The 54,861-nt window shown below is 72.2% G+C and carries 60 protein-coding genes (2 of these 60 cut by a window edge); 25 read left to right on the top strand and 35 right to left on the bottom strand.

Translation table 11 applies throughout. From position 1 onward, the window contains the following. The 7 genes from murF to ACFVN5_RS08130 form a co-directional block, all read right to left on the bottom strand. Positions 1-297, bottom strand: partial view of a UDP-N-acetylmuramoyl-tripeptide--D-alanyl-D-alanine ligase gene (gene murF / locus ACFVN5_RS08160; protein WP_376954478.1) — the beginning only. It extends 1,116 nt beyond the left edge of the window; only the first 297 of its 1,413 coding nucleotides appear in the window; it begins with the start codon at positions 295-297; the stop codon falls past the left edge of the window. Continuing rightward, entirely contained in the window at positions 294-1,841 is a 1,548-nt protein-coding gene (locus ACFVN5_RS08155) for a Mur ligase family protein (protein WP_376954476.1), read from the bottom strand. The genes murF and ACFVN5_RS08155 overlap by 4 nt, the downstream gene beginning before the upstream one ends. Before the next feature lie 13 nt (positions 1,842-1,854). Further along, positions 1,855-3,648 (bottom strand): peptidoglycan D,D-transpeptidase FtsI family protein, encoded by a 1,794-nt coding sequence (locus ACFVN5_RS08150; RefSeq protein ID WP_376954474.1) that lies wholly within the window; start codon positions 3,646-3,648, stop codon positions 1,855-1,857. A 20-nt stretch (positions 3,649-3,668) separates the two neighbouring features. Next, the gene (locus ACFVN5_RS08145) at positions 3,669-4,256 is read right to left on the bottom strand and encodes a hypothetical protein (RefSeq protein ID WP_376954473.1); all 588 of its coding nucleotides are present in this window, start codon (positions 4,254-4,256) and stop codon (positions 3,669-3,671) included. Then, entirely contained in the window at positions 4,253-5,206 is a 954-nt protein-coding gene (gene rsmH / locus ACFVN5_RS08140) for a 16S rRNA (cytosine(1402)-N(4))-methyltransferase RsmH (protein WP_376954472.1), read from the bottom strand. The genes ACFVN5_RS08145 and rsmH overlap by 4 nt, the downstream gene beginning before the upstream one ends. A 99-nt stretch (positions 5,207-5,305) precedes the next feature. Then, entirely contained in the window at positions 5,306-5,737 is a 432-nt protein-coding gene (gene mraZ, locus ACFVN5_RS08135; protein WP_148735185.1) for a division/cell wall cluster transcriptional repressor MraZ, read from the bottom strand. A 333-nt stretch (positions 5,738-6,070) separates the two neighbouring features. Beyond that, complete coding sequence (locus ACFVN5_RS08130; protein WP_376954471.1) at positions 6,071-6,457, bottom strand: DUF3040 domain-containing protein; 387 nt, start codon at positions 6,455-6,457, stop codon at positions 6,071-6,073. A 74-nt stretch (positions 6,458-6,531) separates the two neighbouring features. Between ACFVN5_RS08130 and ACFVN5_RS08125 the strand changes: the two genes are divergently transcribed. Continuing rightward, complete coding sequence (locus ACFVN5_RS08125; RefSeq protein ID WP_376954469.1) at positions 6,532-7,644, top strand: polyprenyl synthetase family protein; 1,113 nt, start codon at positions 6,532-6,534, stop codon at positions 7,642-7,644. A 48-nt stretch (positions 7,645-7,692) separates the two neighbouring features. Here ACFVN5_RS08125 and ACFVN5_RS08120 read toward each other — a convergent pair whose 3' ends face one another. After that, a complete protein-coding gene (locus ACFVN5_RS08120; protein WP_376954468.1) occupies positions 7,693-8,031 on the bottom strand; it encodes an Rv2175c family DNA-binding protein in 339 nt (112 codons plus the stop codon). A gap of 163 nt (positions 8,032-8,194) precedes the next feature. On the opposite strand from ACFVN5_RS08120, the gene ACFVN5_RS08115 reads away from it, so the two are divergent. Then, positions 8,195-9,301 carry a LysM peptidoglycan-binding domain-containing protein gene (locus tag ACFVN5_RS08115; RefSeq protein WP_376954467.1) on the top strand — a complete coding sequence of 369 codons (1,107 nt, stop codon included), beginning with the start codon at positions 8,195-8,197 and terminating at the stop codon, positions 9,299-9,301. Between the two features lie 133 nt (positions 9,302-9,434). Next, positions 9,435-11,345 (top strand): Stk1 family PASTA domain-containing Ser/Thr kinase, encoded by a 1,911-nt coding sequence (pknB, locus tag ACFVN5_RS08110; RefSeq protein WP_376954466.1) that lies wholly within the window; start codon positions 9,435-9,437, stop codon positions 11,343-11,345. Positions 11,346-11,455: 110 nt separating this feature from the next. On the opposite strand, the gene ACFVN5_RS08105 is transcribed toward pknB, so the two are convergent. The 3 genes from ACFVN5_RS08105 to ACFVN5_RS08095 form a co-directional block, all read right to left on the bottom strand. Next, a complete protein-coding gene (locus ACFVN5_RS08105; RefSeq protein WP_376954464.1) occupies positions 11,456-12,826 on the bottom strand; it encodes a class II 3-deoxy-7-phosphoheptulonate synthase in 1,371 nt (456 codons plus the stop codon). Positions 12,827-12,907: 81 nt separating this feature from the next. Further along, the gene (locus ACFVN5_RS08100; RefSeq protein ID WP_376954463.1) at positions 12,908-13,597 is read right to left on the bottom strand and encodes a lysophospholipid acyltransferase family protein; all 690 of its coding nucleotides are present in this window, start codon (positions 13,595-13,597) and stop codon (positions 12,908-12,910) included. Between the two features lie 51 nt (positions 13,598-13,648). Further along, on the bottom strand, positions 13,649-14,599 hold the full coding sequence (locus ACFVN5_RS08095) for an ROK family glucokinase (RefSeq protein WP_376954462.1): 951 nt from the start codon (positions 14,597-14,599) through the stop codon (positions 13,649-13,651). 146 nt (positions 14,600-14,745) lie between these two features. Here ACFVN5_RS08095 and ACFVN5_RS08090 point away from each other — a divergent pair, with 146 nt between their 5' ends. Next, a complete protein-coding gene (locus ACFVN5_RS08090; RefSeq protein ID WP_376954461.1) occupies positions 14,746-16,578 on the top strand; it encodes an AMP-dependent synthetase/ligase in 1,833 nt (610 codons plus the stop codon). Positions 16,579-16,673: 95 nt separating this feature from the next. On the opposite strand, the gene def is transcribed toward ACFVN5_RS08090, so the two are convergent. The 3 genes from def to ACFVN5_RS08075 form a co-directional block, all read right to left on the bottom strand. Then, positions 16,674-17,165, bottom strand: a complete 492-nt coding sequence (gene def, locus ACFVN5_RS08085) for a peptide deformylase (protein ID WP_376954460.1) — start codon at positions 17,163-17,165, stop codon at positions 16,674-16,676. A gap of 11 nt (positions 17,166-17,176) precedes the next feature. Then, on the bottom strand, positions 17,177-18,565 hold the full coding sequence (locus ACFVN5_RS08080; RefSeq protein WP_376954458.1) for an AAA family ATPase: 1,389 nt from the start codon (positions 18,563-18,565) through the stop codon (positions 17,177-17,179). 61 nt (positions 18,566-18,626) lie between these two features. After that, positions 18,627-22,031 (bottom strand): pyruvate carboxylase, encoded by a 3,405-nt coding sequence (locus ACFVN5_RS08075; protein WP_376954457.1) that lies wholly within the window; start codon positions 22,029-22,031, stop codon positions 18,627-18,629. A gap of 74 nt (positions 22,032-22,105) precedes the next feature. On the opposite strand from ACFVN5_RS08075, the gene ACFVN5_RS08070 reads away from it, so the two are divergent. Further along, positions 22,106-22,939: a ParA family protein gene (locus ACFVN5_RS08070; protein WP_376954456.1), complete on the top strand. Its 834-nt coding sequence runs from the start codon at positions 22,106-22,108 to the stop codon at positions 22,937-22,939. Between the two features lie 138 nt (positions 22,940-23,077). On the opposite strand, the gene ACFVN5_RS08065 is transcribed toward ACFVN5_RS08070, so the two are convergent. The 4 genes from ACFVN5_RS08065 to ACFVN5_RS08050 form a co-directional block, all read right to left on the bottom strand. Beyond that, the gene (locus ACFVN5_RS08065) at positions 23,078-23,626 is read right to left on the bottom strand and encodes a MerR family transcriptional regulator (protein WP_376954454.1); all 549 of its coding nucleotides are present in this window, start codon (positions 23,624-23,626) and stop codon (positions 23,078-23,080) included. 109 nt (positions 23,627-23,735) lie between these two features. After that, complete coding sequence (locus ACFVN5_RS08060; protein WP_376954453.1) at positions 23,736-24,428, bottom strand: MerR family transcriptional regulator; 693 nt, start codon at positions 24,426-24,428, stop codon at positions 23,736-23,738. Next, a complete protein-coding gene (locus ACFVN5_RS08055) occupies positions 24,428-24,871 on the bottom strand; it encodes an FHA domain-containing protein (RefSeq protein WP_376955627.1) in 444 nt (147 codons plus the stop codon). The genes ACFVN5_RS08060 and ACFVN5_RS08055 overlap by 1 nt, the downstream gene beginning before the upstream one ends. 80 nt (positions 24,872-24,951) lie before the next feature. After that, the gene (locus tag ACFVN5_RS08050) at positions 24,952-25,575 is read right to left on the bottom strand and encodes a CDP-alcohol phosphatidyltransferase family protein (RefSeq protein ID WP_376954452.1); all 624 of its coding nucleotides are present in this window, start codon (positions 25,573-25,575) and stop codon (positions 24,952-24,954) included. A 32-nt stretch (positions 25,576-25,607) separates the two neighbouring features. On the opposite strand from ACFVN5_RS08050, the gene ACFVN5_RS08045 reads away from it, so the two are divergent. Further along, positions 25,608-26,435, top strand: coding sequence for a DUF1295 domain-containing protein (locus ACFVN5_RS08045; RefSeq protein WP_376954451.1), 828 nt, complete (start codon positions 25,608-25,610; stop codon positions 26,433-26,435). Between the two features lie 28 nt (positions 26,436-26,463). Here ACFVN5_RS08045 and ACFVN5_RS08040 read toward each other — a convergent pair whose 3' ends face one another. Beyond that, positions 26,464-26,913 (bottom strand): NUDIX domain-containing protein, encoded by a 450-nt coding sequence (locus ACFVN5_RS08040; RefSeq protein WP_376954450.1) that lies wholly within the window; start codon positions 26,911-26,913, stop codon positions 26,464-26,466. A gap of 54 nt (positions 26,914-26,967) precedes the next feature. Beyond that, positions 26,968-27,480, bottom strand: a complete 513-nt coding sequence (locus ACFVN5_RS08035; protein WP_376954449.1) for a MarR family winged helix-turn-helix transcriptional regulator — start codon at positions 27,478-27,480, stop codon at positions 26,968-26,970. A 66-nt stretch (positions 27,481-27,546) separates the two neighbouring features. Between ACFVN5_RS08035 and idi the strand changes: the two genes are divergently transcribed. From idi to ACFVN5_RS07985, 10 genes are all read left to right on the top strand, one after another. Beyond that, complete coding sequence (idi, locus tag ACFVN5_RS08030; protein ID WP_376954448.1) at positions 27,547-28,092, top strand: isopentenyl-diphosphate Delta-isomerase; 546 nt, start codon at positions 27,547-27,549, stop codon at positions 28,090-28,092. Further along, entirely contained in the window at positions 28,089-29,135 is a 1,047-nt protein-coding gene (locus ACFVN5_RS08025) for a polyprenyl synthetase family protein (RefSeq protein WP_376954447.1), read from the top strand. The genes idi and ACFVN5_RS08025 overlap by 4 nt, the downstream gene beginning before the upstream one ends. Beyond that, positions 29,132-30,013, top strand: a complete 882-nt coding sequence (locus tag ACFVN5_RS08020; protein WP_376954446.1) for a phytoene/squalene synthase family protein — start codon at positions 29,132-29,134, stop codon at positions 30,011-30,013. Before ACFVN5_RS08025 ends, ACFVN5_RS08020 begins: the two co-directional genes overlap by 4 nt. After that, positions 30,010-31,680, top strand: coding sequence for a phytoene desaturase family protein (gene crtI, locus ACFVN5_RS08015; RefSeq protein WP_376954445.1), 1,671 nt, complete (start codon positions 30,010-30,012; stop codon positions 31,678-31,680). Before ACFVN5_RS08020 ends, crtI begins: the two co-directional genes overlap by 4 nt. Continuing rightward, positions 31,677-32,123, top strand: coding sequence for a lycopene cyclase domain-containing protein (locus ACFVN5_RS08010; RefSeq protein WP_376954444.1), 447 nt, complete (start codon positions 31,677-31,679; stop codon positions 32,121-32,123). The genes crtI and ACFVN5_RS08010 overlap by 4 nt, the downstream gene beginning before the upstream one ends. Beyond that, positions 32,120-32,452 carry a lycopene cyclase domain-containing protein gene (locus tag ACFVN5_RS08005; RefSeq protein ID WP_376954443.1) on the top strand — a complete coding sequence of 111 codons (333 nt, stop codon included), beginning with the start codon at positions 32,120-32,122 and terminating at the stop codon, positions 32,450-32,452. The genes ACFVN5_RS08010 and ACFVN5_RS08005 overlap by 4 nt, the downstream gene beginning before the upstream one ends. Further along, a complete protein-coding gene (locus ACFVN5_RS08000; RefSeq protein WP_376954442.1) occupies positions 32,442-33,347 on the top strand; it encodes a prenyltransferase in 906 nt (301 codons plus the stop codon). The genes ACFVN5_RS08005 and ACFVN5_RS08000 overlap by 11 nt, the downstream gene beginning before the upstream one ends. Positions 33,348-33,356: 9 nt before the next feature. Then, positions 33,357-33,755, top strand: a complete 399-nt coding sequence (locus tag ACFVN5_RS07995) for an RNA-binding S4 domain-containing protein (RefSeq protein WP_376954440.1) — start codon at positions 33,357-33,359, stop codon at positions 33,753-33,755. A 99-nt stretch (positions 33,756-33,854) separates the two neighbouring features. Continuing rightward, entirely contained in the window at positions 33,855-34,148 is a 294-nt protein-coding gene (locus tag ACFVN5_RS07990; protein WP_376954439.1) for a GNAT family N-acetyltransferase, read from the top strand. 2 nt (positions 34,149-34,150) lie between these two features. Then, positions 34,151-34,840, top strand: a complete 690-nt coding sequence (locus ACFVN5_RS07985; protein WP_376954438.1) for an NAD(P)H-hydrate epimerase — start codon at positions 34,151-34,153, stop codon at positions 34,838-34,840. Positions 34,841-34,899: 59 nt separating this feature from the next. Here ACFVN5_RS07985 and ACFVN5_RS07980 read toward each other — a convergent pair whose 3' ends face one another. Further along, complete coding sequence (locus ACFVN5_RS07980; RefSeq protein WP_376954437.1) at positions 34,900-35,763, bottom strand: hypothetical protein; 864 nt, start codon at positions 35,761-35,763, stop codon at positions 34,900-34,902. Positions 35,764-35,928: 165 nt separating this feature from the next. Between ACFVN5_RS07980 and ACFVN5_RS07975 the strand changes: the two genes are divergently transcribed. Continuing rightward, positions 35,929-36,342: a YchJ family protein gene (locus ACFVN5_RS07975; RefSeq protein WP_376954436.1), complete on the top strand. Its 414-nt coding sequence runs from the start codon at positions 35,929-35,931 to the stop codon at positions 36,340-36,342. Positions 36,343-36,366: 24 nt separating this feature from the next. Here the strand turns inward: ACFVN5_RS07975 and ACFVN5_RS07970 are convergent, their stop codons facing one another. The 3 genes from ACFVN5_RS07970 to ACFVN5_RS07960 all read right to left on the bottom strand — a co-directional run bounded on the left by ACFVN5_RS07970 (position 36,367) and on the right by ACFVN5_RS07960 (position 38,481). Continuing rightward, complete coding sequence (locus ACFVN5_RS07970) at positions 36,367-36,855, bottom strand: VOC family protein (protein ID WP_376954435.1); 489 nt, start codon at positions 36,853-36,855, stop codon at positions 36,367-36,369. Positions 36,856-36,896: 41 nt separating this feature from the next. Then, positions 36,897-37,520 carry a flavodoxin family protein gene (locus tag ACFVN5_RS07965; RefSeq protein ID WP_376954434.1) on the bottom strand — a complete coding sequence of 208 codons (624 nt, stop codon included), beginning with the start codon at positions 37,518-37,520 and terminating at the stop codon, positions 36,897-36,899. Between the two features lie 100 nt (positions 37,521-37,620). Then, on the bottom strand, positions 37,621-38,481 hold the full coding sequence (locus ACFVN5_RS07960; RefSeq protein ID WP_376954433.1) for an MBL fold metallo-hydrolase: 861 nt from the start codon (positions 38,479-38,481) through the stop codon (positions 37,621-37,623). A gap of 236 nt (positions 38,482-38,717) precedes the next feature. Here ACFVN5_RS07960 and ACFVN5_RS07955 point away from each other — a divergent pair, with 236 nt between their 5' ends. Beyond that, positions 38,718-39,356, top strand: coding sequence for a GTP pyrophosphokinase family protein (locus tag ACFVN5_RS07955; protein WP_376955626.1), 639 nt, complete (start codon positions 38,718-38,720; stop codon positions 39,354-39,356). A gap of 4 nt (positions 39,357-39,360) precedes the next feature. On the opposite strand, the gene ACFVN5_RS07950 is transcribed toward ACFVN5_RS07955, so the two are convergent. Next, a complete protein-coding gene (locus tag ACFVN5_RS07950) occupies positions 39,361-40,038 on the bottom strand; it encodes an ArsR/SmtB family transcription factor (protein ID WP_376954432.1) in 678 nt (225 codons plus the stop codon). A 65-nt stretch (positions 40,039-40,103) separates the two neighbouring features. On the opposite strand from ACFVN5_RS07950, the gene ACFVN5_RS07945 reads away from it, so the two are divergent. Both ACFVN5_RS07945 and ACFVN5_RS07940 read left to right on the top strand, forming a co-directional pair. Next, the gene (locus ACFVN5_RS07945) at positions 40,104-40,889 is read left to right on the top strand and encodes a hypothetical protein (protein ID WP_376954431.1); all 786 of its coding nucleotides are present in this window, start codon (positions 40,104-40,106) and stop codon (positions 40,887-40,889) included. After that, positions 40,883-41,671: an isocitrate lyase/phosphoenolpyruvate mutase family protein gene (locus ACFVN5_RS07940; protein WP_376954430.1), complete on the top strand. Its 789-nt coding sequence runs from the start codon at positions 40,883-40,885 to the stop codon at positions 41,669-41,671. Before ACFVN5_RS07945 ends, ACFVN5_RS07940 begins: the two co-directional genes overlap by 7 nt. A 27-nt stretch (positions 41,672-41,698) precedes the next feature. Here ACFVN5_RS07940 and ligD read toward each other — a convergent pair whose 3' ends face one another. The 4 genes from ligD to ACFVN5_RS07920 all read right to left on the bottom strand — a co-directional run bounded on the left by ligD (position 41,699) and on the right by ACFVN5_RS07920 (position 44,875). Further along, positions 41,699-42,721 carry a non-homologous end-joining DNA ligase gene (ligD, locus tag ACFVN5_RS07935; protein WP_376954429.1) on the bottom strand — a complete coding sequence of 341 codons (1,023 nt, stop codon included), beginning with the start codon at positions 42,719-42,721 and terminating at the stop codon, positions 41,699-41,701. Between the two features lie 86 nt (positions 42,722-42,807). After that, the gene (locus ACFVN5_RS07930) at positions 42,808-43,086 is read right to left on the bottom strand and encodes a DUF2277 domain-containing protein (protein WP_376954428.1); all 279 of its coding nucleotides are present in this window, start codon (positions 43,084-43,086) and stop codon (positions 42,808-42,810) included. 9 nt (positions 43,087-43,095) lie between these two features. After that, on the bottom strand, positions 43,096-43,863 hold the full coding sequence (locus tag ACFVN5_RS07925; RefSeq protein WP_376954427.1) for a DUF2306 domain-containing protein: 768 nt from the start codon (positions 43,861-43,863) through the stop codon (positions 43,096-43,098). Positions 43,864-43,873: 10 nt separating this feature from the next. Then, positions 43,874-44,875: an EamA family transporter gene (locus ACFVN5_RS07920; protein WP_376954426.1), complete on the bottom strand. Its 1,002-nt coding sequence runs from the start codon at positions 44,873-44,875 to the stop codon at positions 43,874-43,876. Positions 44,876-44,947: 72 nt separating this feature from the next. Here ACFVN5_RS07920 and ACFVN5_RS07915 point away from each other — a divergent pair, with 72 nt between their 5' ends. Then, entirely contained in the window at positions 44,948-45,865 is a 918-nt protein-coding gene (locus ACFVN5_RS07915) for a LysR family transcriptional regulator (protein WP_376954425.1), read from the top strand. Between the two features lie 36 nt (positions 45,866-45,901). Here the strand turns inward: ACFVN5_RS07915 and ACFVN5_RS07910 are convergent, their stop codons facing one another. After that, positions 45,902-46,408 carry a nitroreductase family deazaflavin-dependent oxidoreductase gene (locus ACFVN5_RS07910; RefSeq protein ID WP_376954424.1) on the bottom strand — a complete coding sequence of 169 codons (507 nt, stop codon included), beginning with the start codon at positions 46,406-46,408 and terminating at the stop codon, positions 45,902-45,904. 194 nt (positions 46,409-46,602) lie between these two features. On the opposite strand from ACFVN5_RS07910, the gene ACFVN5_RS07905 reads away from it, so the two are divergent. Continuing rightward, complete coding sequence (locus tag ACFVN5_RS07905) at positions 46,603-46,812, top strand: hypothetical protein (RefSeq protein WP_376954423.1); 210 nt, start codon at positions 46,603-46,605, stop codon at positions 46,810-46,812. Positions 46,813-46,901: 89 nt separating this feature from the next. Here the strand turns inward: ACFVN5_RS07905 and ACFVN5_RS07900 are convergent, their stop codons facing one another. Beyond that, entirely contained in the window at positions 46,902-47,966 is a 1,065-nt protein-coding gene (locus tag ACFVN5_RS07900) for a YihY/virulence factor BrkB family protein (RefSeq protein ID WP_376954422.1), read from the bottom strand. 77 nt (positions 47,967-48,043) lie between these two features. Here ACFVN5_RS07900 and ACFVN5_RS07895 point away from each other — a divergent pair, with 77 nt between their 5' ends. Beyond that, entirely contained in the window at positions 48,044-49,633 is a 1,590-nt protein-coding gene (locus ACFVN5_RS07895; protein ID WP_376954421.1) for a Na+/H+ antiporter, read from the top strand. Positions 49,634-49,711: 78 nt separating this feature from the next. Here the strand turns inward: ACFVN5_RS07895 and ACFVN5_RS07890 are convergent, their stop codons facing one another. From ACFVN5_RS07890 to ACFVN5_RS07880, 3 genes are all read right to left on the bottom strand, one after another. Continuing rightward, entirely contained in the window at positions 49,712-50,638 is a 927-nt protein-coding gene (locus ACFVN5_RS07890; protein WP_376954420.1) for a lytic transglycosylase domain-containing protein, read from the bottom strand. A gap of 276 nt (positions 50,639-50,914) precedes the next feature. After that, on the bottom strand, positions 50,915-52,747 hold the full coding sequence (locus ACFVN5_RS07885; protein WP_376954419.1) for a cation:proton antiporter: 1,833 nt from the start codon (positions 52,745-52,747) through the stop codon (positions 50,915-50,917). A gap of 110 nt (positions 52,748-52,857) precedes the next feature. Beyond that, on the bottom strand, positions 52,858-53,214 hold the full coding sequence (locus tag ACFVN5_RS07880; RefSeq protein WP_376954417.1) for a hypothetical protein: 357 nt from the start codon (positions 53,212-53,214) through the stop codon (positions 52,858-52,860). Between the two features lie 141 nt (positions 53,215-53,355). On the opposite strand from ACFVN5_RS07880, the gene msrB reads away from it, so the two are divergent. Next, positions 53,356-53,844, top strand: a complete 489-nt coding sequence (msrB, locus tag ACFVN5_RS07875; RefSeq protein ID WP_376954415.1) for a peptide-methionine (R)-S-oxide reductase MsrB — start codon at positions 53,356-53,358, stop codon at positions 53,842-53,844. Next, on the top strand, positions 53,841-54,386 hold the full coding sequence (msrA, locus tag ACFVN5_RS07870) for a peptide-methionine (S)-S-oxide reductase MsrA (RefSeq protein WP_376954414.1): 546 nt from the start codon (positions 53,841-53,843) through the stop codon (positions 54,384-54,386). The genes msrB and msrA overlap by 4 nt, the downstream gene beginning before the upstream one ends. Positions 54,387-54,478: 92 nt before the next feature. On the opposite strand, the gene ACFVN5_RS07865 is transcribed toward msrA, so the two are convergent. Beyond that, positions 54,479-54,861, bottom strand: partial view of a class I SAM-dependent methyltransferase gene (locus ACFVN5_RS07865; protein ID WP_376954413.1) — the 3' portion only. The gene runs 421 nt beyond the window's last position; only the last 383 of its 804 coding nucleotides appear in the window; its start codon lies off the right edge, out of view — the gene reads right to left on this strand; it ends in the stop codon at positions 54,479-54,481.

Here is a 54,861-nt window from a genome sequence, read left to right as displayed (position 1 = left end):
GGTCGCGAGGGCGCCGAGCGCGTCGACCGAGTCGGCGACGACGACCTGCGGAACGGGAAGCTCGAGGACCCGCTCGACGACGAGCAGTGCTGCGCCCTGCTCGACGGCGGCCGGCGCGAACCGGTGTCCGTCATCGAACTCGCCGCGCTTGGCGAAGAACAGGTCACCCGACCCGACCTCGCGGGAGTCGGTGGTCACGACGCCGTCGACGACCGTGTCGGCCGTGGCATCCGTGCCCTGGAGGTGCAGCATGCCGTCGACCGCCGAGGCGATCTCGGCGAGGGTGAGGGCGATCATGCGTCCCAGCCCGCCTCGCGCAGTGCCTGCTTCGCGTCGTCTCTGGCTGAGTACGGGATCTTCACGCCCTTCACCTCGTGGTAGTCCTCATGGCCCGGTCCGGCATAGAGGATCGCGTCCCCCTCGCCGGCGAGGGCGACCGCGGCGCGGAACGCCTCGCGCGGATCCGCGATCTCGTGGACCTCGCGATCGGGCACGGCCTCGCGGGCGCCCGCGATGAGCGCGGCGCGGATGGCGGCCGGGTCCTCCCACCGCGGGTGGAAGTCGGTGATCACCACGACGTCGGCGCCGCGGGCGGCGATCGCGCCCATCTCGGCGCGCTTCGTGGTGTCGCGGTCGCCGTCGGCGCCGAACACCATGACGACGCGGCCCGTCGTGAACCGGCGGATGGCGCCGAGCGTCTGCAGGAACGCGTCGGGGCTGTGCCCGTAGTCGATGTAGACGAGCGGCCCGCGCTCCCCCGAGATGCGCTCGGCGCGGCCCGGAATGTACGCGTCGATGCCGCCGTCGCGCTCGAGCACATGCGCGACCTGCTCGAGGTCGTAGCCCGACTCGACGAGCATGACGATCGCGAGGGCGGCGTTCGCCGCCATGTACCAGCCGAGGAGCGGCACGCGGGTCTCGAGGCGTCGTCCGCCCGGGCCCTCGAGCACGAACGAGGTGTACGTCGCGGTCTCCTCGAGCAACTGGAGGCGCCAGTCCGCGTCGACCGCGGGGTCGGTCGAGAGGGTCGTGACGGGGATGCGCGACTCGGCGACGAGGCGACGGCCCCAGTCGGAGTCGATCGTGACGACGCCTCGGCGCGAGCGCTCGGGCTGGAACAGCTCGCGCTTCGCCTCGAAGTACAGGTCCATCGACGCGTAGTCGTCGAGGTGGTCGTGCGAGAGGTTCGTGAAGCCGACGACGTCGAACACGAGTCCGTCGACGCGGTGCCGCGAGAGCGCCTGCGCGGAGACCTCGATGCCGACAGCGCGCACGTCGACCTCCTGCATGCGCGCGAGCAGGGCGTGCAGCTCGCTCGCCTCGGGGGTCGTCAGCGAGCTCGTGACCGCCTCGTCGCCGATGCGGCGCTCGGCCGTCGACGTGAGGCCGGCCACCACGCCGAGCTGGCGCAGGATGCCGTAGAGCAGGTAGACGACGCTGGTCTTGCCGTTGGTGCCGGTCACGGCGAAGAGCGTGGCGGGGTTGTCGGCGGTGCGGTGGATCCAGGCGGCGACCTCGCCGAGCGCGGCGCGGGCGTCGGGGGTGACGAGGAGCGGCAGGCCCGACTCGGCGGCGAGGTCGGCCCCGGCCGGGTCGGTGAGCACGGCCACGGCGCCGCCGTCGCGGGCGGCCGCGGCGAACGACGCGCCGTGCGCGTTGCGGCCGGGCACGCCGACGTAGAGGTCGCCGGGGCGGACGGCCCCGGAGTTGAGCACGACGCCGGTGACCTCGAGGTCGTCGATGTCGCCGCGCACGTCGAGGTCGAACGTCTCGGCCAGGCCGTGAAGCGATCGAGGGCTCGGATGCTGCGGCCGGAGGGCCGTTGGAGGCGATCCGGTCACGAACCCAACTTTCTCACCAGGTGGCTGGCAGCTCGGGCGCCGGGGCGCCGGATGGAACGGTCCGATACTTCTTCAGCACCTGGCTCATCACCTGTTGGAAGACGGGAGCGGATGCGGCGGACGAGTTCATCTTAACGGGATTCATGATGCTCACCGAAACGACGAACTGGGGATCGTCGGCCGGCGCGAACCCAGACACCGACACGAGGTAGCCGCTCAGGTAGCCCCCGTTCCCATCGGGAACCTGGGCCGTGCCGGTCTTCGCGGCGACGCGGTAGCCCGGGATCTCCCACTTGTCGGCGAGCCAGCCCTCGAGGTACACGCGCTCGAGCATGGCGCTCGTCTGCTGCGACGCGGCGGCCGAGATGACCCGCTCGCCCTCGGACTGCGCCGGGGTGTCGTCGCCGCATCCGTCGACGAGCCGAACCGGCATCCGCACGCCGCCGTTGGCGATCGTCTGGTACACGCTCGCGATCTGCACCGCGGTCGTCGTGAGGCCCTGCCCGAACATGGTGGCGTACTTCGTCTGGTTGTCCCAGCCCTCGGGTCCGCCGTGCAGGTCGCCCGGCTCCTCGCCCGGGAAGCCCACCTCGGTGCGCTCCCCCAGCCCGAAGGCGAGCATGTCGTCGTAGCGCTCCTGGTCGCTCAGCCGCTCGCCGAACTGCGACATGCCGGTGTTCGACGACTCGATGAGCACGCCCGTGAGCGTGAGCCGCTCGTCGCCGTGGAATCCGCTGTCGTTGATGTTCGCGCCGTTCGGCGGCAGGTAGCGGTAGGGCGCGACGATCTGGCTGACCGGGTCGGCCTTGCCGGCGTCGATGACGGATGCCGCGGTGAGCGCCTTGAACGTCGAGCCGGGCTCGAACGGCGCGGTGAACGCGCGCGACCCGCGGTTCGCCGAGTCCGTCGCCGACGGCGCGTTCGGATCGACCGTCGGCACGTCGGCGACGGCGAGCAGCCGCCCGGTCTTCGCCTCCATGACCGTGACGGTCGCCCAGTCGGCGCCGACCGCCTGCACCTGCGCCTCGGCGATCCGCTGCACCATCCACTGCAGGTCCGAGTCGATCGTGAGCTTCAGCGTGCCGCCGTCGTGCGCCTGCTCGTGCACGACCTCGGTGCCCGGGATCTGCACCCAGTCCTCGAGGCTGTGCAGGTAGCTGTACGCCCCGTCCTGCCCGGCGAGGCACTCGTCCTCCGAGTACTCGAGGCCCGCGACGGCGTTGCCGTCGGGGTCGACGAAGCCGATCAGGTTGCCGCCCACCGCGCCGTTCGGGTAGTAGCGGCTGGGGTGCTCCCACGGCACGACCCACGGGATGTCGAGCTCCTTCACGCGCTCGTAGGTGTCGGTGTCGACGAGCTTGGCGACATAGGCGAAGTCCGACTCGGCGTTCTCGGCGAGCGAGTCGGCGATGATCTGCTGCACCTGCTCGCCGGTCAGTCCGATGACGGCGCCGAGCTCGGCCGCGGACTGCTCCAGCGGCACGTCGACCTGCACGGTCTTCGACGGATCGTCCGGATCGGGCTCCTCGCGCGTGATGGGCCCCGCGTTCGCGTTCTTCGGCGACACCGCGATGTCGTACCGCATGACGGTGTCGGCGAGGACCGTGCCGTTGCGGTCGACGATGTCACCGCGCGCGCCGTACACCGTGACCGACGTCGAGCGTCGGCCCTCGGCCTCCTCGCTGAGCTCCGCGGCCCGCACGACCTGGAGGTCGACGAGCCGCACCACGAACACGCCGACGAGCGCGACCAGCACGACCGCGGCGAGGAGGATCCGGCGCATCGGGTGGCGGCTGGTGCCGTTCATTCGAGCCTTTCCTCGGGGGATCAGTGCGTGGCGGGCGTCGGGAGGCCTTCGGCGGGCGGCGGCGGGACGACCGGCGGTGCATCGGCTGCGGTCGCCGGCGCCTCCCCCGAGGTCCCTCCGTTCGGAGTCTGCCCCTGCTGCTGCTCGGTCACGAGCGGCACGCCGTCGATGAGCGCATTGGGCACGAGCGGGGCGGATGCCGCGGCGGCGCCGGTCGCGGGCGTCGGCTGGCCGAGCACCGCCCCGTCGGACAGGCGCAGGTACACCGGGTCGGCGTTCGGCACCATGCCGAGCGCCTCGGCGTTGCTCGCGAGGTACTGCGGGGACTCGACGCGGTCGAGGTCCTCGGAGAGCTTCTGGTGCTCGCGTGCGAGCTCCGCCTGCTGCACCTGGTAGGCGTCGATCTCGTACGCGCCCTGCGCGACGGCGATCGAGAGCAGCAGCTGGACGGCGACGATGAGCGCGACCCCGCCGAGCGCGATCACCGCATAGGCCAGCCGGGGCTTCGCGCGGCGGCCGGGTTCGGGCGCCGGGCGGAGGCGGCGCTCGGGCTTCGGGGCGGAGGTCCTCCGGGGTGCGGGGGCGGACTGGGCCGGCAGTGCGGTCACGACGGCCTCCTCACTCGTTCCGCGGCGCGCAGGCGCACCGGCTTCGCACGCGGGTTCTCCGCCTGCTCGGATTCGCTCGCCAGCTCGGCGCCCCGGACGAGGAGGCGGAACTGCGGCTTGTGCTCGGGCAGCTCCATCGGCAGCCCGGGAGGAGCCGAGGAGGTGGACGCCGTCGCGAGCACCCGCTTCACGATGCGGTCCTCCAGCGACTGGTACGCCAGGACGACGATCCGGCCGCCGAGGGCGATCGAGTCGAGCGCGGCCGGCATCGCGCGCTGGAGCACGGACAGCTCCTCGTTCACCTCGATGCGCAGCGCCTGGAAGACCCGCTTGGCGGGGTGCCCCTGCCGCTGCACGGCGACGGGCGTGGCATCCGTGAGGATCGCGACGAGCTGCCCCGAGCGCGTGATGGGCTCCTCGGCGCGCGCCCGGACGATCGCCCGGGCGTAGCGCTGGGCGAGCTTCTCCTCCCCGTACTCCTGGAAGATGCGGCGCAGGTCCTGCTCGCTCGACTCGGCGATCACGTCGGCCGCGGTGCGGCCCCGCGTGGAGTCCATCCGCATGTCCAGCGGGGCATCCTTCGCGTACGCGAACCCGCGCTCGGCGCGATCGAGCTGCAGCGACGAGACGCCGAGGTCGAAGAGCACGCCCTGCACCTCGTCGAAGCCCTCGGACCGGATCGCCTCGGCGATGCCGTCGTAGACCGTGTGGACGAACCGGGCGCGGTCGCCGAACGCGGCGAGCCGCTCACGCGCGATGGCGAGGGCGTCGGTGTCGCGGTCGAGGCCGATGACCGTGAGCCTCGGGAACCGCTCGAGGAACGCGCGACTGTGGCCGCCCATGCCGAGCGTGGCATCGACGAGCACCGCGCCCTCCGACTCGATGGCGGGGGCGAGCAGCTCGACGGTGCGTTCGAGCATGACGGGGGTGTGGATGCGTTCGATGTCCATGATTCCTTCGGGACCGGTTCCCGGACTCCGATCCCCATCCGTTCGTCCTGGTGCGGGGAAGTGCATCAGGCGCGCACGGCTGGGAGTCGCAATCCGGGACTAGAACAGCCCGGGGATCACCTCCTCCGCCGTCTCCGCGAAGGCCGCCTCCTGCTCGGCGAGGTATGTCTGCCATGCCTCGGCATCCCAGATCTCCACCCGGCTGCCGGCGCCGATGACCGCGAGGTCTCGGTCGAGCCCCGCATAGCTGCGGAGCGTGGCGGGGATGGTGACCCGATGCTGCTTGTCGGGGGTCTCCGCGGATGCCCCCGAGAGGAAGACGCGCATGTAGTCGCGCGCCTGCTTGCTCGTCACGGGGGCCTGGCGGATCTTGTCGCTCATCTGCTCGAACTCCCGTGCGCTGAACACGTAGATGCAGCGCTCCTGCCCGCGCGTGAGCACCAGGCCGGTCGAGAGCTCCTCCCGGAACTTCGCCGGAAGAATGACGCGACCCTTCTCATCGAGCTTCGGTTCGTAGGTTCCGAGGAACATCGCGCCACCCCCTTTCCTCCGGCCAGGATCCAGGTGACCCCACTTTACTCCACTCTCATCCACCGATCAACGACATTCGCTCGTTTCCGGGCACGCCGCGGTGTGAGATCCCTGTGAATACGGGGCGATCCGGTCGTGGAGCCCAGTGGAGGGAATTCACCCAACCGGGACGAGATCGGGCGTGCTCGGGGTGTTCCCGGGGAGGATTCGGGCCGTTCCGGGCCGCTTCAGGGGCAGAGACGGGCGATGCGGGGCATCCGGATGCCGCTCAGGAGACGAGAAACGGGCCGATCCGAAGATCGACCCGTCGAGGTGGTGGGAAGTGGAGGGCGGCTAGTCCCGACCCTCCTGCCTGCGGTCCCAGCGGTCGTTCAGGCGGTCCATGAACCCGCCGCCCGAGCGCTTGCCCTTCGACGAGCCCGACGTGGGCTCGGCCGGGGCCGGCGCGGCTGCGCCGCGCTTGCCGGGGGTGATGGCCAGGAGCACGCCGCCGAACATGAGCGCGAAGCCGATGACGCCGACGATCAGCAGCTGGAGCGCGACGCCGGCGATGAGGGCGCCGATACCCGCGACCGCGAGCAGGACGCCGAGCACGATGGAACGATAGTTGGGCCGACGACCCCGAACGCCACCCACCGCATGCACGAAATCCGCGTCGTTGCGATAGAGGTTGCGCTCCATCTCCTCGAGAAGACGTTGCTCCTGCTCTGAAAGCGGCATCTCATTCCCCTCAGGCTCGGGATCGACGCATCCGTGGTCATTCTAGCGCCGCGTCGCCTCGCTAGGCTAGGCGGGTGGCTCGTGGTTCCCGGCTCGTCGATCTGGTCCAAACGCGCATCGAGGACTTCCTCGCTGAACGCACTTCCATTCTCCGCTCCATCAGCCCCGACCTCGACCCGCTCGACGAGTTCTCAAGGCGCTTTCTCAGCGGCGGCAAGCGCTTCCGGGCGCTGTTTTGCTACTGGGGATGGGAGGCGGTCGCGGGGCGCGGGTTCGACCCGTTCGAGTCCGACGGCGGACGCGATCACTACCCCGTCGTCTCGGCCGCCTCGGCCCTCGAGCTGTTCCACGCGGCGGCGCTCGTGCACGACGACATCATCGACAACTCCGACACCCGTCGCGGAGCCCCCTCGGCGCACCGGCTCTTCGAGTCGCTGCACGCCGAGTCGGGCTGGGCGGGCGGCTCGGCGGACTTCGGACGCGCGTCGGCGATCCTGCTCGGCGACCTCCTCCTCGGCTGGAGCGACGAGCTGCTCGGCGAGGGGCTCGACGCGGTGGCCGATCGCGAGGCGGCGCGTGCCGCTCGCGCCGAGTTCATGCGCATGCGCACGGAGGTGACGTCGGGGCAGTACCTCGACATCCTCGAGGAGCGGGCCTGGCTCGTGCAGCCCGAGGCGCAGCAGCGCACCCGCGCCGAGCGCGTGATCGTCTACAAGTCGGCGAAGTACTCGATCGAGTCGCCGCTCGTCATCGGCGGCGCGCTGGCCGGCGCGTCCGCTGCGCAGCTCGCCGCGTTGCGGGGGTTCGGCCTCCCGCTCGGCATCGCGTACCAACTGCGCGACGACCTGCTCGGCGTCTTCGGCGACCCCGAGGTCACCGGCAAGCCGAGCGGCGACGACCTCCGCGAGGGCAAGCGCACGATGCTCGTCGCGATCGCTCGCGAACGGCTGGCGCCCGGGCAGCGCCGGCTCCTCGACGAACTGCTCGGCGATCCCGACCTCGGCGCCGACCAGGTGCGGATGCTGCAGCGCACGATCTCCGAGTGCGGCGCCGTGGAGGAGATCGAGGCCATGATCGCCGACAACGTCGCTCGTGCGACGGCGGTGCTCGAGGAGGCCCCGATCAGCCGCGACGCGCGGGCAGAGCTCGGCTCGCTCGCCAGGGCCGTGACGCGCCGCACGAGCTGACCCGGAGGCGGGCGCGCGATCGCGCGATCGCGCTGCAGCCGTTCCGGGTCAGGCCAGGGCCTGGGCGACCCGGCGCACCTCGGACTTGCGACCCGCGCGCAGCGCGGCGATGGGGCTCGTGCCGAGGCTGTCGTCCTCGCCGATCAGCCACTCGAGCGCCTCGGCATCGCTGAAGCCGGCGTCGGCGAGCACCACGGCGGTACCGTGCAGCTCGGGCAGCGGCGCGTCGTCGCGGAGGAAGGACGCGGGCACCTTCAGCACGCCGTCGACGCGCGCCGCCAGCAGGTGGCGGTCGTCGATGAGCTTGCGGATGCGGCTCGGGGTCTGCCCGAGCCGCTCGACGAGGTCGGGAACGGTCAGCCACTCGATCTGGTCGTCGTCGGTCACGGGACCAGCCTGCCAGAGGAATGCGGCGCATCGGAAGCACCCCCGCCGCGACGCGCGGAGCCGTTCGACCCGGAGTCCGGGGACTCGCGGCGAGGTCGTTGACTCGCCCCACCCCCTGTGGGACGTTGGCGACGGACGAGGGGGTCCGGCCCGAGGGGGGATCATGTCGGACGGCACGGAGGCGGTTCGCTGGGGGCGTTCGCGCCGTACCGGCGCCGCGACCGGAGGCGCGGGGCGTCGCGGCATCCGCTCGGTGCTCGCCGTGCCGATCGCCATCGTGAGCACGGTCGCCGTGACCCTGGGCATCGCGCAGCCGGCCGACGCCGCGCCCGCACCGCTCCCGAAGCGGCAGCTGAAGCCGAAGTCGGTGGGCTCGGCGCCCCACGTCGGCGCCGCGGTCCCTGCCTCCGTGCCGGCGCCGCCCGAGTACGTCGTGGCCGAGGGCGACACCGTGAGCGGCATCGCCGAGCGGTTCGGGCTCGCGACCGCCGAGGTGCTCGCCGCGAACGGGCTCGGCTGGTCGAGCCTCATCTTCCCCGGCCAGCGGCTCGCGCTCCCCGGCGGCTCCGAGGGCGGATCGGCGCCCGCCCACCCGCCGCCGTCCGCGCCCGAGATCGCGCGCCACGTCGTCGTCGAGGGCGACACCGTGAGCAGCATCGCCGCCGCGTACGGACTCGACTCCGCCGACGTGCTGAGCGCCAACGGCCTCGGGCCGACGAGCCTGATCTTCCCCGGCGAGACCGTCGTGCTGCCGCTGGCCGACCCGTCGCAGACGCAGCCGGTGCCGCCGCCCGCGCCGCCCGCCGCCCCCGCCGAGCCCGAGTCCGACGACGCCGCCCTGCCGGTCGCGTCCGTGAGCGTGCCGCTCACCGACGAGATGCGGGCGAACGCGCGGATCGTCATCGACCTCGGACGCGCCCTCGGCGTGCCCGACCAGGGCATCGTGATCGCCCTCGCGGCCGCCGCGCAGGAGTCGGGCCTGCGCAACCTGCACCACGGCGACGGCGACTCGCTCGGCCTCTTCCAGCAGCGGCCGAGCGAGGGCTGGGGCGTGCCCGAGCAGGTGCTCGACCCCGTTCGCGCCACGACCGCGTTCTACGGCGGCGCGGCGAACCCGAATCCCGGTCGCACGAGCGGCCTGCTCGACATCGTCGGCTGGGAGGGCATGTCGGTCACCCAGGCGGCCCAGGCGGTGCAGCTCTCCGCGCACCCCGATCACTACGCGAAGTGGGAGGCGTCGGCGCGGGCCTGGCTGTCCGAGCTCGGCTGACGGCGGCGGGCTCGGCGAGACCTCGCCGCTCGGGGCGCTCTCGTCGTCATCCGGGGTCACGAAGCCGTTGCGATTCCTCCGTTCCTCGGCGTTTAGTCGGGTTGGGGCATGCACGGGTTCGTACACTCGAACGGTGACCACCGCGCCCGCCGACCCGATGATCGGCCGTCTCGTCGACGGCCGCTATCAGGTGCGCTCGCGGATCGCCCGCGGGGGCATGGCCACGGTCTACCTCGCGACCGACCTGCGCCTCGAGCGCCGCGTCGCGATCAAGATCATGCACGGCCACCTCGCCGACGACAACACGTTCAAGACCCGCTTCGTGCAGGAGGCGCGCTCGGCCGCACGGCTCGCGCACCCGAACGTCGTGAACGTGTTCGACCAGGGCCAGGACTCCGACATGGCCTACCTAGTCATGGAGTACCTGCCCGGCATCACGCTGCGCGAGCTGCTGAAGGACTACAAGAAGCTCACCCCCGAGCAGACCGTCGACATCATGGACGCGGTGCTGGCCGGCCTCGCCGCCGCGCACAAGGCCGGCATCGTGCACCGCGACCTCAAGCCCGAGAACGTGCTGCTGGCCGACGACGGGCGCATCAAGCTCGGCGACTTCGGCCTCGCGCGCGCCGCGAGCGCGAACACCGCGACCGGACAGGCCCTGCTCGGCACCATCGCGTACCTGTCCCCCGAACTCGTGACCCGCGGCGTCGCCGACGCGCGGAGCGACATCTACGCGGTGGGCATCATGATGTACGAGATGCTCACCGGCGAGCAGCCCTACGTGGGCGAGGCGCCGATGCAGATCGCCTACCAGCACGCCAACGACACCGTGCCGACGCCGAGCTCGAAGAACCCGTCGGTGCCCGTCGAGCTCGACGAGCTCGTGCTCTGGGCGACGGCGCGCGACCCCGAGGAGCGTCCGCACGACGCGCGCGACATGCTCGACCGGCTCCGCGAGGTCGAGCCCGCGATCCGCGCGCCGCGGCAGGCGCCGCGCACGCAGGCCACGGTCGTGCTCCCCGACGCGGCGATGCCCGTGGGCGTCGCGACGGCCGCGACCACCGTCATCGGCGGCGGCCCCGTGATCGCGGCGGCGCCCCCCGAGGCATCCGACGACGAGGCGGCGACCGCCCTGTCGGCGAGCTCCGACCGCCGTCGGCGTCGCGGCTACTGGATCTTCGCGCTCGTGCTGCTGCTCACCGGGCTCGCGGCGGGCACCGGCTGGTACTTCGGCGCCGGGCCCGGAGCCATGGCGACCGTCCCCGAGACGGCGACCCTGCTGCCCGACAACGCCCGCCAGGTGCTCGCCGAGGAGGGCTTCCAGGTCGCCGACGCCGAGCGCAACGACCCGCGGGTGCCGGCGGGACAGGTCTCGGGCACCGATCCGGCCGCGGGTGAGCAGGCCCGGCGCGGATCGACCGTGACCATGTTCGTCTCGCTCGGCCCGCGCATGCTGCCCATGCCCCAGGTGGTGGGCCAGCCCGAGGCCGACGCACGCGCCGCCCTCGGCGACTTCACGGTCGCCGAGCAGGCCGCGCAGCAGTTCTCCGGCGACATCGCGGCGGGCTCGGTCATCGCGGTCCTCGGGGCCGACGGCAACCCCGTGGGAGCCGAGTACCCCGAGCTCGGCGACCTCACGCTCGTCGTCTCCGTGGGCGCGATCCCCGACGTGACGGGCATGCCCGTCGCCGACGCCGAAGCCGCCATCACCGGTGCGGGACTCGTGGTGGGCACCGCCGATCCCGAGTTCAACGACGAGGTGCCCGCCGATCACGTGATCTCATGGGCCCCGGCGACCGATCCGGTCCGCCCCGGCGACACCATCGTGATCACCGTGTCGAAGGGTCCCGACCTCATCGAGGTGCCCAACGTCATCACGGGCCAGACCGTCGCCTCGGCACGCCAGCAGCTCGAGGCGCTCGGGTTCACGGTGACGTCGAACGTGCCCGGCTTCCTCGAGGGCGCCGTCGTCGCGTCGGTGCAGAGCCCGGCGGCCGGCGAGAAGCTCAAGCGCGGCTCAGAGGTCACGGTCAACTTCGGCTGAGCCCGAGCGGATGCCTCGGGGCATCCGTCGGTGCACACGACGACGGCGGGGCATCCGTCGGCGCACACGACGACGGCGGGGCATCCGCCTGGACGCCCCGCCGTCGGCCGTCAGCGTGCGGTGAGCTCCTCGGCCACGAGGAAGGCCAGCTCGAGCGACTGCATGTGGTTGAGACGCGGGTCGCAGAGCGACTCGTAGCGCGTCGCGAGGGTCTCCTCGTCGATGTGCTCCGAGCCGCCGAGGCACTCGGTCACGTCGTCGCCCGTGAGCTCCACGTGGATGCCGCCCGGGTACGTGCCCGCGGCGCGGTGCGCGTCGAAGAACCCGCGGACCTCGTCGACCACGTCGTCGAAGCGGCGCGTCTTGTAGCCGTTCGGCGTCGTGATGCCGTTGCCGTGCATCGGGTCGGTGACCCACAGCGGATTGGCGTCGCTGCGCTTGATCGCCTCGAGCAGCGGCGGCAGGGCGTCGCGGATCTTGCCGGCGCCCATGCGCGTGATGAACGTGAGGCGGCCCGGCTCGCGGTGCGGGTCGAGCTTCTCGACGAGCTCGATCATCGTCTCGGGCGTCGTGGACGGCCCGAGCTTCACGCCGATCGGGTTGCGGACCCGCGACAGGAAGTCGACGTGCGCGCCGTCGAGGTCGCGCGTGCGCTCCCCGATCCAGATGAAGTGGCCCGAGGTGAGGTACGGCGTGCCGGTGCGCGAGTCGATGCGGGTCATCGGGCGCTCGTAGTCCATGAGCAGGCCCTCGTGGCCCGTGTAGAACTCGGTGTGCTTCAGCGCCTCGAAGTCGGCCCCGCACGCCTCCATGAACTTGATCGCGCGGTCGATCTCACGCGCGAGCGTCTCGTACCGGGCGTTCGCCGGGTTTGCCGAGAAGCCCTGGTTCCACGAGTGCACCTGGCGGAGGTCGGCGAACCCGCCCTGCGTGAACGCACGGATGAGGTTCAGGGTCGACGCGGCCATGTGGTAGCCGCGCACGAGCCGAGCGGGGTCGGCCTGACGCGACTCGGGCGTGAAGTCGTAGCCGTTCACGATGTCGCCGCGGTACGCGGGAAGCGTGACGCCGCCGCGCGTCTCGGTGTCGCTCGAGCGCGGCTTCGCGAACTGGCCCGCCATGCGGCCCATCTTCACGACCGGCATCGAGGCGCCGTAGGTGAGCACGACGGCCATCTGCAGCACCGTCTTCACGCGGTTGCGGATCTGGTCGGCGGTCGCCCCGGCGAACGTCTCCGCGCAGTCGCCGCCCTGCAGCAGGAACGACTCGCCGCGCGACGCGGCGGCCAGCCGGGTGCGCAGCATGTCGACCTCGCCGGCGAACACCAGCGGGGGCAGGGTCGCGAGCTCGGCGGATGCCGCGTGCGCCGCTTCGGCGTCGGGCCACGTGGGCTGCTGCTTGATCGGCAGCGTGCGCCAATAGTCGAGGCCGTCGATCACGGAGGGATCAGCGTTGACGACGGGCTCGAGGAGCTGTACCACGGGAGTGTCCTGAGGGGTCGGGGCGCGGGCGCGCCGGAACGGGAAACGCGGCGTCGCCTGCGCGCCGCCGCTTCCTCGAGCCTACCCCGATTGCGCGGCCCGCTGCTCCCGCACGGAGCTGGCGTACACGTCGACGTACTCCTGGCCGCTCAGCGACCGGAGTTCGTAGACGAGCTCGTCCGTCACGGAGCGCAACACGAACCGGTCGCCCTCGAGGCCCTCGAACCGCGAGAAGTCGAGCGGCTCGCCGATGATGATGCCGATGCGGCGCACCTTCGGCAGCCGCGTGCCGATCGGCATGACCTTCTCGGTGCCGATCATCGCGACGGGGATCACGGGCACGCCGGCCTCGAGCACCATGCGGGCCACTCCGGTGCGACCGCGGTACAGCCGCGCGTCGGGGCTGCGCGTGCCCTCCGGGTAGATGCCGAGGATGCCGCCCTCCCCGAGCACCCGGAGGCCGGTCGCGAGCGAGGCCTCGGACGCCTTGCCGCCCGAGCGGTCGATGGGAAGCTGCCCCGCTGCCTGGAAGAACGTGCGCGTCGCCCAGCCCTTCAGGCCCTTGCCGGTGAAGTACTCGCTCTTCGCGAGGAAGATCACTCGGCGGTCGACGATGAGCGGGAGGAAGATCGAGTCGATGAACGAGAGGTGGTTCGACGCGAGGATGACCGCGCCGTCCTTCGGGACGTTCTGGAGGCCGACGACCCAGGGCCGGAAGATCGCCAGCAGGATCGGCCCGATGACGATGTTCTTCATGATCCAGTAGAACACCCGGACCTCCCCTCGTCGCCGAACGAACGATTCAGCCTAGCGCCGAGCGGCTCAGGCGTGCTCCTCGACCCACACGCGCGCCAGGTCGGCCGCGCCGACCACGCCGGCGTCGTTCACGAGCTCCGCGATGACGAAGTCGGGCTCGGGGTGGTAGCCGCGCGCCGGGAGGTGCTGGAGGTATGCCTCGCGGATCGGGCCGAGCAGCAACTCCCCCGCGACGGCGACACCGCCGCCGAATACGAAGCGCTGCGGGTCGAGCACCGCCGACAGCGACGCCGACGCCTCGCCGAGCCAGTGGCCGAGCTGCCGGAGCGCGGCCACGGCCCCCGGGTCCTCCTGCTCGATGAGCCCGCCGACGATCGTGCCGTCGAGCGCGCCGCGCTCCTCGCGGGCGGCGGCGAGCTCCCGTCCGATGCCGCCGGCGTCGGCGATCTCGTTGGCCATGCGCAGCAGCGCGCGGCCCGAGCCGTACTGCTCGAGGCATCCGTACTGGCCGCAGCCGCAGGCGATGCCGCCGGGGACGAGGCGCATGTGGCCGAGCTCGGCGCCGGCGCCGAAGCCGCCGCGGAAGAGCCGGTCGCCGGCGACGATCGCCCCGCCGACGCCCGTGCCGACGGTGAGCATGACCATGTCGCTCACGAGGCGGCCGGCGCCGAACCGGAACTCGGCCCAGCCGGCGGCATTCGCATCGTTGTCGACGACCACGGTCGTGCCGACGCGGGCCTCGAGCTTCTCGCGGAACGGCTCGTTGCGCCAGTGGATGTTCGGGGCGTAGTAGACGGTCGACTGCGCGGCGTCGATGAAGCCCGCGGCGGCCACGCCCACCGCGGCGGCCGGTCCGTCGTCGGACAGCGACTCGATCATGGCGACGACCGCGTCCTCGAGGAGCTGCGGATCGCCCGCCGGCGTGGGCACGCGCTCCGACCGCACGATGGCGCCGAACTCGTCCACGACGGCCCCTGCGATCTTCGTCCCGCCGATGTCGATGCCGATCGCGTGCACGAGGGAGCCGCCTTTCGCAGGGGTTGGGACCGAGCACGCCCGAGCCCTCGTGGCCGCACGCGCAACGGCTAGAGTGTAGTCGACCCCAATGCCGAGGTTCGCGCGCCCCGTCGCGCCCGAGCTTCCCCGGTGCCGAAGGAGCTACCGTGATCCAATTCGATACCCCCGCCGTCGTCCCAGCCGACCCCGACGCGAATGTCACGGACCTCCTCGTGCAGCGCGTCGCGGCGACGCCCGACTCGGTGCTGTTCTCCCTCCCCACCGGCGACGGTGGCTGGTCCCCGGTCACGACCAAGGAGTTCCACGACCAGGTCGTGGCCCTCGCCAAGGGCCTCGTCGCCGCGGGCATCCAGCCCGGCGACAAGATCGGCCTCATGTGCAAGACGCGCTACGAGTGGACCCTCATCGACTTCGCGACATGGTTCGCCGGCGCCGTGCTCGTTCCGATCTACGAGACCAGCTCGCCCTCGCAGGTCAAGTGGAACGTCAGCGACTCCGGGGCGATCGCCGTCATCGTCGAGACGCCCGACCACTTCGCCCGCTTCGACGAGGTGCACCCCGAGCTGCCCGCCATCCGCAACGTGTGGCAGATCGACCTCGGCGACCTCGACAAGCTCGCGGCATCGGGCACCGGGGTCTCCGACGAGGAGATCGAGCGCCGCCGCAACATCGCGGTCGGCTCCGACATCGCCACGCTCATCTACACTTCGGGCTCCACCGGCAAGCCCAAGGGCTGCGTGCTCACCCACTCCAACTTCGTCGAGCTCTGCCGCAATGCCGCGGTTGCGCTCAAGGAGGTCGTGGCCGACCCCGACGGCGCCTCGACGCTGCTCTTCATCACCACCGCGCACATCTTCGCCCGCTTCATCGCGGTCCTGTCGGTGCACGCCGGCGTCCGCGTCGGTCACCAGCCCGACACGAAGCAGCTCCTCCCGTCGCTCGGGAGCTTCAAGCCGACCTTCCTGCTCGCAGTGCCGCGGGTCTTCGAGAAGGTCTACAACGTCTCGGAGCAGAAGGCCGAGGCCGGCGGCAAGGGCAAGATCTTCCGCGCCGCCGCCGACACCGCCGTCGCGTACTCGACGGCCAAGGAGGCGGGCAAGGTCCCGTTCGGCCTCAAGCTGAAGTTCATGCTCTTCGACCGGCTCGTGTACGGCAAGCTCCGTCATGCGATGGGCGGAAACGTGAAGTACGCCGTCTCGGGCTCGGCCCCGCTCGGTCCGCGCCTCGGCCACTTCTACCACGCGCTCGGCATCACGATCCTCGAGGGCTACGGCCTCACCGAGACCACGGCCCCGGCGACGGTCAACCTCGCGACCAAGTCGAAGATCGGCACGGTCGGCCCGGCCCTCCCGGGTGTCTCGGTGCGTATCGCCGACGACGGCGAGATCCAGGTCAAGGGCGTCGACGTCTTCAAGGAGTACTGGAAGAACCCCGAGGCGACCGCCGAGGCGTTCGACGGCGAGTGGTTCAAGACGGGCGACCTCGGCAGCTTCGACGCCGACGGCTTCCTGTCGATCACCGGCCGCAAGAAGGAGATCATCGTCACGGCCGGCGGCAAGAACGTCGCCCCGGCCGCGCTCGAGGACCCGATCCGCGCCAACCCGCTCGTCGGCCAGGTCGTGGTGGTCGGCGACAAGAAGCCGTTCATCTCGGCGCTCGTGACGCTCGACCCCGAGATGCTCCCGGTCTGGCTGAACAACAACGACGAGGACGCGGGCATGAGCCTCGAGGAGGCCACGAACAACGCGGCCGTCCTCGCCGAGGTGCAGCGGGCGATCGACGCGGCGAACGAGCACGTGTCTCGCGCCGAGTCCATCCGCAAGTTCACGATCCTGCCGACCGAGCTCACCGAAGCGAGTGGGCACCTCACGCCGAAGCTCAGCATCAAGCGCAACGTGATCCTCGAGGACTTCTCCATCGAGATCGAGACGATGTACTCGGGCGCTCCCGCGACCGAGGGCCACTCGATCGTGCACTGAGCCGCTTCCACGACACGAGAGGGCCCCGCGGATGCCGCGGGGCCCTCTCGCGTGTCGGGTCGGCGGCATCCGCCGTGCCCGGGTCGCGTGCGCGGTCAGAACCAGTCCGACTCGCGCACCTCCTTCATCGCCGCACGGCGCTCGTCCTTCTCGAGCCGGTCGAGGTAGAGGATGCCGTCGAGGTGGTCGGTCTCGTGCTGCAGCGCCTGCGCCATGAGGCCCGTGCCCGAGACCTCGATCTCGTTGCCGTCGAGGTCGATGCCGCGAACGCGGGCGAACGGATGGCGCGGCGTCTTGTGCCACAGGCCCGGGACCGAGAGGCATCCCTCGTCGATGAGCTCGCGGTCGCCCGTGACCTCGACGATCTCGGGGTTGATGACGTAGCCGACGTCGCCGTCGATGTTGTAGCTGAACACCCGCAGGTTGACGCCGATCTGCGATGCGGCGACGCCGGCGCGACCCGGCAGCCGCACGCTGTCGACGAGGTCGGCGACGAGCGCGCGCACCCGATCGTCGATCTGTTCGACGGGGGCTGAGACGGTCTTCAGGACGGGGTCGCCGAACAGGCGAATGGGACGTTCTGGCAATTGCGCTCCGATCAGTGCCCGCGGTCCACGGGCAGGCCTTCGACCACGAGCGCGGCGAGCTCGCGGGCCGCGTGCTGCGTCACGGGACGCAGCTCGTCCCAGTGCACGACGGATCCGGCGGCGAGCTGCGGGTCGTACGGGATCCGCACGATCTCGCGCACGCGCGAGGCGAAGTGGGCCTCGATCTCGTCGACCTTGACGAGATGGGTGCCCTGCGTCGCCAGGTTGATCGCGACCACGGCGTTGCGCACGAGCTCGCCGTAGCCGTTGGCCTCGAGCCAGGTCAGCGTCTCGGACGCGAGTCGCGCCTCGTCGACGCTGCCGCCCGAGACGACGACGATCGAGTCGGCGCGCTGGAGCGTCGCCCGCATCACCGAGTGCACGATTCCAGTGCCGCAGTCGGTGAGCACGATCGAGTAGTAGCGCGCCGCCAGGCCGGCCACGACGTTGTAGTCGTCGTCGTCGAACGCCTCGGAGAGCGTCGGGTCGGTGTCCGACGCGAGGATGTCGAGCCGCGTCTCGTCGCGGGAGACGAAGTTGGAGAAGTCGGTGTAGCCGCCGATCGAGGACGCCTTGTTCACGACGTCGCGCACGGTCTCGCGGGTCTGCCGGTCGACGCGCTCGGCGAGCGTGCCGCGGTCGGGGTTCGCGTCGATGGCGACGATGCGGTCGTCGCGCGCGTTGGCGAGGGCCATGCCGAGCAGGGTCGTCACGGTCGTCTTGCCCACGCCGCCCTTGCGCGTGAGCACGGGCACGAAGCGCGCGCCGCCCTCGAAGCGCCGCTGGATGCGTCCGCTGAGCTCCTTGTACGCCCGGACCTTCGCCGAGTCGCCGAGGTTCACCAGGTGCAGCGACGCCTCGTAGAGGAACCGGTTGAAGCCGCCGTGCGGCGCCGGACGGGTCGTGCGGTTGAGGTCGATGAGCCGGTCGGCGGTCAGGGACTCCGACGGCTCGGGCAGCTCGGCCGGGACGACCTCGGCGTCGGGCACGTCGACGATCGCGACGTGGCTGCCCGTGTCGGTCGTGACGCGCTCACGACGGAGGCGGGACTCGTCGGCGGCCAGCAGCGCGCCGTAGGGCGAGGTGTCGCGACGATACGACTGCCGGTAGCCCGCCGCCGAGAGGGCGGGGGTCACGACCTCGACCGACGTGGTGCTCGGCCCCCCGTCGGTCACGGCGGGGTTCACGGCGACGTCGTCGATCGCGACCGCCACCTCGTCTTCCGGCATCTCGGGTCGCGGAGCGGGTGGGAGGTCGACGCGGATGTTCAGGCTGTCGGGCAGCGCCGACGCGGCGTGCGCACCGGTGGACGGCGCCAGCCGGCCGTGGTCGACGGCTGCGGCGTGCCCCCCGGTCGCGCGGCGTGTCGTGTCGTGGTCATCGCCCCTGTCGTCTGACACCGATACCCCTCCTCATCAGTGCGGAATGCAGTGCGGAGTTCAGTGCGAACTCACCGACAGCCTATCGCGGGCGCACCACGACGAGCAGATCGCCGGCCTCCACCTGCTGGGTCTTCGGGATCGCGACGCGCTCCACGACGCCCGCCACGGGCGACGTGATCGCGGCCTCCATCTTCATCGCCTCGATCGACGCGACGCTCTGCCCGGCCGCGATCTCGGCGCCCGGCTCGACCTGCAGCGTGACCACGCCCGAGAACGGCGCGGCGACGTGGCCGGGCTGCGAGGCATCCGCCTTCTCGGCCGAGCGGGTCTCGACGACGATGCTGCGGTCGCGCACGAACACGGGGCGCAGCTGGCCGTTGAGGATGGTCATGACCGTGCGCATGCCCTTCTCGTCGGCCTCGCCGATCGCCTCGAGGCCCGCGTAGAGGCGCACGCCCTTCTCGATCTCGATCACGTGCTCGGCGCCGGGGTGCAGGCCGTAGAGGTAGTCGGACGTGTCGACGACCGAGAGGTCGCCGAACAGCTCGCGGATCTGCTCGTACTGGCGGGTCGGCGCCGGGAACAGCAGCGTGTTGAGCGTCGCGCGACGCGTCGCGCTGTCGGCCTCGAGGGCGCCGCGCTGGTCGTCGGTGAGCTCGGTCACGCCGATGCGCACATCCTTGCCGGCGAGCACCTTCGAGCGGAACGGCTCGGGCCAGCCGCCCGGCAGGTCGCCGAGCTCGCCCGCCATGAAGCCGATGACCGAGTCGGGCACGTCGTACTTCTCCGGGTGCTCGGCGAAGTCGGCCGGGTCGGCCTTCACCGCGGCGAGGTGCAGGGCGAGGTCGCCGACGACCTTCGACGACGGCGTGACCTTCGGCACCCGGCCGAGGATGTCGTTCGCCGCCGCGTACATGTCCTCGATGAGTTCGAAGTCGTCGGCCAGGCCGAGCGCGATGGCCTGCTGGCGCAGGTTGGACAGCTGGCCGCCCGGGATCTCGTGGTGGTACACGCGGCCGGTGGGACCGGGCAGGCCCGACTCGAACGGCTTGTAGATGCGGCGCACGGCCTCCCAGTAGGGCTCGAGGTCGGCGACGGCCTGCAGGGAGATGCCCGTGTCGCGCTCGGTGTGCGCAAGCGCGGCGACGAGCGAGGATGCCGACGGCTGGCTCGTGGTGCCCGCCATCGGGGCGCTGGCGACGTCGACCGCGTCGACGCCCGCGCGGCTCGCCGCGAGGAGCGTGGCGAGCTGGCCGCCCGCCGTGTCGTGGGTGTGCAGGTGCACGGGCAGGTCGAACCGCTCGCGGAGCGCCCCGACGAGCTTCTCCGCGGCGGTCGGGCGCAGCAGGCCCGCCATGTCCTTGATCGCGATGATGTGCGCACCCGCGGCCACGATCTCGTCGGCCAGGCGCAGGTAGTAGTCGAGCGTGTAGAGGTCCTCGGACGGGTCGAGCAGGTCGCCCGTGTAGCAGAGCGCGACCTCGGCGACGGCATGGCCCGTGGCGAGCACCGAGTCGATCGCCGGACGCATCTGGTCGACGTCGTTCAGCGCATCGAAGATGCGGAAGATGTCGACGCCCGTGGCCGCAGCCTCCCGCACGAACGCGTCCGTCACCTCGGTCGGGTACGGCGTGTAGCCGACCGTGTTGCGGCCGCGCAGCAGCATCTGGATGTTGATGTTCGGCAGCGCCTCGCGCAGCGTCGCGAGCCGCTCCCACGGGTCCTCGCCGAGGAAGCGCAGCGCCACGTCGTAGGTGGCGCCGCCCCAGGCCTCGACCGAGAGCAGCTGCGGGGTCATGCGGGCGACGTAGGGCGCGACCGCCACGAGGTCGCGGGTGCGCACGCGCGTCGCGAGGAGCGACTGGTGGGCGTCGCGGAACGTGGTCTCGGTCACCGCGAGGGGCGTCTGCGCGCGAAGGGCCGACGCGAACCCGACCGGGCCGAGTTCGAGCAGCCGCTGGCGGGAGCCGTCGGGTGCCGGCTGCGAGAGGTCGAGCTCGGGCAGCTTCTCGGCGGGATGCACGGTCGTCGGGGCGGGGCCGTTCGGCTGGTTGACCGTGACGTCCGCGAGCCAGTTCAGGATCTTCGTGCCGCGGTCCTTCGAGACGCGGCCGCGCAGCAGCTGCGGGCGCTCGTCGATGAACGACGTGCTGAGGTCGCCCGCGATGAACGCCGGGTCCTCGAGCACGGCCTGGAGGAACGGGATGTTCGTGGAGACGCCGCGGATGCGGAACTCGGCCAACGCGCGCTTGGCGCGGGCGACCGCGGCCGGGTAGTCGCGGCCGCGGCAGGTGAGCTTCGCGAGCATCGAGTCGAAGTGGGGGCTGATCTGGGCGCCCGGGTTCACGGTGCCGCCGTCGAGGCGGATGCCGGCGCCGCCCGGCGAGCGGTACGTGGTGATCTTGCCCGTGTCGGGGCGGAACCCGGCGGTCGGGTCCTCGGTCGTGATGCGGCACTGCAGCGCAGCGCCGCGGAGGCGGATCTGGTCCTGGGCGAGGCCGAGGTGCTCGAGCGTCTCCCCCGCCGCGATGCGGATCTGCGAGACGACGAGGTCGACGTCGGTGACCTCCTCGGTCACGGTGTGCTCGACCTGGATGCGCGGGTTCATCTCGATGAACACATGCTGGCCGGCGCGCTCGCCCGCGGTGTCGAGCAGGAACTCGACGGTGCCGGCGTTGACGTAGCCGATCGACTTCGCGAACGCGATCGCGTCGCGGTACAGCGAGTGTCGGACATCGTCGGAGAGGTTCGGGGCCGGTGCGATCTCGATGACCTTCTGGTGACGGCGCTGCACCGAGCAGTCGCGCTCGAAGAGGTGCACGGTCTCGCCCGCGGCATCCGCGAGCACCTGGACCTCGATGTGGCGCGGGCGCAGCACGGCCTGCTCGAGGAACATCGTGGGGTCGCCGAACGCGCTGTCGGCCTCGCGCATGGCCTCCTCGAGGGACGAACGGAGGTCGTCCTTCGAGTTCACGCGACGCATGCCACGGCCGCCGCCGCCGGCGACCGCCTTCGCGAAGATGGGGAAGCCGATCTCGTCAGCCTGGGCGACGAGCTCCTCGATGTCGCGCGACGGGGGCGTCGACTTGAGCACCGGCACGCCGGCGGCGATCGCGTGCTCCTTGGCCGTGACCTTGTTGCCGGCCATCTCGAGCACCTGCTTGGGCGGGCCGATGAAGGTGATCCCGGCCTCGGCGGCAGCCTGGGCCAGCTCGGGGTTCTCGGAGAGGAAGCCGTAGCCCGGGTAGATGGCGTCGGCACCCGACTCCTTCGCGACGCGGATGATCTCCGACACGTCGAGGTAGGCGCGCACCGGATGCCCCGGGGTGCCGATCTGGTAGGCCTCGTCCGCCTTCAGGCGGTGCAGCGAGTTGCGGTCCTCGAACGGGTACACGGCGACGGTCTTCGCGCCGAGCTCGACGGCTGCGCGGAAGGCCCGGATGGCGATCTCTCCGCGATTGGCTACCAGGATCTTCGTGAACATGCAGGCCTTTCCGAGGGTTTCCGCACAGCGAACATTTAGGTATCGCCCGAGGTCTAAAGGTAACGTATCTGTTCGTGCACGTTCTCTCCGTCAGCTCCCTCAAGGGTGGCGTCGGCAAGACCACCGTGACCCTCGGACTGGCGTCGGCGGCCTTCGCCCGCGGCGTCCGCACGTTGGTCGTCGACCTCGATCCGCAGTCCGACGTCTCCACCGGCATGGACATCCAGATGGCCGGTCATCTCAACGTCGCCGACGTGCTCGCGTCCCCGAAGGAGAAGATCGTCCGCTCGGCGATCGCCCCCAGCGGGTGGGCCCGGTCCAACCCGAGCTCCACCATCGACGTGATGATCGGCAGCCCCTCGGCGATCAACTACGACGGGCCGCACCCGTCGATCCGCGACATCTGGAAGCTCGAGGAGGCGCTCGCCAACGTCGAGGCCGACTACGAGCTCGTCCTCATCGACTGCGCTCCTTCGCTCAACGCGCTGACCCGCACCGCCTGGGCCGCCAGCGATCGCGTGGCCGTCGTCACGGAGCCCGGCCTGTTCTCGGTGGCCGCCGCCGACCGCGCCCTCCGCGCGATCGAGGAGATCCGCCGTGGCCTCTCCCCCCGGCTCCAGCCGCTCGGCATCATCGTGAACCGTGCGCGCGTGCAGTCGCTGGAGCACCAGTTCCGCATCAAGGAGCTGCGCGACATGTTCGGCCCGCTCGTGCTGTCGCCGCAGCTGCCCGAGCGCACCTCGCTCCAGCAGGCGCAGGGCGCCGCGAAGCCGCTGCACATGTGGCCGGGCGAGAGCGCCGAGGAGATGTCGCACCACTTCGACCAGCTGCTCGACCGGGTGCTGCGCACGGCGCGCATCGGCGAGTACGCGGGTACCCCGCTCGAACTCCAGTCGCCCGTCATCTGACGGGCGTCGGACGCCCGAAGTCGGTCGCGGGATCGGCGTCACGCGACGTCATGAAGCCCGTCACGGGGCACCCGTCGACCTGAATCGCGTACGCGCGCTCGACTGCAGCGCACCCGAGGGCGCCGAGCGGAAGCCGCGTCAGGAGATCTTGCGCGACCGCGAGCCGCGACGCGCGGCGAGCTCGTCCAGGGGGTCGGCCGGCTGCGTGTCGAGCTCGACGAGCGTCGACTCCACCTCGCGCAGCACCTTGCCGACGGCGATGCCGAAGACGCCCTGGCCGCGGTTGACCAGATCGATGACCTCGTCGTCGGACGTGCAGAGGTAGACGCTCGCGCCATCGCTCATGAGCGTCGTCTGCGCGAGGTCCTCGATGCCCGCCTCGCGGAGCTGCGTGACCGCGGTGCGGATCTGCTGGAGCGAGATGCCGGTGTCGAGCAGTCGCTTCACGAGCTTCAGCACGAGGATGTCGCGGAAGCCGTAGAGGCGCTGCGACCCGGAGCCGGCCGCACCGCGCACCGTGGGCTCCACGAGCTGCGTGCGCGCCCAGTAGTCGAGCTGCCGGTAGCTGATGCCGGCCGCGCGGGCGGCGACCGCTCCACGGTAGCCGGTGCCGTCGTCGTGCTCGGGCATCCCGTCGGTGAAGAGCAGGCCGAGGTCGTAGCGTTCGCTCCGGTCGAGCTCACTCATCCGATCGCCCCTCACTCCCACGCAGCACCCCGGCGGCGCGTCTCCCACGCTACCCATCCGGGGGGTTCCGGCCAAACACATCGGGCCGAACGTCACGGCGTGTCGCGGATCAGCGCGCGAGGGTCGAGAGCGCGCTGCGGACGACCGACGTGCGGACCGTCTCGAGGTGTCCGGCGAGCTCGAGCGCGGCCTCCGCGGCGCGGGCCTTGTCGGCGGGATCCGACCGCCGGGACGGCGCGATCGCGCGTTCGACGAGGGCGGCCTCCCGCTCGGCGGCGGCCCGCAGTCCGCGCAGGTGGCGCGCCTCGATGCCGACACCGCGGAGCGCGACGAGCGCGGTCAGCACGCCGAGCGCGTCGTCGCCGTAGTGCTCCGCTGCCGGCAGCAGCGACGCCGAGATCGCCTCGTCGAGCAGCGCGCGGGTCGCGCCCGCGGCCTGGATGAGCTCGGCGCGCCGGTAGCGGCGCGCGCCGGCCAGGAACGACGATGCGTTGACGGCGCCCGGCAGCGCCGGCGTCTCGCCGGCGTCGATGGACTCGAGGTGGGCGCGGATGACCTTGAGCGGCAGGTAGTGGTCGCGCTGCATCGACAGCACGACGGTGATGCGGTCGACGTCGGCGTCCGAGAACTTGCGGTACCCGGCGGCCGTGCGCGCCGGCGACACGAGGCCCTGCTCTTCGAGGAACCGCAGCTTCGACGGCGTCAGCTCGGGGAACTCGGGCTGCAGCAGCGCGAGGACCTGGCCGATGCCGTGGAGCCGACCTTGGCCGCTCGCGTTCGCGGACGCGGCGGTGCCCGGCACTAGCCGCTCGCCAGCGGCGCCAGGTCGCGTCGGGAGGCGTAGAAGGTGAGCCGGTACTTGCCGATCTGCACCTCGGCGCCGTCGCTGAGGAGCGCGGTGTCGATGCGCACGCCGTCGAAGTAGGTGCCGTTCAGCGACGACAGGTCCTTCACCTCGAACGCGGTGCGGTGGCGGAGGAACTCCGCGTGACGACGCGACACGGTCACGTCGTCGAGGAAGATGTCGGCGTCGGGATGACGGCCCACGGTCGTGACGTCGGTGTCGAGCAGGAACCGCGCACCCGTGTTGGGGCCGCGGCGCACGATGAGCAGCGCGGACCCCGAGGGCAGGGCGGCGATGGCCTCCTGCTCCTCGGCCGAGATGTCGGTGTCGACGGCCGAGAGCTGCGCCGCAGCCTCACGACTGAAGCCGATCGTCGTGTCGGCCGTGTTGTCGCCGACGATGCTGTTCGACGAGGTGTCGGGGGCGACGCCGTCGGCCTCGCCGGTTCCGCCAGCCTGAATGTTGTCGGTATCCGCCACGGCTAACCTCCTTGTTCCAGCGTATCCGATCGGGACTCGTCCGCCGCAAGCGGCAGGCGGATGACCCGACCCGTCTCGATCGCGTAGATGATCCCCGCCCACCAGTAGAGGAACGCACCCCAGAGCGTGATCGCCCAGCCCACCGGCTCGCTCACCGGCTCGACCGACGGGAAGGCGAGCCCGAGCATGATGACGGGCAGCCCGAAGAAGAGCGCGAAGGTCGCGACCTTGCCGAGCTGGTGCACGGGCAGCGGTCCGTAGCCGTGGTTGGCGAGGACGATCCCGAGGATGAGGAGGAACACGTCGCGGGCCACGATGACCACGACGATCCACCACGGGACGAGGCTGTTCGCGGCGAGCCCCACCAGCGCCGCGAAGATGTACAGGCGGTCGGCCGCGGGGTCGAGGAGCTGGCCGAGCCGGGTGACCTGGCCGAGCCGGCGGGCGAGGTAGCCGTCGAGGAGGTCGGTCAGGCTCGCGACGATGAGCACGACGAGCGCCGACACGTAGTCGCCGATCACGATGAACACGAGGAAGACCGGCACGAGCGCGAGCCGGAGCATGCTCAGCACGTTGGGGATCGTCCAGATCCTGGTCCCCACCGCCCCCGCGCTGTCCCCGGCCACGTTGCGATCCTATCGAGCCCTAGAATGCGGCCATGGGTCCCCTCGGCGTGTGTCTCGTCATCTGCGCGGCGGTCACCGCCGCGACCTGGATCGCCTCGGTGGCGACGCGCGAGTACTCCTGGGTCGACCGCATCTGGTCGATCGTGCCGGTGGCGTACGTGTGGGTGTTCGCGGCATGGGGCTACTTCGACGCGCGGCTCGTGCTCATGGCCGTGCTGGTGACGCTCTGGGGCATCCGGCTGACGTTCAACTACGGGCGGAAGGGCGGCTACCGGCCCGGCGGCGAGGACTACCGTTGGGCGGTGCTGCGCGGGCGGATGGCGCCGTGGCAGTACCAGCTGTTCAACGTGTTCTTCATCTCGATCTACCAGAACGCGCTCATCCTGCTCTTCTGCCTGCCGGCGTTCACCGCGTACGAGGCCGCCGGGACGCCGCTCGGCGTATGGGACGTCGTGCTCGCGGTCGTGTTCCTCGGCTTCCTCGCGGGCGAGACGGTGGCCGACCAGCAGCAGTGGGCGTTCCACCGGTGGAAGGCGGCCGAGCGCACGGCCGGGCGCACCCCCGAGCCCGGGTTCCTGCAGACGGGGATGTTCAAGTACTCGCGGCATCCGAACTTCTTCTTCGAGCAGGCGCAGTGGTGGGTCTTCTACGGGTTCGCGGTGGCGGCCACGGGCGTCTGGCTGCACTGGACGATCGCGGGCGCGGTGCTGCTCACGCTGCTGTTCATCGGCTCGACGATCTTCACCGAGTCGATCTCGCGCGCGAAGTACCCCGAGTACGACGCCTACCGGGCGCGGACGTCGGCGATCGTGCCGTGGTTCCCTCGTCCGCAGGCCGCCGCGGGCGAGCGCACCGCCTGAATCCTCCGTCGGAGGCGCGCGGACGGCTTCAGAGCCGCTCGCGCAGGCCCGGCCAGGCCTCGGCGAAACGCGGGTGCAGCGGGAGGTCGTCGACGTCGGCGATCGGCACCCAGCGCAGCTCGATACTCTCGGGGTCGCTCACGACGGGCGTGAAGCGGTCGGCGGCGTCGGCGACGACCGTGGTGTACGACCAGTAGCCGAGGTCGAGCACCGAGGTGAAGCGCACGTGCAGGGCGTCGGCGGGGACGCCCGCCTCCTCGCCGGCCTCGCGCACGGCGGCGTCGACGGCGCTCTCCCCCTCGTGTCGGGCACCGCCGGGCACGCCCCACGTGCCGCCGAAGTGGCTCCACGCGGCGCGGTGCTGCAGCAGCACCTCGGACCGCGGGCTCACGACGAGCAGGCCCGCGGCGCCGAAGCGCCCCCAGTACCTCGCGCCGTCGGGGCCCTCGACCCAGGTGTCGCCGCTCCCTCTGTGCATTGCTCCAGCATGACGCACTCCCCCGCCGGCGCGATCATCGTCCGCAATCCCGGGTCATGCCGGATCGGTGTTCGGCGCGGTCTCGACGACCTCGACCAGGCCGTCGAGGAAGCGGACGATCACCTCGCGCTCGACGTGGTCGAACGACGACGCGAGCCGCAGCATCCGCTCGTGCATCGGGCCGAGCGCCTTGCGCACGCGCTCGTGGGCGCCGGGCAGCGTGCCGAGCAGCAGCACCCGCCGGTCCGACGGATGCCGCGTGCGCTCGATGTAGCCGCCCTCGCTGAGCCGCGCGACGACCTTCACGGTCGCGGCCGTGGTGATGCCGAGGGCACGTGAGAGTCCGGCGCTCGTGGCCGGGCGGCCGTCGCGCTCCTCGCGGATGAGCCACCGCAGCGCGGCGAGGTCGGTGTCGCCCATGTCCATGTCCTCGCGCATGCGCCGGCGCATGAGCGCCTCGGCGGCGCGGTGGCGGCGGACCGCCTCGAGCACCTCGAGGGCCGACTCGTCGACGCGACCGTACCAGTAGTGGTCGTCACTCCGACTTTCGGTTGTTCCCTTCGGCATACGCCGATGCTATCGTCAAATCACTAACCAAGTTAGTGAATTCGTCATCGCCACGCTGGAGGGGCCATGTCACAGACACAGACGATCGAAGCGATCGACGACGAGGTCGTGCTCCTCGACGAGGCGGGCAGCCCCATCGGCCGTGCGCTCAAGAGCGCCGCCCACGGGCCCGACACCGCCCTGCACCTCGCCTTCTCGTGCCACGTCGTGAACGCGCTCGGCGAGGTGCTCGTCACGCGCCGCGCGCTCACGAAGCAGGCCTGGCCCGGCGTCTGGACCAACTCGTTCTGCGGACACCCGAAGCCGGCCGAGTCGCTCGTCGCCGCCGTGCGCCGCCGTGCCGACTTCGAGCTCGGCATCGACCTCGGCGACGTGGAGCTCGCGCTCCCCCTGTTCCGGTACCGCGCGACCGACGCGAACGGCATCGTCGAGAACGAGGTGTGCCCGGTCTACGTCGCGACCACGAACGACGAGCCCGATCCGAACCCGCGAGAGGTCGCGGAGTTCGCGTGGATCCCGCCGCACGACCTCGTGCGCGCCGTCGAGTCCGCCCCGTGGGCGTTCAGCCCGTGGCTCGTGCTGCAGGCGCGGGAGCTGGAGCTGTTCCGGTGACCGACCTGCTCTCCCCCTCGGTCGACGAGGAGCTCCGCGCGTTCTTCGCCGACGCCCGCGAGCGCGCCGGCGAATACGGCCAGCACTACGCGGCGCTCTGGGAGTCGCTCGAGCAGCAGAGCTCGGGCGGCAAGCGGATCCGGCCGAAGCTCGTGTACGCCGCCTACCAGGGGTTCGGCGGTGACGACCGGCCGGTCGCGACGCGCGTCGCGCTCGCGTTCGAGCTGCTGCACACGGCCTTCCTCATCCACGACGACGTCATCGACCGCGACACCGTGCGGCGGGGCGCGCCGAACATCGCGGCGCGGTTCGCGGGGCGGGCCCGCGCGCAGGGGGCCGACGACCGCGTCAGCGAGGTGTGGGGCGAGACCGCCGCGGTGCTGGCGGGCGACCTCGCGCTCAGCCGCGCGCACCGCGAGATCGCCACGCTGCCGGTGGACCCGGGCCGCCGGGCGGCCCTCCTCGACATCCTCGACCGGGCCGTGTTCGTGTCGGCGGCCGGCGAGCTCGCCGACGTGGTGCACGCCGGCTCGCACCACCCGCCCGAGGTGGCGCGCGTGGTGGCGACGCTCGAGCAGAAGACGGCGGTGTACTCGTTCGAGTGCCCGCTCACGGCCGGTGCCGTGCTGGCGGGCGCGGACGACGCCGCGATCGGCGCGCTCGCCCGGTACGGACGCCTGGTCGGCGTCGCCTTCCAGATCACCGACGACATCCTCGGCGTGTTCGGCGATCCTGCGGTGACCGGCAAGTCCACGGCGTCCGACCTGCGCGAGGGCAAGCAGACGGCGCTCACCGCGCACGCGGCGACCACCGACGCCTGGCCCGCCATCGCCTCGCGCCTCGGGGACCCCGACCTCGACGACGCCGGCGCCGACGTGCTGCGCGAGGCGCTCCGCGGCTGCGGCGCCCTCGAGGCCGCGCGCCGGCTGGCCGACGAGTACGTGACGCTCGCGCGGTACGAGCTGGACGCCGAGGACCTGCCGGCCCCGTTGCGCGCCGAGCTGGGCGAGCTCGCGCAGCGAGCAGCGGAGCGTGCGCGATGAGCCGCGAGGCCACGCCGCTCGACCGCTACGACCACGCGGCGGAGGCGAGCGCGGCCGTGGTCATCGGACGGTACTCCACGTCGTTCGGCGCGGCGGCCCGCCTGCTCGACCCGAATGCGCGTCGCCGGATCCGCTCGATCTACGCGCTCGTGCGCGTGGCCGACGAGGTTGTCGACGGGACCGCCCGGGCGGCCGGCCTCGACGACGGCGAGCTCCTCGACGTGCTCGACGAGCTCGAGTCCGAGACCGAGACGGCGGTGCGCCGCGGCTACTCCGCGAACCTCGTGGTGCACGCGTTCGCCGTCACCGCCCGCGACGCGGGCATCGGCGCGCAGCTTACCCGTCCGTTCTTCGCGTCGATGCGCCGCGACCTCGACCCGTCGCCGATCCGTGCCGAGGAGGTCGGGCCGTACATCCACGGCTCGGCCGAGGTGGTCGGGCTCATGTGCCTCGCGGTCTTCCTGATGGACGAGCCGCCGGATGCCCCGCGCCGGGCGCGCCTCGAGGAAGGAGCCGCGCACCTCGGCGCCGCGTTCCAGAAGATCAACTTCCTGCGCGACCTCGCGGTGGACTGGCAGGAGCTCGGGCGCAACTACTTCCCGTGGGTCGACCCCGACGCGTTCACCGAGTCCGACAAGGCGGACATCCTCGCGGACATCGACCGCGACCTCGAGATCTCGGGCCGCACGATCCGGGAGCTGCCGCGCCGGGCCCGCGCGGCGGTGGCCGCGGCGCACGGCCTCTTCTCCCGGCTGGCCGAGCGCTGCCGCGAGACGCCGGCCCAACGGCTCATCGCCACGCGCATCCGCGTGCCCGATCCCGAGAAGCTCGCGATCGCGGTGCGGTCGGCCATCGCTCCCGGCGGGATCGGGCGATGACCGCGACATCCGAGCGCGTCGTGGTCGTCGGCGGCGGCATCGCCGGGCTGGCGTCGGCGGCGCTACTCGCCCGCGACGGGCATCACGTGACGCTGCTCGAGGCCCGGGGCGAGCTGGGCGGGCGCGCCGGCACGTGGGAGCGGCGGGGCTTCCGGTTCGACACCGGCCCGTCGTGGTACCTGATGCCCGACGTCTTCGACCACTTCTTCCGCATGTTCGGCACGAGCGCGGCGGACGAGCTCGACCTCGTGCGACTCGACCCCGGCTACCGCGTGTACGCCGACGGGTACGACGCCCCGCTCGACGTGCGCGCGAGGCGCGACGAGAACGTCGCGATGTTCGAATCGGTCGAGCCGGGCGCCGGCGCGGCGCTCGAACGCTACCTCGACTCGGCCGCCTCGACGTACGACGTGGCGGTGCGGCGCTTCCTCTACACGAACTTCGACGACCCCCGTGCGTTCCTCGCGCCGGAGGTGCTCGGGCGGGCCGGCCGCCTGGCGCACCTGCTCACCACGCCGCTCGACCGGTTCGCCGCGCACGCGGTGCGCGACCGCCGGCTCCGCCAGGTGCTCGGATATCCCGCGGTGTTCCTCGGGTCGTCTCCCTCGACCACGCCCGCGATGTACCACCTCATGAGCCACATGGACCTCGAGGAGGGCGTGTTCTACCCGCAGGGCGGGTTCGGTCACCTCATGGCACGGATCGCCGGGATCGCCGCGGCCGCGGGCGTGGAGCTGGTGACGGAGGCGCGGGTCGAGGCCATCGAGGTGACGGGCGACGCGACGCCGACGGTCACGGGCGTGCGCTACGCCGACGCCACCGGGTCGGTGCATCGCGCCGCAGCCGACCGGGTCGTGTCGGCCGCCGACCTGCACCACACCGAGACCGAACTGCTTCCCCGGCACGCGCAGACGTATCCCGAATCGTGGTGGGAGCGACGGACCTCGGGTCCCGGTGCGGTCCTCGCGATGCTCGGGGTGCGCGGGCACGTGCCCGGGCTCGCCCACCACACGCTGTTCTTCACCGAGGACTGGAACGCGAACTTCGACCGCATCTTCGGCGACGACCCGGGCATCCCCGATCCGGCGTCGTTCTACGCCTGCATGCCGAGCGCCACGGACCCGACCGTCGCACCGGCGGGCGACACGAACCTGTTCATCCTCGTCCCGGTCCCCGCCGACGTGTCGATCGGCCGCGGCGGGGAGGACGGCACGGGCGACCGGCTCGTCGAGGACGCGACCGACCGCGCCGTCGCCCGCATCGCCTCGGCGACCGGCACCGGCGACCTCGCACAGCGCATCGTCGTGCGCCGGACGGTCGGGCCCGCGGACTTCGCCGAGGACCTGCACTCCTGGCGCGGCGGCGCCCTCGGACCGGCGCACACCCTGCGGCAGAGCGCCTTCCTGCGCGGATCGAACCGCTCCCGCCGCGTGCGCGGCCTGTACTACGCGGGCGGATCGAGCGTGCCCGGGATCGGGCTGCCGATGTGCCTCATCGGAGCCGAGAACGTGCTGAAGCGCGTGCGCGGCGACCGGTCGAGCGGGCCGCTCCCCGAACCCCCCGCGGCCCGCCCGACCCCTCCGGCCGTCGTGCCCGACCTGATCGACGCCGCCGCACTCGACCCTCGCGCACTCGACGCCCGCCCACTCGACCGGAACCGCGGATGACCGGCTTCACCTACCTCGGCGCGCTCCTGCTCTCGATCGCCGCGATGGCCCTGATCGACGTCCGCTGGCGACTCGCGTTCCGACGTGCGCCGGCCGCCTCGGCGCTCGCGGTCGGCGCGGGCACGCTCGCGCTCCTCGCCTGGGACCTCGCAGGCATCGGCTTCAGCGTGTTCTTCCGCGGCGACTCCGCCTGGGCCAGCGGCGTGCTGCTGGCGCCAGACCTGCCGCTCGAGGAGCCCGTGTTCCTCGTGTTCCTCTGCTACCTCTCGCTCGTCGCGGTGCTCGGCGTCGAGCGGATGCTCGAACGGCGATCGGGTGCACCGGGCGGTGGTGCGGCGTCCGATGCGGTGACGGACGCCGCGACGCGGCCGAGCGAAGCGGATGCCGCGACGCGGACCACCGAGACGAACGCGGCCGCACGCTCTGGCGGGAGGCCGTCATGACCTACTCGCTGATCTGCCTGCCATTCCTCGCCGTCGCGGTGGTGCTGTCGCTCGCGGCGGCCCGACGGCTTCCGCCGGCTGCACGGCGCCGGCGCTGGCTCGCCATCGGGTTCGCGGGCGCGCTCGTGCTCGTGCTGACCGGCGTCTTCGACTCGCTCATGATCGCCGCGGGCCTGTTCGGCTACGCCGCGGGCACCCGCCTCGGGCCGACCATCGGACTGGCGCCGATCGAGGACTTCGCGTACCCGATCGTCACGGTACTGCTGGTGCCGGCGATCTGGACGCTCGCGCGGCGGCGCCGGGCGAGGGGCGGTCGTGATGAGGACTGACGTCGTGCGCCCGGGACTCCGTCACGTGATCGGCCAGGTCGTGCTGTCGTCGCGGCCGATCAGCTGGATCAACACCGCGTTCCCGTTCGCCGCCGCGTACCTGCTCACGACGGGATCGGTCGACGCCCTGCTCGTCGTGGGCACGCTGTTCTTCCTCATCCCGTACAACCTGCTCATGTACGGCGTGAACGACGTGTTCGACTACGAGTCCGACCTGCGGAACCCGCGCAAGGGCGGGTCGGAGGGCGCCCTCCTCGAACCGCGCCTGCATCGCGCCGTCGTCTGGACGGGCATCGTCACGGCGGCTCCGCTCGTCATCGCGATGCTGTGGCTCGGCGGCACGGGGCATCCGTGGTCGTGGGCCGTGCTCGCGGTGAGCCTGTTCGCGGTGTTCGCCTACTCGGTGCCCGGGCTGCGGTTCAAGGAGGTGCCGGTGCTCGACTCGATCACGTCGAGCACGCACTTCGTGAGCCCCGCGGTCTACGGCCTCGCGGTGGCGGGCGCCGTGCCGACGCCGCGGCTGGGCGCCGTCGTCGCGGCGTTCTTCTGCTGGGGCATGGCGAGCCACGCGTTCGGCGCCGTGCAGGACGTCGTGCCCGACCGGGAGGCGGGCATCGCGTCGATCGCGACCGCGTTCGGGGCGCGCGCCACCGTGCGGATCGCGCTCGGGCTCTGGATCTCGGCGGGCGTGCTGATGCTCGCCACATCCTGGCCGGGCCCGCTCGCGGCGCTGCTCGTGCTGCCGTACGTCGTGACGGCGTGGCCGTACCGCTCGGTGAGCGACGCGGAGTCGGGCACGGCGAACCGCGGCTGGCGGCGGTTCATCGCGCTCAACTACGCGGTCGGCTTCCTCGTGACCATGCTGCTCATCTGGTGGTCGTTCGCGCGGCCGTAGGCTGGCTGCATGTCCGACTCCCCCGTGCGCACGAACCCCGTGCGCGTGGACCCCGTGCGAATCGACGCCTGGCTCTGGGCGGTGCGGCAGTTCAAGACGCGCTCGGCCGCGACGGCCGCGTGCCGCGCCGGGCACGTGCGGGTCAACGGTGAGCGAGCCAAGGCGGCCCAGCCGGTGCGGCCGGGCGACGAGGTGCGCGTGCGGGTCGACGGGTTCGACCGGATGCTGGTGGTGCGCCAGACCCTGGTGAAGCGCGTCTCGGCGACCGTCGCCGCCACGGCCGTCGACGACCGCACGCCGGCCCGACCGCCCCGGGAGGCCGTGCCGACCGTGCCCGTGCGCGAACGCGGTGCGGGGCGCCCCACCAAGCGCGAGCGCCGCGATCTCGACCGGCTCCGCGGGCGCTGACGGCGCGAGTACGACCCGTCGCCCGCACCCGCTGCCCCCGACGCGCCGTGCGGGTGGGCGCCTGCCGAGGGACCCACGATCCGGGCGTAGCCTGAAGCGGTGCAGAAGGAACTGAGCCACGAACCGGACGCCCGACGCTACGTGCTGCGCCTCGACGGCGACATCGCGAGCGTGCTCGACTACCGCGTGCTCGGCGATTCGGTCGCGTTCACACGTGCCTTCACCAATCCGCCGTACCGGGGCAGCGGGCTCGCGGGCGAGCTCGTCGCCTTCGCCGTCGACGACGTCGAGGCGACGTCCGACCGCCGGATCGTGCCGAGCTGCTGGTACGTCGGCGAGTGGTTCGACCGGCACCCCGATCGACGCGCCCTGCTCGATCCCCGGACGGCCTGATCGTGGTCGCCGGCTACTCCGCGGCCCAGGTCCGCGCCGCGGAGGCACCGCACCTCGCGGCCGGCGAGCCGCTGATGCGGCGTGCGGCGGCGGCCCTCGCGGCGACGCTGCGCCGCGAACTGGCGGAGCTCGGTGCGCCCGACGGTCCGGTCGTGCTCCTCGTGGGCTCGGGCGACAACGGCGGTGACGCACTGTGGGCCGGCGCGGAGCTCGCCGCGGCGGGCGTCGCCGTCACCGCGATCCCGACGTCGGAGCGGATGCACGACGAGGGCGCGCAGGCCGCGCGGAATGCCGGCGCCCGCATCCTCGAGCCGACGGGCGCCGACGACGACACGATCGCCGCCGCGTTCGACGGCGCTGCCGTCATCGTCGACGGGATCCTCGGCACCGGCACCAGTGCGTCCCCAGCACTGCGCGGTCGTGCGCGTGAACTCGTCGGCGCGGCGAGCCGTGCGATCGAACCGCGCGGCATCCGGGTGGTCGCGGTGGACCTGCCGAGCGGCATCCAGCCCGACGACGGCAGCGTGCCCGACCCGACGGTGCTCCGCGCCGATGTCACGGTCACGTTCGGTGCGATCAAGGCCGGCCTGCTGCGGGAGCCCGCCGCCGGCTACGCCGGCCGGATCGAGCTCGTCGACCTCGGCCTCGGTCCCGAGCTCGCTTCCATGACGCCGCTCGTCACCGTCGACTGACGACGAAGCGGGCCGGGGTCCACGACCCCGGCCCGCTCACGATTCCGTCGTTCGCCGGATCAGTACCAGTTCATCGACTGGGAGTGCGACCACGCGCTGCACGGCGTGCCGTACGCGCCGCTGATGTAGCCGAGGCCCCAGCGGATCTGCGTGGCGGCGCTGGTCTCCCAGTCGTCGCCGGCGGTCGCCATCTTGCTGCCGGGCAGCGACTGCGGGATGCCCGTCGCGCCGCTCGACGCGTTGTAGGCTTGGTAGTTCCAGCCCGACTCCTTCTGCCAGAGCTTGTCGAGGCACTGGAACTGGTCGCCGCCCCAGCCGTACTGCGAAGCGGCGAAGTCGGCGGCGTACGCGCGCGCGCCGTCGGGCGTGTTCGCGTTGGCGAGCGCCTGCGCGGCGGCCGCGGCGGCCGCTGCGGCCGCCTCGACCTGCGCCTGGTCGTAGGCGGCGATGGCGGCAGTGGTCTTCGCCGCCTCGGCACGGGTCACCTTCGTGAGGTCGAGGACCTTCTCGGTCGAGATCTTCTTGTAGTCGCTGAGGGACGCGACCGAGGCCGCGAGGCCGGATGCGTCGGCCTTGCCGTCCGCGGCGGCGAGGGTCTCGTTCGCGGCGGTGATGGTGTCCTTCGCGTTGTCGATGGCCTTGGCGGCCGCGACGCCGGCGTAGGCGCCGAGCTGCTCGTGGCGGAAGCCGCTGGTCGCGTTGAGCGCCTGCGTGGCGTTGATCCGCTCCTGCGTGGCCACTGCGCTCTGCACCGAGAAGCCGGTGCCGACGAGGAGGCCGGCTGCGGCGATGGCGCCCGCGACGATGAGGCGCTTGCGGCCGGTGCGGCGGCGGCGGAGGTCGCGACGCGAGGTCGCCGCGGTGTCGGTGGGAACGGAGTTCGTGTCGGTCTGGGCGTGCGTGTTGGAGGTGTCGTTTCGCATAGATTCAGAGATGCTCGGAACAGGAAGTCGTCGGAGGAATCGTCAGGGGCGTGCCACCGAGCACGGCACAAGTCCCCTACCCTGCACGACGAAACTGAGCAGTTCCTCACTTTTGCCTGTGCAATCCATGTCCATGCATGGTTCGCGCCCGGGCATACTGGGGCCATGTCCGACGCCCCGGTCGCCTTCCCTGCGCCGTCGCCGACCGATCGCTGCCCCTGCCTCAGCGGCGAGGTGTTCGGCGCGTGCTGCGACCGATTCCTGGGCGGCGCGGCGGATGCCCCGACGGCCGAGCAGCTCATGCGATCGCGCTACTCGGCCTTCGTCGTCGGCGATGCCGCCTACCTGCTCGCGACGTGGCATCCGTCGACCCGGCCCGGCGAACTCGAGCTCGACCCGGCGATGCGCTGGTTCCGCCTCGACGTCGAGCGACGCGAGCGCGGCGGGCCGCTCGACCGCGACGGGATCGTCGAGTTCACGGCCTACTACCGCCACGACGGGCAGCGCGGCGAGCAGCACGAGGCGAGCGCGTTCGTGCGCGAGGGCGGGCGCTGGAGCTACGTCGGCCCCGTCGGCTGACGGCCCGGCGTCGGGCGAGCGGGGTCAGTCGCCCGGCATCGCGTCGTCGCCGCTGCGCTCGGCGTCGGTCGAGAACCCGTCGAGCACCGCGCGTTCGCCCGAGTCGAGCAGCTCCTGGAACAGCGTGACCTGGACCCCGGCCGGCGCGTCGAGCCGCGAGTTCAGCGACTGCCACGGCGTGATCACCGGCGAGGCGACGACCCGCCCGCCCGCGGCCTCGAGCCGCCGCGTGGCGCCCTCGGTGTCGGTGACCTCGAACGCGAGCCTGATGTGCGGGCTCTCGGCGCCGCCCGCCTCGATGCGGTCGATCGCCTGCTTGTGCACGGGGTTCGCGATCTCGAGCGTGGCGCGGCCCGCGTCGAGGATGACGACGCGCTCGTCGCCGCCCTCGGCGAAGGCGAGGTACTCGGGCAGGCCGAGGGTGTCGCGGAAGAATGCGACCGCCTGGTCGTAGTCGACGGCCTCCACGACGACGCGGAGCTGGAGGACCGAGGGCGTTGCGGCATCCGTCATGCCCGAATCCTCCCAGCCGCGGCCGACATCCGCGCGGGTCGTCAGGACGCGGGCGGCGCGGGGTACGGCTCCTGGGCGAGCAGCCGCGCGAGGTGCACGGCGTTGCGCACGAGCGACGCGTTCGCCTGCGCGACGGGCTCGGGGGTCTCGGGAAGGTCCTTGTAGTCGGTCTTCTCCATCGCCGCGCCGTTCCAGTAGGTGCCGCCCTGCGCCGGCATGGTGAACCCGACGTCGTTGAGGGCCTGGTGCAGGTCGGCCGTGATCTTGTGCGCGCCGTCCTCGTTGCCGAGCACGGCGGTCACGGCCACGCGGCCGTACAGGATGGGACGGCCCTGGTCGTCGGTGGCCGACAACTCGGCGTCGAGCCGCTCGAGCACGCGCTGCGCGACGCTCGACATGTGCCCGAGCCAGGTCGGCGTGCAGACCGCGAGGATTTCGGCGGCCAGGATGCGTTCGCGCAGGCCCGGCCACTCGTCGCCGTCCCCCATGTCCGCATCGACGCCCGGCGCGACCTCGAGGTCGACCACCCGCACGATGTCGCCGTCGAGGCCGTGCCCCGCGAAACCGCCGAGGAGCTGCTCGGCGATGAGCTGGCAACTGGATGCCTCGGGCGCGTGCTTGAGGGTGCAGTTCAACAGGAGCACGGACAGGTCGGTGGTCGGCATGCGATGGCCTCTCCGGCGCGGGTCGACGCGCCACTCCCTTGTCTAGGCGCCGGCCGCGACCCGCTGCAGGGGGTTGACACCCCGTGGGGCGTCGGCGGGGTCAGCCGGCGGGCTCGTCGTCGAGCGGCAGCCCGTCGAGGGCCGCGTACGCGCGCTCGATCGCGCCGACGAGCCCCTCCACCGGCACGGGCCACTCGGCGTGGGCGGCCAGCGCCTCGGCGGCGCCGAGTCCCGCGTCGTGCGCGTCGACGAACCGGTTCGCGATCACTCGGAGTGCATCGGCCTGACGCGCGACGAACTCGCGGCGCACCACGCCGCCGTGCCCGGGGATGACGAGGTCGCCGGCCTCGAGCTCGTCGCCGAGCGCATCGAGCACGCCGGGCCAGTCGAGCGGGTAGCAGCCCGAGCCGTACATCGGCGGCCCCGACTCCTCGATCAGGTCGCCGACGACCCAGACCCGCTCCTCGGGCAGGAGCAGCACGAGGTCGGTGTCGGTGTGCGCCGGCGACTGCGGCCGCAGCTCCACGAGGCGGCCGCCGAGGTCGAGCGTCGTCGCGGTCGCGATCGGATGCGTCGGCGGCACGAGGCGCAGGTCCTCCCATCGCCGATCGGGCTCGAGGGCGTGGTCCTCGCGCCACGCCGCGACCCGGGGACCCTCATACCGTTCGAAGTGCCACGCGATCGCCGCATGCCCGTGGATCGCGGCATCCGTCGCTGAGCCCGGGCCGGACACCTGGTTGCCGAACGTGTGGTCGAAGTGGGCGTGCGTGTTCACGAGCGCGACGACGGGCCGCGCGAACCGGGCCGTGACGTCGGCCAGGATCTCGGCGCCCTCGACCGGGTCGGCGCCGGAGTCCACGATGAGGAGGCCGTCGTCGCCCTCGACGACGACCACCGAGAGGTCGAAGGGGCCGCCGCGCCGCTGGTGGATGCCGTGCGCGACGGTGGTCCAGGTGGCCATGCCCCGAGCCTACGACCCGCTCGCGTCCCTGGCGCGGTCGACGGCACGGTCGCGGTCCGGGACGCCGCCGCGGCTCATGGCCCGATCAAAGGGAATCCCGAGGTTCGGCCCGTAGCGTCGAGCACGTGACCCCGCTCGACGGCATCCCCTCCCAACGGCATCCCGACGCTCCCCACCTGCTGACGCCACGGGCGCAGCGCACGCTCGAGGCGATCGACGGTCGCACGCTCGACGAGATGCGCGCCCTGCGCGACGAGACCGAGCGCTTCATGCTCCGCTACAAGTTCGGCATGGACGAGGTGATCACGAAGCTCTCGATCCTGCGCGAGGAGTTCAGCCAGAACCACGACTACAACCCGATCGAGCACATCTCGAGCCGGCTGAAGAGCCTCGACAGCGTCATCGCGAAGATGCAGCGCAAGGGCATCGAGCCGACCTTCGACACGATCCGCGACACCGTCACCGACATCGCGGGCGTGCGCGTCACGTGCAGCTTCGTGTCCGACGCGTACCGGCTCGCCGAGCTCCTCACCGAGCAGCCCGACATCCGGGTGCTCAAGGTGAAGGACTACATCGCCGAGCCGAAGGAGAACGGCTACCAGAGCCTGCACCTCATCGTCGAGGTGCCGGTGTTCCTCTCCACGGGCGCCCACCCGGTCGCCGTCGAGGTGCAGATCCGCACCATCGCGATGGACTTCTGGGCCAGCCTCGAGCACAAGATCTACTACAAGTACGACCGTCAGGTGCCGCAGGAGCTCCTCGACGGGTTGACGGATGCCGCGCACACCGCCGCCGAGCTCGACTCGCGCATGGAGCGCCTGCACCGCGAGGTGCACGGGGCGCCGGTGCACCGGCGCGGCACGATCGCGATCTGACCCGTCAGCGCAGTGCGACGAGCGCCGGGCGCCCCTCGTCGGTGATGCGCAGCGAGCGGTCGCCGGCCACTCGCGACACCCACCCCTCGGCGAGCAGGGTGTCGAGGAGGTGGGCGCCGAGTCGCCCGGCGATGTGCGGCCGCCGCTCGGTCCAGTCGAGGCATCCGCGCACCGCCGGCCGGCGCCCGTCGGGGTCGACGGCGCGCAGGTGCAGGGTCGCCGCGAGTGCGCCTTCGACGTCGAGGATCCGTCCGGTGTTCCCGGCTTCGAGCGGCGACAGCGACCCTTCGGCCACGAGCGCGTCGGCGAGGCGCAGCGCAGTGCGGCCGGCGAGGTGGTCGTAGCAGGAGCGCGCCTCGGCGAGGCGCTCCGCCGCGGCGGACTGCCGGTACGACCGCACGGCCTGCCTGGGCGCGATGCGCTGCAGCGCCTCGACCGCGTCGGCGACCTCGGGTCCCGCGAGCGTGAAGTACCGATGCCGGCCGAGCCGTCGGTCGGTCACGAGCCCGCCGGCGACGAGCTGCGCGAGGTGGGCGCTCGCGGTCGGCGCCTTCACGCCCGCGATCGCGGCGAGCTCGCTCGCGGGCAGCGAACGGCCGTCGAGGAGCGCGACGAGCATCGCGGCTCGTGCCGGCTCTCCCATGAGTCGGGCCGGGGTGGCGACGTCGGCGTCTCCGTCCATGGACTCCACGGTACGACCGCCAAGGTTCGTCCATCATCGAAACGTGCCACGCGTAGCGTCGAGGCATGGACGTCGTCGCCGAGCGCTCCGAGGTCGAGCGCATCCTCGAGGATCCCGCCTACGTCGTGCCCGAGGCGGATGCCGCGTCGAACGGTCCGGGCGACCGGTTCCGTGCGAGCGCGTCCCGCTTCGTCAACGGCGCGACGCATGCAGCGCGACGGCACCGCCTCGACGTGCTGCTCGCCGGGATCGATGTCGACGAGCTCTCGCTCGACGCCGCGGCGCGGACCCGGGCGATGCTGCCGGCCGCGATCGACGAGATCGCCGCCCAGGTGCCGGTCGCATGCCTCGCCGCCCGGCTCGGATTCGCCGATCCCGATGCTGCGCCCGCGTGGGTGGCAGCGCTCGCGGCGCACTACCCGACGGGTGGGCCGTCGTCGTCGGCGGATGCCGCGGCGACCCGGCTCATCGCCGCGGCCGACGACGTGCGAGGCGGCCTCGACGGCGACCTCGACGGCGACGCCGAGCTGCGCGTGCAACTCCTCGTGCAGGCTCACGCCGCCACCGCCGGGCTCATCGCCGCGGCGGTGCGCCTGCCCGCCGCACGGGACGGTGGCGTGCCGACCGCCGACCTCCTCGCGGCCGTGCTGCGCGACGCACTGCCCGTGCGGCAGACGAAGCGGCTCGCACCCGACGGCGAAGTGCTCGTGCTCCGCCTCGACGGCGCCGACCACGGCTCGCCGCACGATCCGCGCACCCTGGCGTTCGGCGCCGGTCCGCGCGCCTGCCCCGCCGTGAGGCACGCGATCGCGATCGCCACCGCCGTCGTCGACGAGGTGCGCGCATGCTGACGCCGGACGAGTTCCGCGAGCTGCATCGACCGGGCGAACCGTTCGTCCTGCCGAACGCCTGGGACCTCGCGTCAGCACGGTGGCTGCACGCGGACGGCCACCCGGTCGTCGGCACGACGAGCCTCGGCGTCGCGTTCGCCGCAGGGCGCGCCGACGGTACCGGCGAGACCGCCGCCGAGACCCTCGACCTCGCCCGTCGGATCACCGGCGCCGGCATCGCCGTCACCGTCGACATCGAGGCCGGATTCTCCGACGAGCCCGACGAGGTCGGCCGCTACGCGGCGAAGCTCGCGCGCCTCGGCGTGGTCGGCGTCAACCTCGAGGACTCGGATGCCACAGGCCGGCTCGTCGATCCCGAGGTCGCCACCCGGAAGATCGAAGCGGTCGCCGCGGCAGCGCCCGGGCTCTACCTCAACGCGCGCACCGACCCGTTCTGGATCGACGGGGACGCCGACCAGGCCACCCGCACCCACGAGGCGCTGGAGCGGTCGCACCGCTACGTCGCGGCGGGCGCCACGGGCGTGTTCGTGCCGGGCGCGATCCCGCTCGAGATCATCGCGGCACTCGCGCGCGACCTCTCCGCGCCGGTGAACGTCCTGGTGCAGCCGGGCGTGCCGGTGCACGACCTGGCCGCCGCCGGGGTCGCGCGCATCAGCACCGGATCGCTGCTGTTCCGCCTCACCCTCGGCGCGATCGCCGCGGCCGCACGGCGCGTCAGGGACGACCGGTACCTTCCTGAGCCCGGAACGCCGTCCTACGACGAGGTGGCGGACCTTCCCTGACGGGCCGCGACCGCGCGCGGCATCCGCTCACTCGGGGTTGCGGGCCCGGCTCGGCTGCACGCGCATCGGCTCGCCCGGCATCTTCGGGAAGTCGGGCGGGAACGGCAGCTCGCCGAGGCCGTCGTCGAGGTCGCGCTGCCACCACTCGAGCAGCGTGTCGATGCGGCCGAGCTGCGACTGCATACCTGCCCACGGGTCGCCGACGTCGCGCAGCCGGTCGGGCATGGAGCGGATCGTGAACTCGCGCGGGTCGGCGGACTCGACCTCGTCCCATGCGAGCGGACAGGACACCGGCGCGTGCGGGAGCGGACGCGGGCTGTAGGCGCCCGCCATCGTGCGGTCGCGGTTGGCCTGGTTGAAGTCGATGAAGATGCGGTCGCCGCGCTCCTCCTTCCACCACGCGGTGGTGAGCTCGGCGGGCATGCGCCGCTCGAGCTCGCGGGCGAGGGCGATCACGGCGTGCCGCACGTCGAGGAACTCGTGCTCGGGCTCGATGGGCGCGAAGACGTGGATGCCGCGATTTCCCGACGTCTTCACGAACGGGGTCAGCCCGACCTCGCCCATGAGGTCGCGCAGCGCGAGCGCGGCGGGCACCGCCTCGGCGAAACCCGTGCCGGGCTGCGGGTCGAGGTCGATGCGCAGCTGGTCGGGGTTGTCGGTGTTCGCGGTGCTCGACGCCCACGGGTGGAACACGATCGTGTTCATCTGCGCGGCCCAGACCGCGGCGGCCGGCTCGTCGAGCACGACCTGCGGATGCCGCCGGCCGCTCGGGTACGTCACCGTCACCGATCGCACCCAGGCCGGCGCGCCCTTCGGCGGGTTCTTCGAGAAGAACTGCTCGCCGTCGATGCCCTCGGGGAACCGCTGGAGCGACACGGGCCGATCGCCGTTCGCCTCGATGAAGGGGCCCCCCACGGCGACGAGGTACTCGGCGAGCTCGAGCTTCGTGATGCCCGGATCGGGCCAGATCACTCGGTTCGGCGACGAGATGCGGACCTCCCGATCGCCGTCGGGACCGGGCACGGTGAGGGTGACAGCTTCGGCGGCCATGGTGCGACGCTACCGTGCCGGGGTGACACCGCGACAGGGCGGCCGGCGCGGCGGCCGTGCGCGTGCCCGTGCCCGCCGGACGCCGGTCACGCGCTGAACGTCGCGTACCGCTTCTCGGCCCGGGCTCGCGCCTTCGCTGCCTCGATGTCGCGGTCCTTCGGCGGCGCATGCGTCACGAGGTCGTCGAGGAGATGCCGCGTGATGTGCGCGATCTCGTGCACGGCGCGGTCGAACGCCTCGGCGTTCGCCTTCGACGGCTTGGTCGATCCGCTCACCTTGCGCACGAACTGCAGTGCGGCCGCGTGCACCTCGTCGTCCGTCGCGGCGGGCTCGAAGTTGTGGAGGGGGTGGATGTTCCGGCACATGCGACGAGCCTAACCCCGGGCGGTTGAGGGTGCCTCGGTTCCCGAGGTGATCCGGTACGACGGGAGCCCGCGGCGGCGGATCAGCCATTCCGCGACGACGAGGTTCGGCAGCCAGGCGAGGAACGGCACCACGCCGTAGGCGTTCGCGAACGCGGCGTCGAAGTCGAAGTCGCCGGGGATCGCCTGCAGGCCGATGAGCAGGCCGAGCCAGAGCCGCAGTGTCACGGCGGCGTAGGTGAGCGCGAAGTTGCGCATCATCCAGGCCCGGTGGCTCGCGACGTCGCGCGCGCGGATCGCCCGGTACGCCCGCCACGCAGTCAGGAGCCAGAGCACGGCGAGCGTGCCGAAGCCGACGAACCCCGCGAGGCCCGCCTCGCTGAACGGGGCGATCACGAGGCCCGAGACACCCGCGATCGCCACGGCCGCGAGGTACCCGCGCCCGATCCACCGGTGCACGGCGCGGTACCGGTCGCGGAGTCCGCGCCAGAACTGGAACGGACCGGCGACGAGGGCCAGGCCGCCCGCCACGATGTGCGCGTAGAACGCCGCCTGCACGACGGCCGGTCGGCCGTCGTAGTTGCCCGCGAGGCCAGCGCCCGACTCCGAGAGCTCAGCGAGCGAGGCCGTGAGGTACGGCACGACGGCGAACGCGGCGATGGCGAGCGACGAGAGGACGATCCAGGCCCATCCCGCCCGGGTCGCGACGAGGCGCGGCGTCGCCCCGCGCGGGGGTCCGGCGGCGGCCGGCTGTGACGGACGTGCGGTTCCGGTGGTCATGCGGCTGACGCTAGGAGCGCCGCCGCACCGCCGGTATCGGGTCAACCCCCCGATCGGATGCCACGATCCCCCCGTCGTCGGACGCACCGGATGCCGCGGCATCCGCCTCGACCGCGACCGCGACCGACGCAGCGGGCCCGAGCCGTCGGCGGCGGCGCAGCTGCCCGACCGCCACGCCGCCGACGAGGAGCGCGCTCCCGGCGAGCTCGAGGGCGTTCGGCACCTGGCCGAGTGCGAGGGCCGCGGCGGCGAGCCCGATCGGTGGAGTGAGCAGCGCGAACGGCGCCACCATCGCGGCCGGGTACCAGCCGAGCAGCATGTTCCAGATCGTGTAGCCCACGAGCGACGCCATGCCCGCCGTGAAGCCGACGCTCGCGATCGTCTCCCAGCCGATCGTGGCGAACGCCTCGCCGACCGCCGCCGGTCCGTCGAGCAGGAGGCTGAGCGCGAGCACGGGCAACGGCACGAACAGGGCGGACCAGACGACGATCCCGAAGCCGTCGGCACCGGCCGCCGACCGGGAGATCACGTTGCCGATGCCCCAGCTGAGGCCCGCCGCGACGCAGATGAGGAGCGGCACGATCGCCGTGAGCCCCGGCGCGCCCTCGAGGCGGCCGAGCGCGACGATCCCGAGCCCGGCGACGCCGAGGAGCGCGCCGAGCAGCTGCATCCGGGTCGGGCGCTCGCGCAGCACGACCGCGCCGATCACGAGCGTGAAGATCATCTGGCACTGCAGCACGACCGCGGCGAGGCCCGCGGGCAGGCCGAGGTGCATCGCGGTGAAGAGCAGGCCGAACTGGCCGGCGCTCATGAACAGGCCGATGCCCGCGATGACGCGCCACGGGGCATCCGGTCGGGGGACGAAGAACACGAGCGGCACGGCGACGAGGGAGAATCGCAGCGCCACGAGCACGAGCGGCAGGGTGTCGCGCAGGCCGAGGTCGATGGCCACGAAGTTGACGCCCCAGATGAGGGCGACGAGGAGGCCGAGCAGGAGGTGTCGCGGGGTCACGACTCCAGCCAAGCAGCCGAATGGATTCAGCACCAGTTCCGAATTCTTCGGCTGATCACGTACGATCACTACATGATCGATCTGCAGGGACTGCGGGCGCTCGTCGCCGTCGACCGGGCGGGATCGGTGGTGGCCGCGGCCGACCAGCTCGGCTACACGCCGTCGGCGGTGTCGCAGCAGGTGAAGAAGCTCGAGCGCGACCTCGACGCCGTGCTGCTCGAGCGACGCGGCCGCGGCGTGCTGCTCACGGAGCGCGGTCGCACGCTCGCGAGCGAGGGCCGCGAGCTGCTCGACGGCCTCGAACGGCTCGAGTCGGTGGCCGCGAGCGGCGCCCGGCCGACCGCTCCGCTGCGCATCGCCTCGTTCTCGACCGCCACGCGAGGGCTGCTCGGCCCGGTGCTCGGCGAACTGCGCGATGCGGATGCCGCGGTGCTTGCGACCGTGACGAGCGTCGACCCCGTCGACGCCATGGCCATGGTCGCCTCAGGCTCCGCCGACCTCGCCGTCGTGCACAACTGGAACTCGGTGCCGCTCATCGCGCCGTCGCACGTCGCCACCGAGCACGTGTGCCACGACGAGGCCGATGTCGTGCTCCCCGTCGACCACCCGCTCGCCGGCCGCGCCGAGCTCGAGCGCGCCGACCTCGTCGGCGAGGCATGGGCGAGCACGCCGAAGGGCGCCATCTGCCACGAGGCGCTCATGCGGATCTTCGCCGACCTCGACGCGGTCCCACGGGTCGTCGCCGAGGATCCCGACTTCGCCTCCCTCATCGAGCTCGCGCGGCAGGGCGTCGCGATCGCGCTGGTCCCCCGGCTCGGCCGGTCGAACCTGCCCGACGGCGTCGTCGCGCGTCCGCTCGCCGACCACAGCCAGGTGCGCGACATCCGCGTCGCCTACCGCCGGTCGATGGCCGAGAGTGCGGGCATCCGCCGCGCGGTGCGACTGCTCCTCGACGCCGGACGACGAATCGAGGCATCCGCGATCACCTGACCGACGGGGTCGTCGCGAACGGCGACCGGGCCTGCGTCACATCGACGCGTCGTGCGGACCCGTGACGGGCTGCAGGCGGAAGAGCCGCACGATGCGGCCCGAGTCGCGCTCGTACCCGCGGTAGCCGGGCCACTGCGCCTCGATGCGCGCCCACGCGGCGTCGCGTTCGTCGTCGGGGATGCGGCTCGCGCGCACGTGCAGGCGTCGGCCGCGCACGGTGATCGACGCGTCGGGGTGAGCGAGCAGGTTGTAGGTCCAGGCGGGATGCCGCTCCTGCGCGAACGTGGTGCCGGCGACGATCGCACGACCACGCCCGTCGGGCGTGTACATGAGGTACGTCTCGCGGGGCTCGCCCGACTTCGCGCCGACCGTGTGGAGCACGAGCGACGGCACGAGGAGCCCGCTGAGCTGCACGCGCCCGCCGGTGAGCCACGCCACCAGGCGCTCGGCCGGCGGGAGCAGCGCGGGGCCGATCGCGCGGAACAGCCGCGTGCGCGTGATGGGCGCGATGACGGACCGGACGACCTGCTGCACGGTGGGCACGTGCCCATTCTGCTCGCGGCGGCCGACCGCGGAAAGGACTCGTCCGCCCGATCGCCGCTTCGGCGCCGGACGCGGCCCGAGGGGCTACCGCGCCGTCGGCGGCACGTCAATCCCCTGCGCCCGCGCCGCGCCCGGCCGTACCGTGGGGCGCAGGCCGACCGACCGGCGGATCGGCCGTGACGATCGGAGGAACCATGTCGGACGTACGACCGGGAGAGCCCTTCGAGGGCGAGTACACGGACGCGGAGCTGCCGCTCAGCGCGGAGCTGCCGAAGGAGGAGTACGAAGAGGTCGAGGAGGTCGTCGACGCGGACGGGAAACGGCTCGACGATGACGACGTCGTCGTCGAGGAGGTCGAGGTCGTCGAGATCGTCGACGACGGCACCGCGTACCCCGAACGCTGACCCCAGGACGGGCGGCCGGGCGCGGGACTGCAGGGACCAGCGCCCGGCCGTCGCCCGTGTCCGGCTTCCGAGGCGCTGCCGCCGGCCCGTCAGGACTTCGGTGGATGCTGCGCCGCCAGCTCCTTCTCGACCGCCTCGCGGGCCGAGGCGAGCTCGGTCGCGGCATCCGTCGCCCGACGCTCGGCCCGCTGCAGCCGCCGCAGGGCGAGCGTCGGTGCGCCGTGCCGAGCGTGCACGCGGTCCTGCTCCTCGTCGACGGCCGCCACGATGAAGGCACCCGCGATCAGGATCACCTGCGCCGACAGGTTGATCCAGAGCAGCAGGGCGATCAGCGACGCGAACGAGGCGAGCAGTGGGTTCGCGTTGGCGCCGCCGACGAAGAGGCTCGAGAGCAGCTGCAGCGCGAGCAGCCCCGCGCCGCCGAGCAGCGAACCCGCCCACAGCGACCGACCGCTCGGCCGGAGCCCCGAGAGGATCCGGAACATGGCTGCGATGACGACCGTGTCGATCGCGAAGATGACGATCCCCGAGCCGATCCGGACGAGGACGTCGAAGGCCGGCTCGCGCGTCGAGATCTCGAGCCAGCCAAAGAACGTGGTGAGGGCGTTCGTGCTCACGAACGTCACGACGGCCGCTAGCGTGAGCGCGGCGCCGAAGCCGACCGCGAGCACGAAGTCCCGCAGCAGCACCCACACGAAGAACGTCTGGTCGTCGGGCTGGTCGGCGAGGTCGCGGAACGCGATGCGCAGCGACCCCACGGCGCCGATGGCGGCGCCCACCAGGCCGACGAGCGCGAAGACGCCCGCGATGCTGAGCGTGATGGGCTGGATCAGGTCGTCGGGATTGATGACGCCGTTCTCGCCGATCAGGCCCGGGATCGCCATCTCGATGGTCGCGACCAGGGCGTCGAGGGCGTCGGGGCTGCCGGCGAGCCAGATGCCGCCGATCGCGAACCCGAGGAAGACGCCCGCGAACACCGAGAAGAGGGTGCGGTACGTCACGCTGTCGGCGAGCATCGGCCCGTGATGCTCCAGGTAGATGAACCACGCGCGCACGGGCCTGGTCGCGAGCGCCCACGCCGTGACCTTCGTGCCCCACGCGACGATCCCGGCGAACGGACCCCCCGGTCGTCGCTGCGTCTGCTGGTCGGCCATGCGGTCAGGCTATCGAGGCGCGGGTGGGGATCGCAGTCGCTTGACACGCCCCCGGCCGGAATGGGATGACGGGACCCATGGACGGACTCATCCTCGTCGTGGTGCTCGGCGCCACGATCCTCGGCGGCGGCATGCTTGCGAGACGGATCCGCGTGCCTGCGCCGCTCGTCCTCCTCGTGGCCGGTGCGGCGCTCAGCTTCGTCCCGGCGCTCGGCGACGTCGAGCTGCCGCCCGAGCTCGTACTGCTCCTGTTCCTCCCCGCGCTGCTCTACTGGGAGTCGCTCAACACCTCGCTCCGCGAGATCCGCGACAACCTCCGCGTCATCGTGCTGCTCGCGATCGTGCTCGTGTTCGTGACGGCCTTCGCGATCGCGTGGCTCGCGGCGTCGCTCGGCCTGCCGTGGGCCATGGCCCTCGCGCTCGGGGCGATCCTCTCGCCGACGGATGCCACGGCGGTCGCCGCCGTCGTCCGGAGCCTGCCACGGCGGCAGGGCACGATCCTCCGCGCCGAGAGCCTGCTCAACGACGGGACCGCGCTGGTGCTCTACAGCGTCGCGGTCGGCGCGGCGACCGCCGGCGCGTCGATCTCGTTCGTCGACCTCAGCCTGCAGTTCACCTACGCGTACGCGCTCGGCATCGCCATCGGCCTGGTGATCGGCTACGGCGTGTACCTGCTCCGACGCGTCATCCGCGACGACCGGCTGCTGAGCGGCACGCTGAGCATGCTGACGCCGTTCCTCGCCTACCTGCCCGCAGAGCTCGTGGGGGCGTCGGGCGTGGTCGCGGTCGTGGTCTGCGGCCTCGTCGTCAGCCACTTCGGCCCGCGGATCATCACGGCGGCGACGCGCGCGCAGACCTACGGCTTCTGGCAGCTGGCGAGTTACGTGCTGAACGGCTCCCTGTTCGTGCTGATCGGACTCGAGCTGAAGCCGGTGCTCGACAGCTTGGGACCCGCATGGCCCGAGGCGCTGCTGTTCGGGCTCGCGTGCGCGGTCGGCGTCATGGCGGTTCGACTGCTCTGGGGCGTCACCACGCCCTACCTCATCCGCGCCCTCGACCGCCGCCCGGCGCAGCGCCTGCGGCGCATCGGCTTCCGCCAGCGCTTCCCGTTGAGCTGGGCGGGCTTCCGCGGGGCCGTCTCGCTCGCCGCGGCGCTTGCCCTGCCCGAGGAGACCGCCGCCGGCGATCCGCTGCCGGGGCGCGACCTCGTGATCGCCGTCACGTTCGTCGTGATCCTGTTCACGCTCGTCGTGCAGGGGCTCACCCTGCCCGCGATCGTGCGCTGGTCCCATCTCGGGCCCGACCCGCGCGAGCTCGACGAGGAGTTGCTGGGCGAGCAGCGGATGCTGCGCGCCGCCCTCGACGCGCTGCCGGGCACGGCCGTCGAGCTCGGGTCGGACGACGCGGTGGTCGACGCGCTCCGCGTCGGCTACGAGGAGCGGCTCACGCTCATCCACCGCGAGGACGGACGCCCTGAGGCCGCCGCGCGCGACGGAAGCCGCGCCGACGAGGAGGACGAGCTCCGCCTCGCCCTGCTCCCGGTGAAGCGGGAGGCGCTCATCGCCCTCCGCCACGAACGGCGCATCGACGACGTCATCCTCCGTCGGCTGCAGGCGCGCCTCGACCTCGAGGAGCTGCGCCTGTCGCGGCCGCCCGACGACGAGTGACGCCCGAACGAGGGAACGCCCCCGACCGCGCTGCGGTCGGGGGCGTTCCCTGGGGGTCGCTTCGGGTCGGCGACGGGATCAGTACCAGCCCTGCGAGTTGAAGGCGTCCCAGGCACCGCACGGGGTGCCGTAGCGGCCGGTGATGTAGCCGAGGCCCCACGAGATCTGCGTGGCGGGGTTCGACTCCCAGTCGGGGCCGGCCGAGGCCATCTTGCTGCCGGGCAGCGCCTGCGGGATGCCGTACGCGCCACTCGGGTTCGAGGCGTAGACGTTCCAGCCGGACTCGTGGTTCCAGAGCTCGACGAGGCAGCCGAACTGGTCGTCGCCCCAGCCGCGCTGGAGCAGCATGTCGCGGGCGATGGCCTGGGCGGCGGTCGGGTTGGCGGGCGCGCCGGGGCGCGAGGACGACGACGATGACGCCTGCTGCGCCTCGGCGGCGGCAGCGGCCTCGGCGGCGGCCTTCGCGGCGGCTGCAGCAGCGGCAGCAGCGGCGGCCTGCTCCGCGGCGACGCGGTCGACCTCCGCCACGGCGGCGCGCACGGTCTCGGCGTGCGCCTGCGTCGAGTCGACGAGGTCGAACACGCGCTCGGGCGCGAGGAGCTTGTAGTCGCCGAGCGCGGAGACCTCGGCGACGAGCGCCGTGGCATCCGTCTTGCCCTGCGCGGCCGTGATGGTGTCGTTGGCGCCGGCGAGGGTCTCCTCAGCCTGCTTCACCGCGCGGGCCTCGAGGATGCCGCCGTGCGCGTCGAGCTGCTGCACGTCGCTGTTCGCGGCGTCGGTGAGCGCTCGGGTCTCGGCGATGCGGTCGTTCTGGGCGGCGACGGCCCCCTGCACGGCGAAGCCGGTGCCGACCATGGCGCCGATCGCGACGACTGCGCCGGCGGCGAGCCATGCTCCGCGGCGCCTGCCGCGGCGGCCGCGCTGATCGCGGCGGGGGACGGTCTCGGGATCGACCGTCTGGAGTGAGCTGGAGTTGTCAGGTGTGGAGGAAGACTGGTTCTGCATGACTTTCACGGGGGGCGGCTCTCGGGCGGGGCTGCCGCGTGAACCTTGACTCGACGTTCCGCGGGCGCGGGGGCGCCCGGGCGAAGTGGCCAGTCTGCCGAGGGCTTCTGTATAAACCCTCATGTGTTCCTGTGAATGTCCTCCACGTTCTTGACCTTTGCTCACGATTTCCGCGACCGAGTTCGCATTCTGCGTGGTCCCGAACGGCGCGTGACTCGAGTTTCCGGGAAACGGTTGCCGAGCACGGCGGGAGGTCGAACCCCGCGGAGGCCGCAGTCAGGCCTCGTCCTGGTGCGCCCGCCGCAGCTCCATGCTGATCTGGTCGGCGTCGAGGGTCTCGAGCGCACCCGTGAGCACTGACGCGCTGAAGGTGCCCTCGTCGCGGACCGAGAGGAGGGCCTCGCGCTGAGCCGCGATGATGTCCAGTCGGAGGGTACGGTAGAGCTCGCGATCGGCCTCGGCGTCGCGTGGGCCCGAGGGTTCCCCCGCCGCCGCGCGGGCCTCGCGGTGCTCGCGCACGACGTCGTCGGCGACGCCGCGGAGCATCTCGAGCAGGTCCGCGCGTTCGGTGCGCGCGGCTTCCCGGTCGACGCCGGCTGGCTTGACGAGCCGCACCAGCCACGGGAGCGTCGCGCCCTGGATGATGAGCGATCCGGCCGCGACGAGGAATGCGATGAAGATCACGAGCGAGCGGTCGGGCGTGCCCTGCGGCAGTGTCTGCGCCGCGGCGAGCGTGATGGCGCCGCGCATGCCCGCCCACACGATGACGGTGCCCTCGCGCCAGCCCAGCGGCTCCGCCATGAAGTAGTCGATGTCGGCGACCTTGCGTCGCAGTCGCGACTGGAAGCGCTGCAGCGACGCTGACGAGATCGCCCGGTCGGGTGGCCGGCGCCGGAACCGGCGACGGCGATGGTCGGCCGCCTGCTCGCCGACGGCGACCTCGTCGTCGGTCGGCGGGTCGGCGTCGGGGTCGGCGGCCTCGGCCGGCTCCGGCATGCTGCCCGCGCGCGCGGCGTCCGCCCTCGCGGCATCGAGCATGAGGTCGGCCTGGGTCGGGTCCACCCCCTCCAGCCGTTCCTGCACGGCGGTGAGGTGCGGCTTCATCCGCTCGCCGCGCCGGAAGCTCCGGCGCTGCAGCCCGAGCATGGGGAACACGAACAGCGCCCGAACGACGACGACGCCGAGGAGCGTGATCCCCGCGACGCGGGCGCCGAGCTCGATGCCGCGCACCTCGTTCGTCAGGTCGCTGACGATCGTGGACAGCTCGAGCCCCATGACGAGGAAGACCGCTCCCTCGAGGATGAGCTCGATCGTGCGCCAGTTCTGCACGTCCGACATGCGGTGCTGCGGCGAGAGGCTGCGGATCGCGCCGCGGCCCGTCACGAGCCCCGCGACGACTGCCGCGACGAGCCCGGATGCCCCGAGCGCCTCGCACGGAACCGCGGCGACGAACGGCACGGCGAAGGAGATGACCGTGTTCACCGTGGCATCCGTGACCCGCGACCGGACCCACAGGTTGACCTTGCCCACCGCGTACCCGACGACCACCGCGACCGTGACGGCGAACACGAAGTCGCCGACGATCTCCCAGAACGTGATCGACGCGGCGGTCGCGGCGATGGCCGAGCGCAGCAGCACCAGCGCCGTCGCGTCGTTGAGCAGGCTCTCGCCCTCGAGCACCGTCACGATGCGCGGCGTCACCCCGACGCGCTTCACGATCGAGGTCGCGACGGCGTCGGTGGGGCTGACGATGGCGCCGAGCGCGATGCCGGCCGCGAGGCTGAGGCCAGGCACGATCCAGGTGAACAGCAGCCCCATCGCGACCGAGCTCACCACGACGAGCGACACGGAGAGTCCGCTGATCGCCCCGAACTCGCGGCGGAACTCCATCGAGGGCATCGCGACGGACGCCGAGTAGAGCAGTGGCGGCAGCACCCCCGCGATGATCCACTCGGGGTCGATCTCGATCTCGGGCACGAACGGCAGGAAGCTCACGAGGATGCCGACGATCACGAGCAGCAGCGGCGGGGACACCCGCACGCGCGGACCGAGCGCCGTCGCGGCGGCGATGCCGAGGAGGCCGAGCACGCCGACGACCAGGAGCTCCACCGACGCTCACCTCCCCCGGGATCCTGCCGCCAAGTCTGGCGCATGACCGCCTACCGACGCGACGAGGGCTCGGGGATCGTGGCGAGCGAACGTCCCTCGTGGATCGTGCCTCAGCGATCGTGGAAGTCGGGATACCCCGGCCAGTCCCCCGGGCCGTGCGACCGCACGAACGCGTGGTGCACCTGCTCGCACGCGCCGCGCAGGGTGGTGCCCCAGCCGAGCAGCCGTCCGCCGAACTCGGCGCGGTACCGCACCCGGCCGCCGACGCGCACGATCGTGACCGTGCCGTACTCGCGACCGGAGCTGTCGATGAGGCGCCAGCGCCCCGGTTCGGGTTCGGCCGCAGCGAGGATCGGGTGCCAGGTGGTGGCCAGTGCTGCTCCTTCCAGAGCGCCCCGGCCGGCGTGGCTCCATCGTACGTCCGCGGGGCGACGGCGACACGTCCGCCGGGTACGGACGGTGCTCACAGGGAAGTCACAGCGGGGAGGCCCGAACGGCGGAACAGGACCGCCTCCCCGACTGTTTCCTCTGGTGACGCCGTGAATCGCCAGCCGGTCGAGCGTGCGTCGAGCGCCGCAGCCAGCGGCGCCCGCGAAGGAGGATACGAAGTGCCACAGGACTACCGCAGGACTCCCGAGGCGGTCTCCCGCCTCACCCCCCAGCAGTACCGGGTCACGCAGGAGGACGCCACCGAGCCGGCGTTCCGCAACCAGTACTGGAACAACCACGAGCCCGGCATCTACGTGGACGTCGTCTCGGGGCAGCCGCTGTTCGCCTCGACCGACAAGTACGACAGCCGTTCGGGCTGGCCGAGCTTCACGCGGCCGATCGAGCCCGACGCCGTCACCGAGAAGGTCGACCGGACGCTCTGGATGAAGCGCACCGAGGTGCGCTCCTCGGGCGCCGACAGCCACCTCGGGCACGTGTTCGACGACGGCCCGATCGAGGAGGGCGGCCTGCGCTACTGCATGAACTCGGCCGCGATGCGGTTCATTCCCGCCGCCGACCTCGAGGCGGAGGGGTACGGCCAGTACCGCTCGCTGTTCCCGACCACGACCCCGGATGCCGCGGCATCCGAGAAGGAGGACGCATCATGACCAACCCCGGCGAGATCACCAGCATCCCCGGCACCGAGACCGCCGTCCTGGCGGGCGGCTGCTTCTGGGGCATGGAGGACCTGCTCCGCAAGCGCCCGGGCGTGATCGACACGCGCGTGGGCTACACCGGCGGCGACGTGCCGAACGCGACGTACCGCAACCACGGCAGCCACGCCGAGGCGCTCGAGATCGTGTACGACCCGTCGAAGGTGTCGTACCGCGACCTGCTCGAGTTCTTCTTCCAGATCCACGACCCGTCGACGCGGAACCGCCAGGGCAACGACATCGGGATGAGCTATCGCTCGGCGATCTTCCCGACGACGCCCGAGCAGGAGGTCACCGCGTACGAGACCATCGCCGACGTCGACGCCTCCGGCATCTGGCCGGGGCCGGCGACCACCGAGGTCTCCCCCGCGGGCGCGTTCTGGGAGGCGGAGCCCGAGCACCAGGACTACCTGGAGCGCTACCCGAACGGGTACACGTGCCACTACGTGCGACCCGGCTGGAAGCTGCCGAAGCGCGACGCGGAGACCGTCGCATAGCCACCGGCAGGTGAAGTGACGCGAACGGCCCCGGCGGGATCTCCCGCCGGGGCCGTTTCCGTGCTCGGCCGTCCGTGCCGAGCCGTCCGTGGTCAGCCCGCGACGATGCCGCGCACGGCCCACGCGCGGGCCACGAGCCGGATCGTCCCGTCGTCCTCGACGGGGAGGAGCTTGCGCAGCCGCTCCCGCAGCCGACCACGGGCCGATTCGTCGAGCATCATCGCGTAGGCCGGCGCGACCCCCTGCCCGCCGAGGAACGGCGTCCAGTAGTCGTCGAAGTCGCGGAACACCGTCGGGATCTCGATGCCCGTCGTCTCCACGTCGAGCAGGCCCGCGCCTGCGAAGCGCCACGTGAGCGCCTCGGGCGTGAACTCCGCGAACCGCTCGCGCTCGTCGAGCTCCGCGGCCACGGGGTCGAGATCGCCCGCTGCATCCCAGAACCACCGCATGAGCTCCATGCGCTCGGCGTAGTCCC

The organism is Agromyces sp. NPDC057865 (genome assembly GCF_042796995.1).
GTDB lineage: Bacteria > Actinomycetota > Actinomycetes > Actinomycetales > Microbacteriaceae > Agromyces.
The sequence above is the reverse complement of the archived record's forward strand: the minus strand, read 5'-3'. Positions and strand labels throughout refer to the sequence as shown.

What these genes read in the sequence shown, in the direction of transcription:
- ACFVN5_RS08045 (WP_376954451.1), top strand. Translation starts at nt 25,608, where the DNA reads ATGGGTCCCCTCGGCGTGTGTCTCGTCATCTGCGCGGCGGTCACCGCC.
- ACFVN5_RS08035 (WP_376954449.1), bottom strand. Translation starts at nt 27,480, where the DNA reads ATGCCGAAGGGAACAACCGAAAGTCGGAGTGACGACCACTACTGGTAC.
- ACFVN5_RS07965 (WP_376954434.1), bottom strand. Translation starts at nt 37,520, where the DNA reads ATGCCGACCACCGACCTGTCCGTGCTCCTGTTGAACTGCACCCTCAAG.
- ACFVN5_RS07955 (WP_376955626.1), top strand. Translation starts at nt 38,718, where the DNA reads ATGCGCGCCCTGCGCGACGAGACCGAGCGCTTCATGCTCCGCTACAAG.
- ACFVN5_RS07995 (WP_376954440.1), top strand. Translation starts at nt 33,357, where the DNA reads ATGTCCGACTCCCCCGTGCGCACGAACCCCGTGCGCGTGGACCCCGTG.
- ACFVN5_RS08040 (WP_376954450.1), bottom strand. Translation starts at nt 26,913, where the DNA reads ATGCACAGAGGGAGCGGCGACACCTGGGTCGAGGGCCCCGACGGCGCG.
- idi (WP_376954448.1), top strand. Translation starts at nt 27,547, where the DNA reads ATGTCACAGACACAGACGATCGAAGCGATCGACGACGAGGTCGTGCTC.
- ACFVN5_RS08010 (WP_376954444.1), top strand. Translation starts at nt 31,677, where the DNA reads ATGACCGGCTTCACCTACCTCGGCGCGCTCCTGCTCTCGATCGCCGCG.
- ACFVN5_RS08115 (WP_376954467.1), top strand. Translation starts at nt 8,195, where the DNA reads ATGTCGGACGGCACGGAGGCGGTTCGCTGGGGGCGTTCGCGCCGTACC.
- ACFVN5_RS07930 (WP_376954428.1), bottom strand. Translation starts at nt 43,086, where the DNA reads ATGTGCCGGAACATCCACCCCCTCCACAACTTCGAGCCCGCCGCGACG.
- ACFVN5_RS07895 (WP_376954421.1), top strand. Translation starts at nt 48,044, where the DNA reads ATGGACGGACTCATCCTCGTCGTGGTGCTCGGCGCCACGATCCTCGGC.
- ACFVN5_RS07905 (WP_376954423.1), top strand. Translation starts at nt 46,603, where the DNA reads ATGTCGGACGTACGACCGGGAGAGCCCTTCGAGGGCGAGTACACGGAC.
- ACFVN5_RS07960 (WP_376954433.1), bottom strand. Translation starts at nt 38,481, where the DNA reads ATGGCCACCTGGACCACCGTCGCGCACGGCATCCACCAGCGGCGCGGC.
- ACFVN5_RS07940 (WP_376954430.1), top strand. Translation starts at nt 40,883, where the DNA reads ATGCTGACGCCGGACGAGTTCCGCGAGCTGCATCGACCGGGCGAACCG.
- crtI (WP_376954445.1), top strand. Translation starts at nt 30,010, where the DNA reads ATGACCGCGACATCCGAGCGCGTCGTGGTCGTCGGCGGCGGCATCGCC.
- ACFVN5_RS08075 (WP_376954457.1), bottom strand. Translation starts at nt 22,031, where the DNA reads ATGTTCACGAAGATCCTGGTAGCCAATCGCGGAGAGATCGCCATCCGG.
- ACFVN5_RS07945 (WP_376954431.1), top strand. Translation starts at nt 40,104, where the DNA reads ATGGACGTCGTCGCCGAGCGCTCCGAGGTCGAGCGCATCCTCGAGGAT.
- msrA (WP_376954414.1), top strand. Translation starts at nt 53,841, where the DNA reads ATGACCAACCCCGGCGAGATCACCAGCATCCCCGGCACCGAGACCGCC.
- ACFVN5_RS07925 (WP_376954427.1), bottom strand. Translation starts at nt 43,863, where the DNA reads ATGACCACCGGAACCGCACGTCCGTCACAGCCGGCCGCCGCCGGACCC.
- rsmH (WP_376954472.1), bottom strand. Translation starts at nt 5,206, where the DNA reads ATGGACATCGAACGCATCCACACCCCCGTCATGCTCGAACGCACCGTC.
- ACFVN5_RS08130 (WP_376954471.1), bottom strand. Translation starts at nt 6,457, where the DNA reads ATGCCGCTTTCAGAGCAGGAGCAACGTCTTCTCGAGGAGATGGAGCGC.
- mraZ (WP_148735185.1), bottom strand. Translation starts at nt 5,737, where the DNA reads ATGTTCCTCGGAACCTACGAACCGAAGCTCGATGAGAAGGGTCGCGTC.
- ligD (WP_376954429.1), bottom strand. Translation starts at nt 42,721, where the DNA reads ATGGCCGCCGAAGCTGTCACCCTCACCGTGCCCGGTCCCGACGGCGAT.
- ACFVN5_RS07980 (WP_376954437.1), bottom strand. Translation starts at nt 35,763, where the DNA reads ATGCGAAACGACACCTCCAACACGCACGCCCAGACCGACACGAACTCC.
- ACFVN5_RS07970 (WP_376954435.1), bottom strand. Translation starts at nt 36,855, where the DNA reads ATGACGGATGCCGCAACGCCCTCGGTCCTCCAGCTCCGCGTCGTCGTG.
- ACFVN5_RS08065 (WP_376954454.1), bottom strand. Translation starts at nt 23,626, where the DNA reads ATGAGTGAGCTCGACCGGAGCGAACGCTACGACCTCGGCCTGCTCTTC.
- ACFVN5_RS07950 (WP_376954432.1), bottom strand. Translation starts at nt 40,038, where the DNA reads ATGGACGGAGACGCCGACGTCGCCACCCCGGCCCGACTCATGGGAGAG.
- ACFVN5_RS07915 (WP_376954425.1), top strand. Translation starts at nt 44,948, where the DNA reads ATGATCGATCTGCAGGGACTGCGGGCGCTCGTCGCCGTCGACCGGGCG.
- ACFVN5_RS08150 (WP_376954474.1), bottom strand. Translation starts at nt 3,648, where the DNA reads ATGAACGGCACCAGCCGCCACCCGATGCGCCGGATCCTCCTCGCCGCG.
- ACFVN5_RS07900 (WP_376954422.1), bottom strand. Translation starts at nt 47,966, where the DNA reads ATGGCCGACCAGCAGACGCAGCGACGACCGGGGGGTCCGTTCGCCGGG.
- ACFVN5_RS08020 (WP_376954446.1), top strand. Translation starts at nt 29,132, where the DNA reads ATGAGCCGCGAGGCCACGCCGCTCGACCGCTACGACCACGCGGCGGAG.
- ACFVN5_RS07890 (WP_376954420.1), bottom strand. Translation starts at nt 50,638, where the DNA reads ATGCAGAACCAGTCTTCCTCCACACCTGACAACTCCAGCTCACTCCAG.
- ACFVN5_RS07975 (WP_376954436.1), top strand. Translation starts at nt 35,929, where the DNA reads ATGTCCGACGCCCCGGTCGCCTTCCCTGCGCCGTCGCCGACCGATCGC.
- ACFVN5_RS08000 (WP_376954442.1), top strand. Translation starts at nt 32,442, where the DNA reads ATGAGGACTGACGTCGTGCGCCCGGGACTCCGTCACGTGATCGGCCAG.
- ACFVN5_RS08005 (WP_376954443.1), top strand. Translation starts at nt 32,120, where the DNA reads ATGACCTACTCGCTGATCTGCCTGCCATTCCTCGCCGTCGCGGTGGTG.